Below are 57,671 nucleotides of genomic sequence, written 5' to 3'. Positions count from 1 at the left end.
CGAAAGCTTTCCGGGCGGCTGGATTGCCAACGCATTTCACGCCTCCGGGCTGGAGGTGCCACGTGCCAGCGTAACCGTGTATTCGGTCCTTATGCAGTCGGCGTTGCTTTCGTCGGAACGATTCCTGAGTTTCCTTCCGGCATCGATGTTGCACTTCAGCGCGAAGCGGCTGTCGATGAAGGTCTTACCCGTCGAAATGCCTATTCAGATGTGGCCGATCGGGATCATTGCGCTGAAGGGCAGAACGCCAAACCCTGCTCAGCGGCTGCTCGTCGAGTGCGCCCGAGAGGTCGCGAAGCCGCTCGCAGGTAAGCGAAACGCCTCGCCCAATCGGCGAAATTGAAACTGATCGTTCTTCTGCTTCTGCCACATCGCGTCGTTCCGCTCCTGCGCGGCCAACGTCGGCTACCGGGGTAAGGCGGTGGCCGTGCGAGCGCAGCGAGCATTCCAGAGAGCTGCCGCGGAACGATTTCTGGAATGCTTGTCTTCGCCGGAAGTGACGCCGAGGAGATAGCGCGGTCCAACCGGATCACCTCGGGAAACTTATCACCTCGGCCGCCGTTTAATTGCGGCTGAGGAGACGCCATGCCGATCAAGGACCAGATCAAAAATCTCGCCAAGAAGCTCGTCGAGGATCACCCCGACGCGGCAACGCTGCGGGCGCTCGTGCGGGCTCGGAAGCCGACAGCCATCCGCTTCCAGGACGATGGCATCGTGCCGAATAACCCGCATTTTCCAGTGTTGCTCTATCGCGGCGCGGTGAACCTGAAGACCCGGCGTTTTGCTCCAGAGGTCATCGTCGACACGCTGTTCGATAGTCATGGCTGGGGCCGCTCCTGGCGCGATACGGTGTATGACTTTGTCCACTACCATTCGCAGATCCACGAAGTGATGGGCGTGGCACGCGGCACGGCTAGGATCGAGTGCGGCGGGATCAAGGGGCGAATCCTGAGCGTGAAGGCCGGAGACGTTCTGGTTCTTCCCGCAGGGACCGGACACCGGCTGATCGAGTCCAGCCGGGACTTCCTGGTCGTCGGAGCGTATCCGCAGGAGGGGACGTATGACGAGTGCACCGACACGCGAGAGCGTCCTGACGCCAGCAAACGCATCGCCAAGGTCCGTAAGCCGAAGACCGATCCCGTGCTGGGTGCCGGCGGCCCGTTGCTCAAATCATGGCGGATAAAGCCATCGCGATCGTGACGCGGGGGATCGCTTTCGCTGTGCCGGTTCGAGGTGTCGTTCGTTGGAACGCCGGCCGTCTCGGTCAGGTCAGATAATCCGGCGTGAAATCCGCGAGCGCGCGGAGTTCGTCGGGTTGCAACAGCTCGATCTCGCTTCCCTCCCAGGCAATCAATCGGCGCCCTCTCAGCTCCTGGATGGTGCGATTGACGTGGACGATCGACAGTCCGCAGGCATCGGCGACATGCCGCTGCGTCATCGGCATTTGGAAGCGGCCGTTCTTGACGAGGCCCACGACCTCCAGCCTTGCGGCGAGTTCGCAGATCAGATGCGCCACCTTCGGCAACGCCGCCTGTGCGCCGAGGCGCGCGATCCATTGCCGCGAGATCGCCGCATCGATCAGCGTCTCGCGCCAGAACGCGCGGGTCAGGTGAATGGAGCTGTCGAGCAGCTGCTTGAGTTGGCTGTGTGCGACGTAGCCGACGATCGAGGGTCCAAGTCCGACGAGGTCCGCATCCATCGGCGACACCAGCAGCGTGTGCAGGCACGGCATGTCGCCGGGAACGTGGAAGGCGAGGATCTGGCTGCGATCGCCGACGATGCGAGCCTGGTAGAGGAAGCCGCTGACGATGAAAACGCAGCGGGAGGCATCTTCACCCTGGCGCAGCACGATCTCGCCGTCGGAGACCTGGCGCAGCGTGGACGGCAGACCCGCGATCTGGCGGCGTTCGTCTTCTGAGAGGCCTTCAATCGCCTGGAGATGCGCGATGAACTTCGGGTGCGGCATGGTGAGGAGGAGGGGTTTCAGTCGTCACGCGGCACGGCCGGTTCGAGCAGGCGTTGGGAGAGTTTTGCGATGGTCCAATCGGACACGGGAACCGCCTGGAACTCGCGGATGGCGTGCGCAAGCTCCTGATCCGACATCGGCCGCGCCGGCTGCTTCAACCTGCCTTGCAGGAAGGCAGCGCTGATACTGTCCAGGTGCTCGCCCGAATCCGTAGCGAACAGGTGGCGAATGCGTTTCAGGATCGTCGTAGGGCTCATGCGAAGGGCGGGGGCAGTCAGCGATCGAGGGATGGTGGGGCTGCGACCCTGTACCGTCGCAAACCGGTAGCAACCTGTGCTTCCGTCTCGCGTTCTAGTCCGCTGGATTCGGGCCAGATGTATCATTTGATCGAACCGGCAGGATTTTTGGCGGGACGCATGGAACGGGACACATGGAAAAAGCCCATGACGTGCTGATCCGGAACCTCGGCGAGCACACCGCGCTTGCACAGGAGGATGTCGCCGAAATTCGCGGGCTGACTTTTGTGCAGCGCGAGTTCGCGCCGAATGAGGATTTCATCCGTCAGGGCGACGAACCCGAGCATTCGGCGCTGGTCGTCTCCGGCATGATCGCCCGCTACCATCTGCTCGACAGCGGCAGGCGGCAATATCTCGCGTTCCATTTGTCTGGAGACCTGCCGGACTCCCAGGGACTGTTCATCGACCAGATGGACCATGGGCTGTGTGCGCTCGGGCCTGCCTCGGTGGCGTTCATCCCGCATCGCGAATTGTTCATTGCCTTTCGGCGACGACCGACCTTCGCACTGTCGGTCTGGCGCGAGACGCTGCTCGATGCCGCTATCTTTCGCGAGGCCATCACCAACAATAGCGCCCGGCCGATGCACGCGCGCATGGCGCACCTGTTCTGCGAGCTGTTCTACCGCGCCCGCGCCGCGCAGCTCGTCCGCGGCAATCGCTGCCGTCTGCCGATCAGCCTGGCGCAGCTCGGCGAGACGCTGGGCATGGCGATCGCGACGGTGAACCGGACGCTCGCCGAGCTCAGGCGGAGCGGGACCATGGACATGCGCGACGGCGAGCTGATCGTCCTGAAATGGCGCGAACTGCAGCGGCTCGGAGGCTTCAGTCCGACCTATCTGCACTTGAAGCGCCAATCGCCGCCGCATGCGTGAGACCTAAAGCGAACCGTCCGCGGCCGTGCGTCCCATCACCTCGTCAAAGTGCTTCTTCACCCAGTCGTTGCAGGAGCAGGCTCTGGCTTCGAGCGCCGGCGCATCCAGGATCAGGATGGCGCCACGGCGTGTCGCGAGGATCTGCCTCGCCTTGAACATCTGGATGACGCGGCTGGCATAGCTGCGGGAGACGCCGAGCATGCCGGCAAGCTGCTCATGGGTGAGGGGGATCTCGGGGCCGCCGACGTGCTCCTGCGCGGAGATGATCCACTTGGCGGCGCGCTGCTCGATCGAATGCGCGGCATTGCAGGCCGCGATCTGGAGCAGCTGTGCGAACTGGCAGTCGCCATAGCGCGAGAAGACCTGGTGGAGCGTGGCCGACCTCTGCTGGGCCTGCTCGAGCGCGCGGTGCGGCAACCGCATCAGGGTCCCGCCCAGCTTCACGACGATGCGCGAATAGGCCAGCGAGGCGCTGCGGCCGGCGGCAATGCCCACCGCGCCCTCGCGCCCGACCAGCAGGCTTTCAACCTCGCGATCGTCCTCGACTGGCACGGCGAACGACACGAGCGTGGAGCGGCAGGGAAAATGGACCGCCGCGACCTCGTCGCCGGCGTGATACAGGATGTGGTTCGCCTCGAGTTCGACCGGCTGGAGGTGCGGTGCGAACAGTTCGAAATCCGTGCGGCTGAGCCGCTGGAGAAGATCGTTCTGGGGCCGACCGGTCACATGTCTTGCTCTGGCCGGGAATCGGCGCCGGCCAGAACCCTACGTTTCCGTGACGGAGCCGACGGTTCCAAAGTGCACACAAGGCGTTTTTCAAGCGTTGAAAAGATGGCCTCCGGCTTACGGAATTCCGGAAAATTCTGGCGCGGCGCATGGCACGCGAGGCAAATGGCGCAGCCGAACCCAGCTGCCTTCAACTTTACGAGCTCTGTGCAGGAGTGCACACAGCAGGAGCGCGGATCAGCGTAGCGTGCTCGTCGCGGAGCGCCGCAGCCCGTGCGCTCTGCCCGACGGACCGCCGGCCTATATCTCAAACGCCGCCGGGCCGGCGGGCCCGAGGGCGGCCAGGATGTTCATCACCCGACGTTCGTCACCCGAAGCGTGCTTCGCAATCGTGCGCGGGCCGGCTTTTTTCCGCGTGGGCGCGATAGGCATCGATCGCCCTGTTGGCGAGCATCAGTTGCCGGCGTTCACCGGTCCTGAGCTGGGCCTCAATGGCGTCGAGCAGGACGTTCGCCGTCTCGTCCGGAGAGCCGAGCTGTCCGCTCTGCTCCAGGAAGCTCCAGGCGATGAAGAATGCGTTCTCGACGGTGCAGCGAATGGACATGGCTGCCAACGCGGCGCGGCCATTGCCGTTCCGCGGGACAGACGAATGCCGTGAATTAGCGCGCGTGCCCGCGTTACTTCAGTGAGCTGCTGATCGAGGTGAACTTCTGCGCCGAGATTGTTGACGACGGCGATGATCGCCAGTGCGATGCCTGCGGCGATCAGGCCGTAGTCGATCGCGGTGGCGCCGGACTCGTCGGCAAGGAAGCGGCGGATGGTCTGCATGGTCTTGCCAGAATTCCAAAAGAGAGCTGGCGAGGACCATAATCCGCAGAGATCAGGTTCCCCAATTTGGAACACCGGCTTGCGTCAATTTCGAGTGAATCGCGATGATTGAAGCCGGCGGCGAGATGACCCCGCCGCCTCGCGCTTCTCGCGCATGCTAATTCTTGAGCACGATGCGGCCGACGACCTTGCCGGCGCGAAGCTCGTCGATCCAGGTCTGCACGTCGCCCATCGGCTCCTCGCGCATCGGCGTCGGCTTGATCTTGCCGGCGCGGGCGAGCGCCATCAGCTCGTGAGCCTCGGTGAGCGTGCCGACCATGAAGCCCTCGATGGTCATGCGCTTGTAGACCCATTGCACCATCGGCAACGTGAACTGGCCGCCCATCAGGCCGGAGACCACGATCTTGCCGCCGCGCGCGGCGACGGCGACCGCGAAAGCCATGGACTTCTCGTTGCCCGCGAAATCGACGATCTCGTCGAAGCCGCCATCGGTTTCCTTGAGGATGCGCTTGATCACGTCGGGCTCGGCCGGATTGTAGGCCGCCGCCGCGCCGTTCTTCAGCGCGGTTTCCCGCGCGGCACCGCTGAGGTCGGCGACCGTGATCGGCTGCTTGAACATGGCCGCCGCGAAGGAAAGGCCCATCATGCCGACACCGCCGAGGCCGATCAGCAGGAGATTGCGCTGGCGCGGTCGGTCGACCAGGCGCTTGAGCGCGCCATAGGCGGTGACGCCGGAGCACATCAGCGTCGCGGCCTGGTTGACGGGCAGGGGATCGTAGTCGAGCAGATATTTCGCGTCAGGCACCAGCACGTGGGTGGCGAAGCCGCCGTCGATGGAGACGCCAAGAAAGCGCTGCCTGGCGCAGAGGTTCTCGTCGCCATTGGCGCAGTCGCGACACTGGCCGCAACCGATCCACGGAAACACCGCCTTCTTGCTACCGACGAGACCGGCGAACACTTCGGGGCCGACTTCGTCGACCACGCCTGCGATCTCGTGGCCGAGCGTGAAGGGCAGCGTCATGCCGCGCGTGGTGTCGAGCTTCTTGCCGCCGCCGAGATCGGCGTAGCCGTCCTGGATGTGCAGATCGGAGTGGCAGAGGCCGCAGCGCTCGATGCGCACCAGCACCTCGCGTCCTTGCGGCTTCGGCGTGTCGACGATGGTCTCGCAGAGCGGCGCATCGAACTTGACGAGGGACTGCCGACGCATCAACGCCATATTTCTTCCTCCGAAATTATCTCTCTGTTTCGCTGCGTATATTGGCCAATTCACGGGCCATGGCAACAAAGCCGGAAATCGGAACGGTCTCGGCGCGCCGCGTCGCATCGACGCCGGCAGCTGCGGCGAGCCGCGCGGGATCGGCGCCGAGCGACTTCAGACTTTGTCGCAGCATCTTGCGGCGCTGGCCGAACGCGGCGGCGGCGACCTGTTCGAGCAGCTTGCGATCGCAGGCGAGAGGGTTTTCGCGCGGGATCAGTCGCACGACGGAAGACGTGACCTTCGGCGGCGGCACGAAGGCGGACGGCGCGATGTCGAACAGGATCTTGGTCTCGCAGCGCCAGTTGGCGAGCACGCCGAGCCGGCCGAAGGCCTCCTCGTCCTCGCGCGCCACGATACGCTCGCCGACCTCGCGCTGGAACATCAGGACCATCATGTCGTACCAGGGCGGCCAGGGCTCGGTGGTGAGCCAGCCGACGAGGAGGTGGGTCGCGATGTTGTAGGGCAGGTTCGCGACGATTTTTGCTCTTTCGCCGGATAGCAGCGGGCGCGGGTCGAAGCTCATGGCGTCGCCATGCACGATATCGAGACGGCCGGGATAGCGCGCTGAAATTTCCTGCAAGGCAGGGATCGCCCGCTCGTCGTGCTCGATGGCGATGACGCGTCTGGCGCCGAGCGCGAGCAAGGCGCGCGTCAACCCGCCCGGGCCGGGGCCGATCTCGATGATGGTGGAATCCTCGAGCGGAGCCGCCGCACGCGCGATGCGCGCGGTGAGATTGAGGTCGAGGAGGAAGTTCTGGCCGAGCGATTTGCGCGCCGACAAGGCGTGCTGGCGAATGACCTCGCGAAGCGGCGGGAGGTCGTCGATCGCGCTCATCGGGTTTTCGCAGCCGCCATCCGGCTCGCGAGCCTCAACGCAGCGATCAGGCTTGCCGGATTGGCCTTGCCGGTGCCGGCGATGTCGAAGGCGGTGCCGTGATCGGGCGAGGTGCGGATGAAGGGCAGGCCGAGCGTGACGTTGACCGCGTCGTCGAAGGCCACCGTCTTGATCGGGATCAGCGCCTGGTCGTGGTACATGCAGACGGCGCAGTCATAGCTGTTTCGCGCGGCTTCGTGGAACATGGTGTCGGCGGGGAGCGGTCCCTTCGCCTCGATCCCGTCGCTGCGCAACGTCTTGATCGCCGGCGCGATCACGGTCTGCTCCTCGTGGCCGAGCGAGCCGTCCTCGCCCGCGTGCGGATTGAGGCCGGAAATCGCGATGCGCGGATTCGCGATGCCGAAGCGGGATTTGAGTTCGGTCGCGACGATGCGCACGGTCGAGACGATCAGCTCGCTGGTGAGCTGGGCCAGTGCATCGCGCAAGGAGACGTGGATGGTCACGGGCACCACGGCGAGCCGCGGCGACCACAGCATCATCACCGGCTGCGGCACGCGGCCGTCTTCCGCGGCGAGCTCGGCGAGGAATTCGGTATGGCCGGGATGGCGGAAGCCGGCGCGATAGAGCACGCTCTTGGCGATCGGATTGGTGACGACGGCACCGGCGCGGCCCTCGCGGACATCCGTGACCGCCTGGCGGATCGAGGCGAGGGCGGCGGGCGCGCTCGATGCGTCCGGCTTGCCGGGCTCGGCGCTCGCGGGCTCGCCGGTCGCAACCACGGGCAGCGCCTCGGGGAAGGCGGCCTTGGCCTCGCCCGCGCTTACCGAAGCAATCCTGATATTGGCGCCGAGCGCCTTGGCGCGGCGGGCGATCAGCGCCTCGTCGCCGAGCAGATAAAAGGCAGGCAGGTCCAGTTCGCTGCGCTTGAGCCAGGCTGCGATGGTGATGTCGGGGCCGATGCCGGCAGGCTCTCCCAGCGTCAGGGCGAGGGGCTTGGCGGGCTGCTGGGCCATCAGCGGTTGCGATACTCGATCATCGCCGCTTTGCGGAGCTCCTCGAGATAGGCCTTCTGGGTCTTCTCGTACTTCTCCTGATACATCTTCTCGCGGACCTCGCGCTTCTTCGGCGTGTCGATCATGGTCGGCTTGCGCGAGCACAGCACCACCATCTCGATGCCCGCCTTGGTCGTCTCGGGAGCGGTCAGGTGGCCGATCGGCGTGTCGTCGAGCACCTTGCGCAGCGCCTCGGGCAATTCCGCCGTGGTCTTGGTGACGGTGTCGCGGATCGTGGCGTTCGGCGTGGAGCGGAACAACGAATTGGCTTCTTCGCAGCTTCCGACGCGCGAGCGATATTGCTCGGCTTCCTTATGCCGCGTCTCCAGGAACGCCGGCGACGAGCCGCGCGGCACGAGCAGCACGATCGGCTGCATCTTGTATTCGGTCCCCTCGATCTGCAGCTTGTCGCCGGTCTGGGCCTGCACGGCCTGCGCGACGTCCTTCTCGCCGACCAACAACTTCTCCTTGAAGCGGCCGCGCACGAGGCTGGTCCAGACCATCTCGGCCTTCATGCGGTTCTTCAGGGTTTCGGGGCGGACGCCCTTGACCTCGAGCGACTTGGTGAGCTGGTCCGGCGAGATGCGCATGCGCTGCGCCATGCCCTCGTAGGACTGGTTGATGTCGGAGACACCGGGGTCGACCCCGTATTTCTTGCCTTCCTTCATCTTCACCCGGTCGTCGATCAGCTCGTTGATGACCTCCTGACGGGCCGGTGTCTTCTGCGTCGTCAGCTGGTCGAGCTTGGAGCGCTGCTCGACGTCGAAGTCGGTGATGGGATCGCCGTTGACCATCACGACGATGTTCTGCGCGCGCGACGGCGCGCCGGCCAGGAGCAGGGCGGCGAGGACGAGGAAGAGGCGGAAGACAGGCAATGAGATCGTCATATTTGTCGCTCGCATGTCAGCCGCGGTGAACCTGCGATCGGGAACACGCGGCCGGCACCTTCAAACCGTTCACTGGAGACCGCCGCCGGAACTGCTGGTCGTCGCTGTGTTCGCCAGCGTGCGCAGGCCGATCTGGAACATGATCGCGTGGTTCAGCACGGGCGGCGCCGCGCCTGCGGAATAGCTATACGCAGTTACATAGTTCAAGCCGAGCACAAAGCAATCGTCGACGTAGCCGGCGCCGAGCACATACTGATTGATCTTGTTGGCCTCCAGGTCCCAGCGCGCCGAGCCCGTGACCACCCAGTTGGCCGCGACCTTGATCGAGCCCGACGTCAGGATGCCCTCGCGGCGGGTCAGATAGCCGAGTTCCGGCTGGGCCGCGTAATTGCCGTACAGCATGCTGACGGACCAGCGGTTGAAGTTGGCGCGGCCTTCCGCCTCGAAGCGCTGGATGTTCCAGGTCTGCTCGTCCATGCGCGAGCGAACGCTGAACGTATAGGTGCTGTTGGGCGAATAGGCGGCGCTCGCCACATAGTCGGAGCGCGGCCTCTGCAGACCGGAATCCACGCCAGTATTGATGGAGTCCTGGACCGCAAAGGAGTTCATGCCGAACAGCTGGTAGGACTGGCCGAACAGCGTCTTGATGGCGCCGCCCCTGTCGAATTGCGTGGTGGACTGCACGCCGACATTGGCGCGGCCGCCGCCCTCGACACGGTCGTAACCGGAGAACTTGTCGACGCTGAACAGATTCGAGGCGTCGAACACCATGCTCTGCGCGTCCTCGTTGGGGAGCTTGCCGGCATAGGTCTCGTTCGGCCGGATGATGATCTGCGCGATCGGCTCGATGGTGGTCGAGCCCCAAGGCTGAACGTTGATGAAGGGGTAGCGGTATTCGAGGCCCACGGTCGGCATCAGGCGGAACGCCTGGGTGTCGCCGACAGGAAGATAGTTCGACACGCCCGGCTGGTTGGAGACCGAGGAGTTGATCGCGTCGGCGCGGAGAATGGCGAACGGGGTCCAGATTTCACCGAATGGATCGGTGAAGGACTTGCGCCACTGCGCTTCGGCCGTCAGGCGGGTGTAGGTGCCGGGGAAGCCGCGCAGCAGGCACTGCGACGGCGTGCGCGCGAGCGGATCGGCCGACACCGTCGTGCACAGGCCATTGGTGTTGGCGAGCGTCGTAATCGGATCGAACACCGCGGTGTCACGCGACAGGTTCACGAAATTGGTCTTGTAGCTGAACTCGCCGCCGAAGACCGGATAGTTCAGCACGTTCGAGTAGTCGATCACGGGGTAGACGACCGGCACCTGGCTCTGATTGCCCGAGTAACTCAGCCAGTACATCGTGCGCGCGTCGAAGAAGCTACGATTGCCGACACCGGTCAGGTAAAGCTGCGAGAGTGCATCCGTCGGCAGATACAGGAACGAGCCCAGCGGATCGCGATATTGCGACAACCGATAGTCCGAGAAGAAATAGTAGTCGGACATCAGGACACCGTCCCAACCCCAGACCCATTTGTCGTTCAGCGCGAACTGACCCTTGGTGTCGACGGCGCCGCGGAACTGCTTGTCGCCGGGCTGGCCGGCGAGCGCGCTGCGGTCGAGCTGGTCGATGCCGTAGACGCGGATCTGATAGGCGCCGTCCATCAGGCGCTGGCGGAATTCGGCCTGGAACAGCACGCCCTGCTTGGACGTGATGCGCGGGCTGAAGGTCGCGTCCATGTCGGGTGCGATCGCCCAGTAGAACGGAACCTCGACGCCGTAGCCGAACGGCGTATTCGACGTGAAGCCCGGCATCAGGAAGCCGGTCTTGCGCTTCACGGTCGGGTCGGGCGTCGAGAAATAGGGCATATAGGCGATCGGCACGCCGAAGAATTCGAGCTGCGCCGTCTCGAAATACAGCATCTTCTCCTGCTGGTCGTGGATGATGCGCGCACCCTTGACCTGCCATAGCGGCGGCTTCTTCGGGTCGTCCTTGCACGGCGCGCAGGCCGTGTAGACGCCGTTCTCGAACACCGTGTAGTTGCCGCTGGAGCGATCGGAGCGGCTCGCCGCCATGCGGGTCTGGTCGGCCGTGTCAACGCGCAGCGAATCGACGAAGCCGTCACGGTAGTCGTCGGAAAGGTCCAGGATCTCGGCATAGGTGATCTTGCCGTCGGCATCCGTCATCCGGATGTTGCCTTCGGCATGGAGCCGCTTGGTCTTCTGGTCGTAGATGACCTTGTCGGCCTCGACGCTGGTGCCGTTGTAGAACAGCTGGACGTTACCGACCGCGGAGACGCGCGAATTGTTGTAGTCGTAGTCGACCTCGGTCGCCTGAACCAGCATCTGGTTGTCGTTGACGGCCTTCGGCGGCTTCGCACGCGGCGGCAGCGGATTGTAGGTGAAGCTCTGGGCGGAGGCCGGCGCCACGGCGGCAACGTCCATCAGGCCACCGAGCGATGCCATGGCGGCGACAGCAAGCAGGAACCTGCGAATGGACAAGCCACACCCGTTCGCGCGCACCAATGTGCGCCGCGTCAAACGAGACACGGATCCTCGGTGGACGGCCGTCACTATCCGTCCTCCTGATACAGCAAGGCCAAAAAGCCGGTGAGGCCGCCCACCACCACGGGCAACCACGCCGCAGCGATCGGATGCATCAACTCAGCCTTGCTCAAATCTTCAGTCACTTTCGACAGAACGTAGAGCAGAAAGCCTGCGCCCACGCCACTCAAAACCATCTTCTGCACGCCGCCCATCCGGAAGAAGCGCAACGACACGGAAGCCGCGAGCATCACCATGGCCGCAAGCAAAAACGGCTGTGCCAGAAGCTTCTGATACTGGAGTCGGTATCCGGCTGTCGCGAAGCCCGAGCTTTCGGAAGAGCGGATGTAGCTCGGTAGTTGCCAAAAGGACACAGTCTCGGGTGTGGAAAAGCTGTTGCGGACCTGCGCCTCGGTCAGCGTCGTCGGAATCTCCAGGCTGGCCTGATCGACCGGCGGCGAATCCAGCGAGAAGCGGCGGACGCCCTTGAACAGCCAACGGCCGGCCTCGAGTGTCGCCTCTCGCGCCTCGATGCGCTCCTTGAAGTGCTGCTCTGTGTCAAACCGGAACAGCGTGAGTCCCGTGAGCCGGATACCCTGCTGCTCGCTGCGCGCCGCGTTGATGATGGTCTGGCCGTCATTGGTGACCTGATTGAGCCAGAAGCCGGAGGCGTCCTGAATACCGCCGCCGGGCGCCGAGCCGAACAGCTCGGCTTCCATGCGCTTGGAGAGCTCGCGCAGATTGGCCGACATCGGATTGTAGGCGACGGTGGCGATCACTCCGATCAGGAGCGCGCTGCCGAGCGCCGGCGAGATGAATTGCCATGCGGAGACGCCGGCAGCGCGCGCGACCACGAGCTCGAGCCGGCGGGAGAGGGCGAGATAGCAGGTCATGGCGCCGATCAGCATGCAGAACGGCGTCAGCTTCTCCAGCAGCTGCGGCACGCGGAACAGCGAGGTCTCGGCCACCATGACCGCGGAGGCGGATGCGAGGCCCGAAGTCTTGCGCACCATCTCGATGTAATCGACCAGCACCAGCAACAGAAAAATGCTGGCGAACACGCCGAGCGCCGCGACCACGAAACGGCCGGCGAAATAGCGCCCGAGTGTGTTGGTGAGCATGCTCATGCGACGGCCGGCCGTCGGAACAGCCGCGCGATGCGCGCGTTCGACCTGTTGATGGCCTCCATGAGGCGCGGCGGCGGTTCGACCACAAGGCCGCCGATGATGATCGCCATCCCGATGCCGATGGCACCAATGACCATCGCATATTGGACCAGCACCGCGCCGGGCGATTTCACCGCCATCACCGAGCAGGCAAAGCCGGCCATGCGCAGGCCGAACACGGCGAAGATCGATGAGCCCATCGAGAAATTGCGGCTCTGGCGGGTGGTGCGAGGCGCACCCAGAAACGCGAAGGTCAGCACGGCAAAGGCGAAGGGATAGATCGGCGCCAGCAGGCTGTCATGCAATGCCGAGCGGAACTGGCCGGGAATCTGCTTGTAGACGGGATCGTCCTCGGACGGCGAGAGCAGCTCCCAGAGATAACGCTCGCGGATGCCGAGGGTGACGTCGCGGCCCTGGCCCGAGAACTTGGACATGTCGAAGCCGTAGCGGCCGAACGCCACCAGCGCGGGATCGCGCTTGCCGGCCTCGAAGCGCTGGAGATTGCCGGTCTCCAGCACCAGGAACGATCCGTTCTCGTTCTTCATGACTTCGCCGTGCTCGGCGACGATCGAGACCCGCTCGTTCGGATCGCGGCGGTCGTCGATGAAGATGCCGGCGAGGATGCCGCCGGGCTGGCGTTCGCGAATCCTGATCGTCAGGTTCTTGTCGAGCTGGGCGAAGCGGCCGGGCTGCAGGATGTTGGTAAGCACGTCGGCGGTGATCTCGGCGTCCCACTGCTTGATCCGCCGCATGCCATCGGGAGCGAGATAGGCCGCGATGAAGGCGACCAGCAGCGCCACCACGCAGGTGGCGTAGAAGAACGGATAGAACAGCCGGAACGGCGAGAAGCCGGCGGCATTCATCACGATGATCTCGGAATCGGTCGCAAGCTTGTTCAGCGTATGCGAGATCGCGATCATCAGCGCGATCGGCGAAATGATCAGGACCAGCGCGGGCACGACGAGGCTGGTGATGCCGAGGAAGGTCAGGATGGTCTGACCCTGGCTCGTCATCAAGTCGATGCCGCGCAACGCTTGCGTAATCCAGATCACGCCCGTGAGGCTGACCAGGACCAGCGCAAACGACGCGAGCGTCGTGCGGAAGATATACCTATCGATTGACCCCATGCGCTACCGCACGAATCCCACCAAGTCCCCAATGCCGGCCGGAATTCCGGCTGTCCAACCAATCCCCGCAAGGGGATCCCCAAGGTCGGTCAACCATCTCATCCGCCGGCTTACTCTCTCAGTACCATCCCTTTGATCCGTCAACAAAATGGCTGCCCCGTGGCACCCTCAATATATGGTTAATATTTCCCTCGTTGTGGCCCCTCGGCCACGGGGGGTGCTTGGCATCGACCGGGCCAGTGGCCCATAGTGCGTTACGCCCAGTGAATCGCCGTTCAGCTCCGGCCCGTGGCCGGGACTGCCGATCGGTAAAAGCGCAACGTTTTTGAGGAGTTACTCATGTCCGATGCCATCAAGGTCGGCTTCGTTCCATTATCTGCCGCCGTCCGTGGCATCATGGTCGTGTTCTGCGACGACAGCTTGAAGCTCGGCCCGGCGACCGCCAAGGCCCTCGGCGGGGCCACCGAACTCGTGAAGCGGGCGGCCACCGCCGCCGCCTTCAAGGGCAAAAGCGGCGCTGCGCTCGACATCCTTGCGCCGGAGGGCGTGAAGGCCACCCGCCTGATCGTGATCGGCGCCGGCAAGGCGGCCGGCCTGAAGGCGAACGACTTTCTCAAATTCGGCGGCGTGGCGGCGAGCAAGCTTCCGGCCGGGGTGGCGGCCATGACCATCATGGCGGAACTGCCCAATGGCGCCATGACGAGCGAGCAGGCGGTCGCGATCGCCTCGGGCCTGCGGCTGCGCACCTACAAATTCGACCGCTACAAGACCAAGAAGAAGGACGGCGAGGAGGGCGGCACGCGCGCCGACGTCTCGTTTGCGGTCGGCGACGTGGTCGTCGCGAAGAAGGCGTTTGCATCGGCGGCTGCGATCGTGGACGGCGTGATCATTGCGCGCGACCTCGTCAACGAGCCGCCGAACGTGCTTTTTCCCGAGGAGTTCGCGCGCCGCGCAGGCCTGCTCCGCAAGCTCGGCGTCAAGATCGAGGTGCTCGACGTCAAGGCGATGGACAAGCTCGGCATGGGCGCGCTGCTCGGCGTCGGCCAGGGCTCGGCGCGGCCGAGCCGCACCGTGATCATGCGTTGGGACGGCGGCAAGAAAGGTGAGGCGCCGGTTGCCTTCGTCGGCAAGGGCGTCTGCTTCGACACCGGCGGCATCTCGATCAAGCCGGCCGGCAGCATGGAGGACATGAAGGGCGACATGGGAGGCGCTGCCTGCGTCGTCGGCCTGATGCATGCGCTCGCCGCACGCAAGGCCAAGGTCAACGTCGTCGGCGCCATCGGCCTCGTCGAGAACATGCCGGACGGCAACGCGCAGCGCCCGGGCGACATCGTCACCTCGATGTCGGGACAGACCATCGAGATCATCAACACCGACGCGGAAGGCCGCCTGGTGCTTGCCGATGTGCTCTGGTACGTCGCCAAGAAAACCAAGCCGAAATTCATGGTGGATCTGGCGACGTTGACCGGCGCCATCGTGGTCGCGCTCGGCACCGAGCATGCCGGCATGTTCTCCAACAATGACGAGCTTGCCGAGCGGCTGCTGGCGGCCGGCATCGAGAGCGGCGAGAAGGTCTGGCGCCTGCCGCTTGGCCCCGAATACGACAAGCTGATCGACTCCCAGTTCGCCGACATGAAGAACACCGGCGGACGCCATGGCGGCTCGATCACCGCGGCGCAGTTCCTCCAGCGCTTCGTGGACGGCACGCCTTGGGCGCATCTCGATATCGCCGGGACCGCCATGGGCGCGCCGAAGACCGACATCAACCACAGCTGGGGAAGTGGCTATGGCGTTCGCTTGCTCGACCGTCTGGTCGCCGACCATTACGAGCGCAAATGACCCGAGATGACTGAAGTCCTTTTCTACCATCTGCAAAACATGACGGTGGAGAACGTGTTGCCGCCCCTTCTCGAGAAATCGCTCGAGCGCGGCTGGCGCGTCGTGGTGCAGTCGACTTCGCCGGAGCGCGCCGATGCGCTCGACGCCCATTTGTGGACCTATCGCGACGATTCCTTCCTGCCGCACGCGACCTGGCGGGTGAGCGACGCCGCCGAACAGCCGATCGTGCTGGCGGTCGAGGATGACAATCCGAACGGTGCCAATGTCCGCTTCCTCGTCGACAACGCCGCGCTGCCGCAGGACGCGCAGGGCTATGAGCGCATGGTGCTGCTGTTCGACGGGGACGATCCGGACGCACTTGCGTTCGCCCGCAGCGCCTGGACGGATTGCAAGGCGCGGGGATTTGATGTCACCTATTGGCAGGCCGACGAGCGGGGCCGATGGCAGAAGCGGAATTAGCGGTCGCTCGCAATTAATGATAATTTGCACTTTTCGGGGGATGATGGCTTTTGTCACCTTCGTGCCGCAAAGTGGTGTTGGTACAATTGCTTAGGGCCGATCCTTCACTCGGGGAAATTAGTTTATCGTGCGACATCAAAAGCTTCCCAGCTCGCTCATAGTTGCGTTGGCGGCCATAGCCCCGCTGGTCGCGGGCTGTTCGGGCGGGACCGATCTGTTGTCCAGGGATGCCCAGTGGTTCAACACGCCCAGCCGCCTGTTCATCAAAAGCATCTCGATCGAGTCGCCGCCGCTAACCCCCGACAAGCCGGTTGGGGCCGAGGATCTGGTCAGCGCCGACGGGGCTTGTGCCGGCATGGCGCCGCCGCCCGGGCCGGCTGATGCGAATGCGTCGACGACCGCGCCGGCTCCCATGGGCGGCACCGTCGCGCTCGGCCACACCGAATGCGATGTGGTGCGCGGCATCGGCGCGCCCTCGAGCGTCAACCTCTCCGGTGATGCCGCCGGCAGGCGCGTTGCGGTCGTGACCTGGACGACCGGTCCGCGCGCCGGCATCTACACCTTCACGGCCGGCCGCCTGTCCTCGATCGAGGGCACGCCGGAGGCGCCGGTCATGCCGAAGGCGACCAAGCCGAAGCCGAAGAAGAAGTCGGCGGCGTAACGGGTTTGGCCTTTTGCCCTGATGCTGGTTGCAGCTGTCGCTGCGATCGGCCGCGCATGCTTGCCCCTATCGTCAAGCGATTTTGCATCCATTGATTGCGATGGGCGGGCGTGAATCGTGACCTCTCCGTTCTCGCTCGCCGGCGATCTTGTTCGCGAGTTTCGACATCGCGGATGCCGACCTTCGCCCAAAGCGTCTTCATTGCCTCGAGCCGCGTTTTTCCGCGCGCGTTGAAAGTCACGGGGGCGTTACGCGTGATCCGTGATCACGCGATTCGTGATGAGAGAGCCTTCGCATTCGCTTTCGAAAACTGCCCCGAAGCAAAACTGGAGGAAATCTCCAGAATAATCACGCGCGTCTCAAGCAACGGTTCAAGAATGTCATGTGCGCGGCTGCTACGCATCGAAGGGAGGGGCTAGGTCGGAAGGATCATTTGGATGTCCATTACCTCTGTGTTTTCCCCGGTTACGGGGCAGCTCACCATTTTCGGCGACAGCGCGAATAACGGCCTTGTGATAAGTCGCGACAAGTCCGGCCGCATCCTGGTCAATAACGGGCACGTGAAAACGGTTGGTGGCGAACCCACCGTCGACAACACCACTGCGATCGACATCTTCGGTCAAGGCGGTGACGACACGATCACCGTCGACGAATGCCACGGCCCGATGCCGGCGGTGCACATCTTCGGCGGCGACGGCAATGACAGGATCACGGGCGGCTCGGGAGCCGATCTCCTGTTTGGTCAGGCCGGCAACGATTTGATCAAGGGCGGCGGCAACGATCTGCTGTTCGGCGGAGCGGGTAACGACGTCCTGGACGGCGGCAGCGGCGACAATCAGCTGTTCGGCGAGGCCGGCGACGATGTCATGGTCTGGAATCCGGGCGGCGGCACCAACCTGTTCGAGGGTGGTGAGGGCAACGATACGGCTCAGGTCAACGGAAGCAACGCCGCCGAGACGTTCACGATCACGGCGAACGGCACCCGCGTGCGGCTCGACGGGACGGGCGCGGTGCCGTTCTCGCTCGACATCGGCACGACGGAAAATCTCGTCCTGCACGGTGGGGGCGGCGACGATGTCATCACCGCGGGCAACGGGCTCGGCAGCCTGATCTCGCTGACGCTCGATGGCGGCGCCGGCAACGACAGGATTACCGGCGGCGATGGCAACGACCTCATCATCGGCGGCAGCGGGGACGACATCGTCAATGGCGGACGCGGCAACGACGTCGCCCAGCTCGGGAGTGGCGACGACACTTTCATCTGGAATCCCGGTGACGGCAGCGACACGGTCGAAGGCGGATCGGGCAGCGACAAGCTGCTTTTCAATGGCGCCAACATCAACGAGACCATCGACATCTCGGCCAATGGCGGCCGGGTGCGCTTCACCCGCGATGTCGCCAACATCACGATGGATCTCAACAGCGTCGAGCAGATCGAATTCGATGCGCGGGGCGGGGCCGACAACATCACCGTCGGCGACCTCACCGGGACCGGCGTCAAGCAGGTGCTGGTTGATCTCGGAGCCGTTCCGGGAGGGACGCAAGGCGACGGCGCAGCTGACACGGTGACCGTCAACGGCAGCAACGGCAATCAGCACATCGAGGTCACAGCCACGGGCACAACGGTCACGGTCACGGGGCTGCCGGAGCTCGTGACGATCGCAAATGCAGAGGCCGGCAACGATCGGCTGGTCGTTCAGGCGCTCGGCGGCAACGACGTCATCGATGCATCCACGCTCGGCGCGGCGATCGGGCTGACCATCGACGGCGGCGCGGGCAACGACACCATCACCGGCAGCCAGGGCGCCGACACCCTGATCGGCGGCGACGGCAACGACAAGGTCATCGGCGGCCGCGGCAATGACGTCGCGCTTCTTGGCGCAGGCGACGACATCTTCACGTGGAATCCCGGTGACGGCAGCGACGTCGTCGAAGGCGGCGCGGGAACCGATACGCTGGTGTTTAACGGCGCCAACGTGGCCGAGAACATGTCGGTCTCGGCGAACGGAACCCGTGCGCTTCTCACCCGTGACGTCGGTGCTATCGTCATGGACCTCGCTGGCGTCGAGCACGTGCAGATCGCGGCAGCAGGCGGCGCCGACAACATCACGGTCAACGATCTGACCGGGACTGGAATCGCGCAGGTTGCCATCGACCTCAGCGCCGGCCCCGGCAGCCAGAGCGGCGACGGAGCGGCGGACCGCGTGACCGTGAACGGCACGAACGGTGACGACAACATATCGGTCGTGACCGCCGGCGGATCGATCGTGGTCAACGGCCTCGCTGCGCAGGTGACGATTGCACACGCGGACGCCGGTGATGTGCTCGGCATCAACGGCGGACAAGGCAATGACGTCATCGATGCGTCTTCCATCAAGGCGGGACAGTCGTTCAGCCTCAACATCAATGGCGGCGACGGCAACGACACCATCATCGGCAGTGCCGGCAATGACGTGGTGAACGGGGGACGCGGCAACGATTTCGCCAATCTGGGTGCGGGCGACGACACCTTCGTGTGGAATCCCGGCGACGGCAGCGACACCGTCGAAGGCGGGAAGGGCACCGACACGCTGGCATTCAACGGCGCCAATATCAGCGAGAACATCAATATCTCGGCCAATGGCGGTCGGGTGCTGTTCACGCGAGATGTCGCCGCCATTGCGATGGACCTGAACGGGGTCGAACATGTCGACTTCAATGCTCTCGGCGGTGCCGACAACATTACCGTCGGTGACCTCTCCGGCACCGGCGTCAGCCAGGTCGACCTCGATCTCGGCGCCAATGACGGCGCCGCGGATACCGTGACCATCAACGCAACCGGTGGCAACGACGTCATCACGGTGACCGAGCACGACGGCATCATCACGGTGTCGGGGCTTGGCCAGGACATCAACATCACCGATGCCGGCGCGGGCGACAGGATCGTTATCAACGGTCTCGATGGCGACGACGTCATCACGGCTTCCGGCTTGCACAGCGGCATCCAGCTCGTTGCCAATGGCGGCAACGGCGACGATGTGCTGATCGGCAGCCCGGGCAACGACTCGCTGGCGGGTGGTGCCGGTGATGACGTGCTGATCGGCGGCGGCGGCCTCGACATCCTGGACGGCGGCACCGGCAACAACGTCGTCATCCAGGGCGGAGCGTTTGCGGCCGCGATGCTGCTCAACCAGGCCATGGCGGCCAGCTTCGTCCCGGCAGGTGAGGGGAACGGCGAGATGCCGCTGCCCGATCCGCACGCGACGCAGAGCCAGGTGCTCGCACCGCCCCAGCACGCCTGAAGCCGGCCGCATCGGCCCGGAGAACGCTCATGATGACCAACGCGGTCTCCTCCGATACGGGGCTCGATGCGTTGCTGACGCTGCTGCATCTGCAAGGTGTTGCGGCCGATCGCGCGCAGCTCAGGCACCGGCTGGGCGCGGCAAGCTTCGGCGCAGCGGATATCGTCCGCTGCGCCAGGTCTCTCGGACTTAAAGCCAGAACCTATCGCACACAGTGGAGCCGTCTGTCGGACACTCCGCTGCCTGCGATCGCAATGCTGCGGGACGGCGGCTTCATGGTCATCGCAAAGGCCTCCGCCGACAAGGTGCTGGTGCAGTCTCCGGAGGCGCAGCGCCCGGTGCTGATGGATCGCGACGAGCTGTGCGCGATCTGGGACGGCGGCTTGATCCTGATGGTCCGGCGCGCCGGGCTGTCAGACCTCGGACGGCATTTCGATATCACCTGGTTCATCGGCGCGATCGGCAAATACCGGCGGCTGCTGGGCGAGGTGCTGGCGGCTTCGTTCTTCCTCCAGCTTTTTGCGCTGGTCTCGCCGCTGTTCTTCCAGGTCGTGATTGACAAGGTGCTGGTACACCGCTCGCTGTCTACGCTCGACGTTCTCGTCATCGGCCTCGTCGTCGTCTCCCTGTTCGACACCGTGCTCGGGATCCTGCGCAATTACCTGTTTGCGCACACGACCAACCGCATCGACGTGGAGCTCGGGGCACGTCTGTTTCACCATCTGCTGGCGCTGCCGATGGCCTGGTTTCAGGCCAGGCGCGTCGGCGATTCCGTGGCGCGGGTCCGTGAGCTCGAGAACATCCGCAATTTCATCACCAGCTCGTCGTTGACGCTTCTCATCGACATGGTCTTCACCTCGGTGTTCCTCGCGGTGATGTTCGCCTATTCGGCGCAGATGAGCTTCATCGTGCTGGCGTCGTTCCCGTTCTACATCGCGATCTCGGCCGTGGCGACGCCGCTGTTTCGCCGCAGGCTGGACGAGAAATTCCGCCGCGGCGCCGAGAACCAGGCCTTCCTGGTCGAGAGCGTTAGCGGCATCGAAACGCTGAAGGCGATGGCGGTCGAGCCGCAGATGCAGCGCCGCTGGGAAGAGCAGCTCGCCGGCTACGTCTCGGCGAGCTTCGGTGTCACCAGTCTCGGCAACACGGCAAGCCAGCTCGTGCAGCTCGTCAGCAAGGTCGTCACTGCCGGCATTCTCTATGTCGGCGCCAGGCTGGTGATCGGTGACGCACTGACCGTCGGCGAGCTCGTGGCCTTCAACATCTTCGCGGGGCGGGTGTCGGCCCCGGTGCTGCGGCTCGCGCAAGTCTGGCAGGATTTTCATCAGGCGCGGCTGTCGATCGCGCGGCTCGGCGACATCCTCAACAGCGCGGCGGAGCCGGCTTACTCCGCCGCCCGCGCGGGGCTGCCGCCGATCCGGGGCAACATCCGCTTCGAGCACGTCTCCTTCCGCTACCGCCTCGATGGGCCGGAGATCCTGCACGATGTCTCATTCGAGATTCCAGCCGGACAAACCGTCGGCATCGTCGGATCGTCCGGCTCGGGCAAAAGCACCTTCGCCAAGCTGGTGCAGCGGCTCTACGTTCCGCAAGGCGGCCGCGTGCTGGTCGACGGAATGGATCTGATGACGACCGACCCGGCCGGGCTCCGTCGGCAGATCGGAATCGTGCTCCAGGACAACATGCTGTTCAACCGGTCGGTGCGCGACAACATCGCGCTGGCCGATCCGAGCCTGCCGATGGACCGCATTATCGACGCGGCGAAGCTGGCGGGCGCGCATGATTTCATTCTGGAGCTCCCCGAGGGCTACGATACGGTGGTCGGCGAGCGCGGCTCAACGCTCTCGGGCGGGCAGCGCCAGCGCATCGCGATCGCCCGCGCGCTGGTGGGCAATCCCCGGATCCTGATCTTCGACGAAGCCACCAGCGCGCTCGACTATGAAAGCGAGCGGATCATCCATGACAACATGAAGGAGATCGCGAAAGGCCGCACGGTCCTGATCATCGCGCACCGTCTGTCCACCGTCCGCGGCGCCGATCGCATCTTCACCCTGGAACGCGGCCGTCTGGTCGAGGACGGCACGCATGATGCGCTGATCAAGACCGGCGGGCGCTATGCCGCCCTGCATCGTCTCCAGGGAGGCATTTATGAGGTCGGCTAGCGCTGTGCCGGCCGCTCGGCCGGAGCAGACCGTGATCCCGTTCCGGAATGGAAAGGGGCGGGGCGCCGAGGAAGTCGCCTTCCTGCCGGCGGCGCTGGAAATCACGGAAACACCGCCATCGCCGATCGGCCGCGCCATCGCCATGGTCCTGATGCTGCTTGTCTGCGCGGCGATGGCCTGGTCGGCCTGGGGCACGATCGACATCGTGGCCTCCGCAACCGGCAAGGTCGTGTCGAGCGGGCGAAGCAAGGTGGTCCAGCCGTTCGAGACCGGCGTGGTGCGCGCCATTCACGTGCAGGACGGCCAATCGGTCAAATCGGGCGACCTGCTGATCGAGCTCGATCCGACCGTGAACGCCGCGGAGCGCGATCGTCTGCACGACGATCTCATGGCCGAGCGGCTCAACGTCGCGCGCCTCCGCGCCGCATTGGCAGGCGGCGAAGAGGTGTCCGCCGATCTCGTCGTACCAGAGGACGCCGATCCCATGCTGGTCGCGACGCAGCGACAGCTCCTCGCCAATCAGGTCAGCGAGAACAGGGCCAAGCTCGCGGCGCTGGCGCGTCAGGAAGCGCAGAAGGAGGCCGAACATCAGACGATTGCGGCGACGATTCACAAGCTTGATGCGTTGCTGCCGGTCACCCAGCAGCGTGTCGAGATTCGCAAGACGCTGATGGAGAAGGAGATCGGCTCGAAGCTGACCTACTATGAGACCCTCCAGCTCCAGATCGAGCAGCAGGAGGAGCTTCGCGTCCAGAGCAGCCGCTTGAAGGAGGCCGAGGCGGCCGTCGCCGCGATCCGGGAGACTCGCATCCAGGCCTTGGCCGAGTACAGGAAAAGTCTCTCCGACGAGCTTGCCAAGAGCGAACAGAAGGCCAATGGCGTCGCACGCGATCTGATCAAGGCGCAGCAGAGGACGAGGCTTCAGCAACTGACGTCGCCAGTCGACGGCGTCGTGCAGCAGCTCGCGGTCCACACTGTGGGCGGCGTGGTCACGCCCGCGCAGTCGCTGCTGGTGATCGTGCCGACCGATACGCGGCTCGAGATCGAGGCGATGATCTCCAACCGCGATATCGGATTTGTCGAGGCCGGGCAGGGCGCCGCCATCAAGATCGACACTTTCAATTTCACCCGCTACGGGCTTCTCGCAGGCCGGGTCGTGAGCGTCTCGCAGGACGCCATCATCCGCGACCGGCCGCAGGAGCGCGGGAGCGACCGTGCGCTCGCGACGCAACGCGACAGCAGCGAGCCCAGCGGGCAGGAGTTGAGTTACAGCGCCCGTATCTCGCTCGATCGCACCCAGATGCAGGTGGACGACCGCCTCGTCAACCTGTCCCCGGGAATGGCGGTGACCGTCGAAATCAGGACCGGTTCGCGCACCATCCTGAGCTACCTGCTATCGCCGCTGCAGCGTTACCGGCACGAGATCATGCGGGAGCGCTAGTTCCCACATGATGCTGACGAAGCTTCGCGAGACGCGCCGGCTCAGTCGGTGCGGCAAAGAACAGGTTATTGAACGGCTAATCACCAGGTAGCAAAATACCGGTACTGTGCATGGGGTTGTTTTTGCGATTTTGATGTCGGCCCGGTCGCGGAGGCGTCAGCCCGCCGCCTCGTCGAACTGCGTGCTCGCCTCGAGCCACTGCTCCTCGGCACGTGCCAGCGCGTCGGCCGCATTGGCGCGTGCTTTCGACAGTTGGGCGGCCTGCTTGGGGTCGCGGCTGAAGATGTCGGGCAGGGCGAGCGCGGTGTCGATCTTGCTGATGATCTCGCTGACGCGGGCGATCTCGGTTTCGGCTTCCGCGATGCGTTTCTTCAGCGAGCCGCGATTGTCCGATCTCGGACGCTGCGGCTTCTCGCTCGCGGCGCTGCGTTCGCGCGGCGCGGGCTCGCCATTGCGCGCGGACAGCACCAGGCGGCGATATTCGTCGAGGTCGCCGTCGTAATTGGTCACGGTGCGGTCGGCGACGATCCAGAGTTGATCGGCGCAGGACTCGATCAGATAGCGGTCGTGCGAGACCATGATGACCGCGCCGGGGAATTCGTTGATCGCTTCCGCAAGCGCTGCGCGGCTGTCGATGTCGAGATGGTTGGTCGGCTCGTCCAGGATGATCATGTTGGGGCCGAAGAAGGTCGCAAGTCCCAGCAGGAGCCGCGCCTTCTCGCCGCCCGACAATTTTCCGACCTTGGTGTCGGCCGCCTTGCCGGAGAATCCGATGGCGCCGGCGCGGGCGCGTACTTTCGCTTCGGGCGCCTCGCCCATCAGCTTGCGGACGTGGTCGTAGGTCGAGGCATCCTCGTTCAATTCGTCGAGCTGGTGCTGGGCGAAATAGGCAATCGAGAGCTTGTCGGCGCGGGTCACCTTGCCCGAGAACGGCGCGAGGCGGCCCGCAAGCAGTTTGACCAACGTCGACTTGCCATTGCCATTGGAGCCGAGCAGCGCGATGCGGTCGTCATTGTCGACGCGCAAGGTGACGCGGTTCAGCACGGGCGTGTTCGGATCGTAGCCGACCACGACGTTGTCGGCGGCGATGATCGGCGGCGACAGGATCTTCTCGGGCGCGGGAAAGCTGATCTCGCGCACGTCCTGGGTGACCAGCGCCGTGATCGGCTTCAGCCGTTCCAGCATTTTCACACGGGACTGCGCCTGGCGGGCTTTCGAGGCTTTGGCCTTGAAGCGGTCGACAAAGGCTTGCAGGCGCGCGCGTTCGGCTTCCTGGCGCTTGACCGCTTTGGCATCGAGCATCTCGCGCATGGCGCGTTGCTCTTCGAACGAGGAGTAGGTGCCTTTGTAAAGCGTGAGCTTGCCGCGCTCCAGATGCAGGATCTGGTCGACCGAGCTTTCAAGGAGATCACGGTCGTGGCTGATCACGATCACCGTGCGCGGATAATGGGCGAGGTGATCCTCGAGCCACAGCGTCCCCTCGAGGTCGAGATAGTTGGTGGGCTCGTCGAGCAGCAACAGGTCGGGCGCCGCGAACAGCGTTGCGGCGAGCGCAACGCGCATGCGCCAGCCGCCGGAGAATTCGGCGCAGGGGCGGAGCTGGTCGTTGGCGGAGAAGCCGAGGCCGGACAGGATGGCGGCGGCACGGCTCGGTGCCGAATGCGCGTCGATGTCGACCAGCCGGGTCTGGATCTCGGCGATCCGGTGCGGATCGGCCGCGCTCTCGGCCTCGGTGAGCAGCGCGTCGCGTTCGAGGTCGGCCTTGAGCACGACTGAGATCAGGCTCTCGGGGCCGTTCGGCGCTTCCTGCGCGAGGCTGCCGACGCGCCAGCGAGGCGGCAGGGTCACCGTGCCGTGCTCGGCGGCGAGCTCGCCGCGGATCACCTTGAACAGGGTCGATTTGCCGGTGCCGTTGCGACCGACCATGCCGACGCGCGATCCGGGCGTGATCTGCACGGAACTCTGGTCAATCAGAAGGCGTCCGGCGAGGCGGATGGAGAGGTCGGTGATGGAGAGCATGCGGCCTTGTCACCGCACCCGCGATCAAACGCAACCCGTTTTTCCGTGTCTGCAAGCCGGTGCGTGTCAACTCAGTGCGAATCGCGCTCGCGCTGCTTCAGCTCATTGAGGAGTTGCTCGAGGTGCGTCGGAAGCCTGGCTTCGGGCCGCAGGCTCTGCTGGAGCCGTTCGGCCACGGCATCGGAGATCGAGCGGCTGGTGCGCCGGTCGATTTGCTCGCTGTCATTGGCAAAAGGGCCAGCCATCGCAGGGTTCCGTGTTCTCAAAGAAGCAACACGGTACCAAGTCCTTGGCCCCCAAATGGTTTCGCCACTCGCGGCGATTGCGCGGCATTCTAGCAAAAATTGTGTGAAGCCGCGCAATGTCCCCCTCCGAATACAAAGCCCCGGCGCTGGGGGACGCCGGGGCTTCGCTTGGAAGGTACCTTGGGGGGCTCAGGTACCTTTGGAAAGGTGCTGTCGGGCTCAGTAGCAGCGGTTGATCATCCGCCAGCGGGGTCCCCAGGGGGTCGGGACCAGCCGGCGCACATAGCAGCCGCCATAGCCGTAGGAGACGGGGGCATAGAAGCGCGGGCCACCCCAGCCGTAACCGTGATGCCAGCCGCCGCCGCCGCCGTGCCAGCCCCAGCCGCCACCATGCCAGTGCGCAGAGGCGGAGGTCGGTGCCAGCGCGGCACCAAGCGCAACCGCGGCAACAGCGGCGAGCGAAAGTTTCCTCAACATGGTGATCTCCTCAAAACTGCCGACGCGGGGCTATCGCGTCGATGGAAAGGCCGCCGAAACGGTCCGCCTCGGGAGGAGGCTTTGGTTTCGATGGACCTGAGGTTATCCGAGCGAGGCTGAACCAAACCCTGACGAGGCCTTCAGATTGGGTTCATTTAGGTGAAATCGTCGTAATCCATGTTGGCATTCTGACTCCTGGCCTGCGGCCAAGCGCCCGCGAGGCGGTTTTGGCGGTCGCTTGCCGTATGGCGAAGGCGCCGATATAAGCCCGGCAACTCCGAACCACCGTTTTCTCTTCAAGGACAAGATCATGGCCATCGAACGCACCTTCTCGATCATCAAGCCCGACGCCACAGCGCGTAACCTCACCGGTGCGGTTAACGCCGTGATCGAGAAGGCGGGCCTGCGCATCGTCGCGCAGAAGCGCATCCGCATGACCAAGGAACAGGCCGAGACCTTCTATGCGGTCCACAAGGCGCGCCCCTTCTTCGGTGAGCTCGTGGACTTCATGACGTCGGGCCCCGTGGTGGTCCAGGTGCTGGAAGGCGAGGGTGCCGTCTCCAAGTATCGCGACGTGATGGGGGCGACCGATCCGTCCAAGGCGGCTGACGGCACCATCCGCAAGCTCTACGCCAAGTCGATCGGTGAGAACTCCGCGCACGGTTCGGATGCGCCGGAGACCGCCGCGATCGAGATCGCGCAATTCTTCTCGGGCAACGAGATCGTCGGCTGATCCGTCAGCCGATCAGGTAACGAGACGCGGCGAAAGGACGTAGTGTGAACTGGCTCTGGCAGATCTTCGATCCCGCTACGATCGGGGCATTCTTCACCCAGTTCCGCGTTGAGATGGCCGAACCGACCTTCTGGGTCGCGGTCGGCAAGATCATCTGGATCAACATCCTCTTGTCCGGCGACAATGCGCTGGTGATCGCGCTCGCCTGCCGCGGCCTCAAGCCGCGGCATCGGCTGTGGGGCATGATCCTGGGTGCCGGCGCCGCGGTGGTGCTGCGGATCATCTTCACGGGCATCGTCGCGAGCCTGATGGAGCTGCCGTACCTCAAGCTGGTCGGCGGTCTTGCGCTGATCGTGATTGCGGCAAAGCTGCTGGTGCCGGAACAGGAGGACGAGGACGGCGTGGAGTCGGCTTCGCATCTGTGGCAGGCCGTGCAAATCGTCGTCGTCGCCGACATCGTCATGAGCCTGGACAACGTCATTGCGGTGGCCGCGGCCGCCAATGGCAGCGCGCCCTTGCTGGTGCTCGGTCTTGCTATCAGCGTGCCCTTGATCGTCGCCGGTGCGGCGCTGATCATGGCGCTGCTCGCAAAGCTGCCGGTTCTGGTGTGGGCCGGCGCGGCGCTGCTCGGCTGGATTGCGGGCGAGGTGATCGCTACCGATCCCGGCATCGCGCCGAGGCTGCACACGCTGTCCGACGGTCCGTTCGGCGCCTCGCTCGACAACGTGCTCAGCGCCTTGCGCATCCCGCCGCAATTCGCCCATGGCGGCGGAGGCGGCGAATATCTGTGCGCAGCTCTCGGCGTAGTCGTCGTGCTGGCCGTCGGCTCCATCTGGCGCCGGCGCAGCATGAGCGCGGCCGCGCTGGAATCCTCCGAGCGCCACGCCAAGGCCTCGGCGGAATAGGCTTATCTTTCGAGCATAATCTTTTCGGAAAAGCGCTTCAGGCTTTTCCGGATCATGCGCTAGCGCCGCACGATCGAGCCGGCGCGGTTGATCAGGCGGGCGAGCGCGCGGAAGCGGCTGCCGACGCGATCCGCGACGAGATCGCCGAGGCGGTGCTCGAACACCAGCAACAGCTTGCGGCCCACGCTGCGGAAATGCGTCGCGGGCAAGACGCCCGGACGCGCCGCCGAGATCAGATGCGCAACGCGGAAGGCCGCGCCGAGTAGGCGGGCGCGTTCGAGTTGCGCCGGCGTCAGCAGCTCCTGCATGGCGACCGGCGGCTGGTTCTCCTCGCTGAGCCCCGCATAGCGATAGAACACGGACAGGCCGACGAAGGCGCGCTCGGTGTGGGTGATCGCGCCGAAATTGCCGTTGACGACGAGGCTCAGCGTCTGCTCGCCGCGATGATCGGGATGCACCCGCCAGCCGATGTCGGACAACAGGCACGCGGCGTGGCGCAGACGGCGGTCCTCCTCGGTCTCGCGCAGCTTCACCACGCGCGCGAGGCGGTCGGTCCAGGCGATCAACTCGCGCGCGTGCTTTGCCGAACGAGACAGCAGCTGGTTCAGCTCCTCGGCCGCGCAGATCAGTCCGTCCTTGTTGCGTTCGGACTCCGGCAGCTTCTCGTGCAGCAGGCCCTCGCGCACGCCGAAGGTCGAGAACACGATGGTCTTCGGCTTCGCCACCCGGATGATGTGCTCGAGCACCAGTGCCGCATAGGTGAGGAGCGGGCGCCGGGCGTCGGCGACGATCTCGATGTCTGCAAGCATGCCGGCGGCCGCAAGCCGGCGGAGACGTCGGGAAAAATCGAGCGCCTCGGCAGCCGAAATCGAATAGCCGTGCATCACCTGGAGCGGGTAGCCGCTCTGGATGATGTGGATGCGCGCCAGCGCGCGCCAGGTACCGCCGACGGCGTAGAAGCTGCGGCCGCTCCCGGCCTTGAGCTGCGGCACCCCGTCGAGCGCTTCGCGCACGATGCGGTCGGCGCGTTTCAGGGATTTATGCGCGAGGTCCTGCAGCGCGAGGCCGCCGAGTGGCAGCGTCACGCCGCTGCGCACCGTGTTTTTGCGCACGTCGATCAGTTCGAGCGAGCCGCCGCCGAGGTCTCCGACGATGCCGTCGGGATGATGGATGCCGGAGATCACGCCAAGCGCCGACAGCCGCGCCTCGCGCGGGCCCGACAGGATCTCGATCTTCACCGCGCAGATGCGCTCGGCTTTCGCGATGAAGTCGGGGCCGTTGGAGGCGTCGCGGCAAGCGGCGGTCGCAATCGCAAACACCCGCCCGACCTGCATCACCCGGCACAGCGCACGGAAGCGCTTGAGCGAGGTCAGTGCCTTGTCGACGGCGTCGGGCGCTAGCAGGCCCGTGCTCTGCACCTCGCGCCCGAGCCCGCACAGCGTCTTCTCGTTGAAGATCGGAATCAGGCTCCGCGTCAGTCCCTCGTAGACGACGAGACGGACCGAGTTGGAGCCGATGTCGATGACCGCGACGCTCGAGCCGCGCTTGCGCGGCCGCTTCACGTCGACGATCCCGGATCAGGATTGATGACGTTCATTACGGCGCGTGAGGCGGCGCGGCGAGGATTCCTTGAGCGACTTACCACGGCCAGACAGACTCGGATTGGTCATGAAGTAGTTGTGGACGTTGAAAGGCTCCTCGCCCTTCGCGGTCTTCATACGCGTTGAGGACCCGTCCGGCAACAATTGCCAGCTCTGTTCATTGTCCTTGAGATTGGCGACCATGATCTGTTCGAGAACCTGCTGATGCACCGTGGGATTTTGCAGCGGACACAGCACCTCGACGCGGCGGTCGAGATTGCGCGGCATCATGTCGGCCGAGGAGATATACACAGCCGCTTTCGCGCTCGGCAGGCCCTGGCCCATGCCGAAGCAGTAAATTCGGCCGTGTTCGAGGAATCGTCCGATGATCGACTTGACGCGGATGTTCTCCGACAGGCCGGGAATGCCGGGCCGCAGGCAGCAGATACCGCGCACCACAAGCTCGACCTGCACGCCGGCCTGTGAGGCCTCGTAGAGCGCGTCGATAATGTCGGGGTCGACCAGCGCGTTCATCTTCATCCAGACCGCACCGGGCCGGCCGTGGCGCGCATGCGCGGTCTCGCCCTGGATGTGCTCGATGATGCGCTTGCGCAAGGTCAGCGGCGAGACCGCCATCTTTTCAAGATCGCTCGGCGCGGCATAGCCGGTGATGAAGTTGAACACGCGGGCGGCATCGCGGCCGATGGTCGGGTCCGAGGTGAAGTAGGAGAGGTCGGTGTAGATGCGCGCGGTCACCGGGTGGTAATTGCCGGTGCCGGTGTGGACGTAAGTCGTGAGGCTGCCGCCCTCGCGGCGCACCACCATCGACAATTTCGCGTGGGTCTTCAGTTCGAGGAAGCCATAGACGACCTGCACGCCGGCGCGCTCGAGGTCGCGTGCCCAGCGGATGTTGGCCTCCTCGTCGAAGCGGGCCTTCAGCTCGATCAGCGCGGTGACGGATTTGCCGGCTTCTGCAGCTTCCACGAGCGCGCGCACGATCGGCGAGTTGCTCGAGGTGCGGTAGAGCGTCTGCTTGATGGCGACGACGTCGGGGTCGCGCGTCGCCTGCTGGAGAAACTGCACCACGACGTCGAAGGATTCATAGGGGTGATGAACGACGAGATCCTTCTGCCGGATCGCAGCGAAGATGTCGCCGCCTTGCTCGCGCACGCGCTCGGGATGGCGGGGCACGTAAGGGGTGAATTCCAGATCGGGCCGGTCGAGGCGGGTGAGCTGCGAGAGCTCGTTCATGGCGAGCACGCCATCGACCAGGAACACCTCGTCGTCGGCGGTCGACAGCGCGTGCTGTACGAAGCTGCGCAGCTGCTCCGGCATCTTGGCATCGATCTCGAGCCGGATCACCGAGCCGCGGCGGCGGCGCTTCAGCGCGGTCTCGAACAAGCGGACGAGATCCTCGGCCTCTTCCTCGATTTCGAGTTCGGAGTCGCGGATGACACGGAAGGCGCCCTGGCCGTGAAGATTGTAGCCGGGGAACAGGCGGTTGATGAATAGCGCGGTGGCCTGCTCCAGCGAGATCAGCCGGACTATCTTGCCCTCGGCCGGCAGGCGGATGAAGCGGTCGATCTTGCCGGGCATGCGGATCAGCGCGTTCATCTGCTTGCCGTCGGCGGCGCGCGTGAGCTGGAGCGCGATGGTGAAGCCGAGGCTCGGAATGAACGGGAAGGGGTGGGCCGGGTCGATCGCGAGCGGTGTCAGCAGCGGGAACACGTTACTGAGGAAGTAGTCCTCGACCCAGGTTCGTTCCGCTTTGGTGACTTCCTTGCCCTCGACCAGCACGATGCCCTCGTCGGCGAGCGTGCCGCGCAGGTCGCGCCAGATTGCCTGCTGGTCGGAGGCAAGCTGCGAAACGGTCCGGTTGATGAGCGCGAGCTGCTCGGACGGCGTCAGACCGTCGGGGCTGCGCTCGGCAATGCCCTCGCGCACCTGGGCCTTGATGCCGGCGACGCGGACCATGAAGAACTCGTCGAGGTTATTCGCTGAAATCGACAGGAATCGCACCCGCTCCAGCATGGGGTGGCTGGGATTGACCGATTCCTCCAGGACGCGGCGGTTGAAGTGCAGCCAGGAGAGCTCGCGATTGATGAACCGCTCGGGGCTCGATGCGATCGCCGGCGGGCCTTCGGCTTCCGGGGCTTTTTCTTTAACTTCAACAGCTTGCGCAGAGTCCATCAGAAGTCGATCCATCCAGTTCGCCCCAATTTGCGACTTACGCGCAAAACCCGCGGGAGCATGTGTTAGAGCGATGACGTTTCGATGACATTGATGTTCCGCGGCCCGGCCGCGTCAAGCCGCCTTGGTCAGACATCCCGGAGCAGCTCGGCCGCCAGGGCCCGGGTGACGGGGCGGCCGAGGCGCAGGGCCTCGCTGTCCAGCAGGTCCACAGCCCGTCGGGCGGCGGCCGAGGACCGCTCCAGGCGAGTGGCGAGGTAGCTGACCACGCTCTCGTCCATGGCGAGCTGGCGGTCGGCGCAGAATTTGACGATCAGGCCGCGGAAGAGCTGGTCGTCAGGCGGCAGCAGCGAGATAACGGGGACAGCGCGGAGCCGCGAGCGCAGGTCGGCGAGCTCGATCTCGAGAGAGGCGGGCGCCTCGCGTCCGGTGAAGAGGACGTAGGCGCCGTCCTCGCGGGCCAGATTCATCAGATGGAACAGGGCGCGCTCATCGAATCCCCTCGCCTTGGGATCCTCGACCACCAGCGCGCCGGTGGCGAGCGCAGCCGGGACGGCTTCGGCGGTCAGCCCATTGGCCGTGGTCGAGCGGGCGCCTGAGGCCTCGGCCCAGATCGCGGCGAGATGGCTCTTGCCGCTTCCTTCCGGGCCGGCCAGCCACATGATCCGGTTCGGCCATTCCGGCCAGGCGTCGATGAGGGCAAGTCCGGCGGCGTTGACGGGGCCTTCGAGGAAATTGTCCCGGCTCAGGCTCTCCGCATGCGGTAGCGAAAACGCCAATTGTCGGGGATGAACGCGGCCTGGCACGCTTGCTTTGCTCCGTGCCGGCATATGCCGGCTTGGTTTGAAGAGATGCGACTTAATCGAACGGGAGTTGGCCTTTGCGGGGCCGCTTCCCAACTCATTTGGCCTCGATCGTGCTGCTACTTGGCCTCGATCGTGCTCATGTGCCGCAACCACTCGACGAGATAGAGCGACACGGAGGAGAGCGTGAAGATCGTGACGAGGCCCATCAGGATTATATCATAAGGACCGGCTTTGAAGCCGAAGGCGAGGGCGGCCAGTACCAGCGCTGCGAACGCCACCTGGGCCACAGTGTTGAGCTTGGATACCTTCGAGGGCTTCATCTCCACAGGGCGGTCGAACAGCCACGATATGATCACGGCGGCGACGATCATGATGTCGCGCGAGACCACCAGGATGACGATCCAGCGCGGAATCGCGCCCCAGATGCCCAAGGCCATGTAGATCGAGACCAGCAGCGCCTTGTCGGCGAGCGGGTCGAGCAAGGCGCCGAGCTCGCTCGTCATGTTGAAGCGCTTGGCAAGGAAGCCGTCGACCGCGTCGCTGATACCGGCGATCAGGAAGACGGCGAACGCCACCTCCATTTGGCTCGACACGATGGCCCAGACGATGATCGGGACCAGCATGATGCGGCCCAAAGTAATGATGTTCGGTATACTCACACGGCGCTTCCCGGCACCCGGCCTGACCTCGAATTCGGCCCTTTGCAGGCTGAACCGGTTGATATCTCTACATAGTATACGGCGGCGCGCCATGCGAGCCATTGCGCGTCCCCGGAATTCGACGTAACCAGCCGCAAACCCACTGGAAATCGGGCATGACCGACCGCAAAAACGGCCTCACTTACGCCGATTCAGGCGTCGATATCGATGCGGGCAACCGCTTGGTCGACCTGATCAAGCCGATGGTGCGCGCCACCGCACGGCCCGGCGCCGACGCCGAAATCGGGGGATTCGGCGGCCTATTCGATCTCAAGGCCGCCGGTTTCAAGGATCCCATCCTGGTGGCCGCGACCGATGGCGTCGGCACCAAGCTCAAGATCGCGATCGAGACCGGCCTGCATGGCGGGATCGGCATCGACCTCGTCGCCATGAGCGTCAACGACCTCGTGGTGCAGGGCGCCGAGCCGCTGTTCTTCCTGGACTATTTTGCCTGCGGCAAGCTCGATCCGGAGGCGACCGCGTCGATTGTCGCCGGCGTCGCCGAAGGCTGCCGCGAATCCGGCTGCGCCCTGATCGGCGGCGAGACGGCCGAGATGCCCGGCCTCTACAAGGACGGCGACTACGACCTCGGCGGCTTTGCCGTCGGCGCCGCCGAGCGGGGCACGCTCCTGCCGCGCAAGGACATCGCCGCCGGCGATGCCGTGATCGGGCTCGCTTCGTCGGGCGTGCACTCCAACGGTTTCTCGCTGGTGCGCAAGATCGTGGAACAATCCGGCCTCGGCTTCGGGGCGCAGGCGCCGTTTGCGCCCGTCATGACGCTCGGCGGCGCGTTGCTGACGCCGACGCGTCTCTACGTCAAATCCTGCCTGCGCGCGATCCGCGAGACCGGCGCGGTGAAGGGGCTTGCCCACATCACCGGAGGCGGCTTCACCGACAACATTCCGCGCGTACTGCCGAAGCATCTCGGCGTCGGTATCGATCTGGCGCGCCTGCCAGTGCTGCCGGTGTTCAAATGGCTGGCCGCGCAGGCCGGCATCGCCGAGCTCGAAATGTTGCGGACCTTCAATTGCGGGATCGGCATGATCGCAATCGTCGAGCCGGACAAGGTCGAAGAGGTCGTCGAGGTCTTCGCCGATGCCGGTGAGACCGTGGCACAGCTCGGCACTGTGATCCCGGCTGAGGGCGAGCACCGCGTCGTCTATAACGGCCATCTCGATCTGGCGCTGTGATGAAACGCCGCGTCGCCATCCTGATTTCCGGCCGTGGCTCCAACATGGCTGCGCTGATCAAGGGCGCGGCCGCGCCGGATTTTCCGGCGGAGATTTCGCTCGTCATCTCGAACAAGGCCGATGCGCAGGGGTTGGAAAGGGCCAAAGCGAGCGGCGTGAAGACGCTGGTGATCGAAAGCAAGCCGTTCGGCAAGGACCGCGCCGGCTTCGAGAAGGTGCTGCAAGCAGCGCTCGATCAGCACGGCATCGAGCTGATTTGCCTCGGCGGCTTCATGCGCCTGTTCACGGCCGAATTCACCGAGGCCTGGTACGGGCGGATGCTCAACATCCATCCCTCGCTGCTGCCATCGTTCCCCGGTCTCGACCCGCACGGCCAGGCGTTGCGCGCCGGCGTCAAGCTGTCCGGAGCGACAGTGCACTTCGTGATCCCCGAGACCGACGCCGGTCCAATCGTGATGCAGGGCGCCGTTCCCGTCAGCGACCACGACACGGCGGACACGCTGTCGGAGCGTATCCTCGAAGTCGAGCACCGCATCTATCCCGCAGCACTGAGCCTGCTCGCGACGGGCAAGGTCCGGATCGAGGGCGATGTGTGCAAGACCGCGGGCAGCGGGCCGTCGGAGAACTTTCTGGTTGCGCCGTTGGTGCGGTGAAGCGCCGTCGCACTCGGAATACTTTCATCCCAAACAAAAACCCCCGGCAGAGCCGGGGGCAACGTCATGATCTCTTGCGCAGACCGCGAGAGCAATCAGGAAACCTTGAGGTTCTCCGCGGATGCCTTGCCGCGGTTCTCCACGAGGTCGTATTCAACCACCTGATTTTCATTGAGGGTCGAGAGTCCGGCGCGCTCGACGGCGGAGATGTGGACGAAGACGTCCTTGTCACTGCCGTTCGGCTTGATGAACCCATAGCCCTTGGTCGGGTTGAACCATTTGACGGTGCCCTTTTGCGGCATCCTCAGTCTCCTCCGCTAGATACAAAAACGACGCGGCCGCTTTTCGCGTGCCACGCCACAAACGGGCCTCCGGTAGTCTGTTCGAGTCTTGAGTTTCAATGTCGCGAAACGCACAGTCGAGCGGCCAATTCCGATTGTGTCCGATATTGCAACATGAAAATCGCCCGTTAGCAAGCCGCGCGCGAATTTCAAGAGCCCGACCGGAGTGCCCGTCCGCAATTTGCGACCTGTGGCCGCGGAACCACAATCGGAAGCAATGCCTTTGCCCGGACGCGCCAGCCGGTTGACCCTCAGTAACAGTTCGGCACAAATCGCGGCACGCGTGCGCCGCTCCTGTTGCATTTTTGCGCGCCGCCCTTTGCTTCGGGATTTGTCGCCATGTGCTGCACGTCGCAGCCCTCAGAGACACGGCAGGCGATCAGGCTGAACCGCGTCCGTTGGATCGCGGCTGCCGTGGCGTTTGCGCTCATCATGCTACTGTCGACGACATCAGGCTTTGCGCAAAGTCCGACGCCTACGCCTACGCCTACGCCGACCCCGACGCCCACGCCGTCACCGACGCCGATTCCGATTCCGATTCCGATTCCGATTCCGACGGTGACCAATTACGACCAGTCGGCCGGCAACAGCGCGCTCAATCTCGGCTCGAATTTCCTGGAGCGGCTCGGCAGCCAGGCTTCTGGCGGCGTCAACCGGGCGTTCCGGACCAATCCCGGCGGCGGCGGCGCATCGGCGGGCGCGGAAGATCCGCGCTACCGCACCTGGTTCGAGGGTTACGGCATCTCGGTCCGGACGGATGCACAAGGAGACTTTGTCGGCGACAAGCGGAAGACGTTTGGCGGTGTCGCAGGCCTTGGCGCGCGGCTCGCGCCGGGTGTCAATCTCGGCTTCTCCGTCGACCAGAGCCACACCGACATCGATGTGCCGCTCGCACTTCAGTCCGCCACGCTGGACCTGACGCAACTCGGCTTCAGCGGCTCCGTCGACAAGGGCCCCTGGACCTGGGCGTTCGCGGTGGTGCACGGCTTCGGCAAGGTCCGCTCCAGCCGGGACACCGGCCTGGGACTTGCGACCGCGGGTTATCGCGCCGCAGTCGACGGCGCGCTGACCGAGATCAGCTATTACTGGACCAAGGATCAGATGCGGATCGTGCCCAAGGGTGCACTGGAATATGTCCGCGCCACCAGCGTCGCGTTCCAGGAGGTTGGCGGCCTCGATCCACTCAATGTCGGCTCGACGGCGCTCTCGCGCGCGCGCGTCATGATCGGAGCCGAGATCGGGCGCTACTTCATCTTCGACCAGAAGATCCTGGACCTGTCCGCCTACGGCAAGTTCGTCGACAATTTCCATCAGAACCTGGGATCGGTGCAAGTCAGCCTCGGGAGTCAGAGCATCGTCGTGCCCGGCATCGGCGAGAGCCGTTACGGCACGGATGCCGGCGCCTCGGCCTCGCTCAGCCTGACCAACACGGCGCGGCTCTACGTCAATTACGACGGCAAGTTCCGCAAGGAGCTGACGTCGCACCAGGGCGCGGTCGGCTTCGAACATCGGTGGTGAGGCGAAGCCTGCCCGCGTCGGCCCAGAGGAGGATCCGGAAAACTGCGAAGCGGTTTCCCGAAAAGATCATGCTCAAGCTTTAAGTCGGCATTGCCGCGACATAGCCCGTCAATCCAAAACCCTCGCGCGCGACCGTCATCATCGGCGCCAGCGCGTTCGGGTGGATGAACTCGTCGCGGAAACAGGGGTGGGCCTTGGGATCGAAGATTTTCTTTAGCCAATCGACCACGATCTTGTGGCGCTCGGAGGCGCGGAACTCCTTGTGATAGGTAAGCCAGAGATCGGCGTGGTGGCTGACGCCGAGATCGACGGCGACGAGCGGGGCGCCGAGCGCGATCGAGACCGTCGGCAGGAATCCGATGCCGGCGCCGCGCTCCACCGCGTAGAGCACGCCGACCGAGGAATTGGTCTTGATCCCGACGATGCCCTCGAGCGACTTAAGTCCGAGCACGCGGGCATAAGCGCCGTCGTCGACCTGCGGAGCGCTCTGCTTGATGATGCGGTGGTTCTTCAGCTCGGCCAGGCTCGCCGGCACGCCGTAGAGGTTTTCGTACTCTTTGGACACGAAGGGATAGATGTGCAGCCGGCCGAGCTTGGCGACGATCAGATCGGGATTGGTCGGCGGCTCGAGCTGGATCGCAATATCGGATTCGAGCCGCGCGACGTCGGCCTGTTCCATCGCGCAGCGCAGGTCGACGGTGATCTTGCGATAGGTCTTCTGGAAGTCGATCAGTCGCGGCAGGATCCAGAAATTGCCGGGACCTTCGGTCACCGCGACCCGCACGGTGCCTGACATGTCGTTCGACGATCGCGAGGCTCGCCGGAACACGTTGAAGGCATGACGCTCCATATGCGCCACGTCGGCGATCATCGCGCTGCCTTCGTCGCTGAGCGTGAGCCCGCTCTGGTCGCGCAGGAACAGCTTGCAGTCGATGCTCTCTTCGAGCCGGTCGATCCTGCGCATCAAGGTGGTGGAGGTGAGCCCGAGCTCCTCGGCGGCGTTGCGGAAACTTTTATATTTTGCGCAAGCTAAAAACAGTTTCAAATCGTCCCAGGACATGTCCAGGGCTTCTTCACGGTGCTGCATTATCGCAGCACCCCGGTGCAATAACTGCTGCATACGCCTGATCCCCAGCCGCTAAGCTCTTGGTCATAGCGGGGCACGAAGGCCGCGAACGATAGAGGGGTGACATGGGTATGGAAAGGGGCTCGTTTGCCGCAAGGCATGATTTCGACGCGCTGCCGCTCAGTCCGGATGTCGACGTCCGTCGTGCCCAATTTTCCGAAATCGCCGCGCTTTCGCAGCTGGCGCACCGGCTGGTGCCGGGCGTTCGGATCGGGGCGACTGAGCTTGCAAAATATTTCGCCTTCGATCCCGAGAGCATCCTGACTTTCAGCCGGAAGGGCAAGCTCGTCGGCGGCATGGCCTTCCTGTTTCTCAACGATCGCGGGCATGATGCGCTGCTGCTCGACGAGATCTGCCTCACCGCGCCCGAGACGTGCCATCTCGCGTCCGCGAAGGAAGACGTTTCCGCCATCTACATCTGGGCGATCGCGGCGACGGGGCGTGGCGTCGCCGGTCTCGGCAAGGCCGCGGCTCATCTTAGACAGCTAAGGTTTCGCAACGCGGATTGCTATGCGCAGCCGTCAACCGTGGCCGGACGCGATATCATGAAGGCGACAGGCTTCGAGCCTGTTCCAAGCTTCCAACCCGACCTCTGGTGCTACGAGCGGCCCTGGCATCGGCAGCCGATGCGCATGCCGGGCGCGATCATCCAAGCAAGGAGTTTTGCAGATGCACGGTACTAGGATTCCTCTCGCGAAGCCCGATTCCCGCGCCATCACCATTCGCCTCGCACGCGATCTCAGCGATCTCATGCTGGTCACCTCGATCCGCTCAGCCGTCTATCTCGCCGAGCAGGATTGCCCGTTCGACGAGGAGTTCGACGGGAACGACATGGTCGCCGCGCATTTCATCGGCTATGTCGGCAACGAGCCTGCGGGCTGTCTACGGGTGCGGTTCTTCGGCGATTTCGCCAAGGTGGAACGGCTTGCGGTGCGGCACCAATATCGGCGCTCGCGGGTCTCATTCAAGCTGGTACAGGCGAGCGTCGACTATGTGAAGCGCAAGGGCTTTCGCAAGATCTACGGCCAGGCGCAGGACCGGCTGGTCGATTTCTGGGCTCATTTCGGGGCCAAGCCGCTCGGTCACAATCGCAAGATCACCTTTTCCGACTTCTCCTACACGGAAATGCTGCTGGAGATCGAACCGGGCCCGGATGCCATTACGCTGGACAGCGATCCGTACGTGATCATCCGCCCCGAGGGCGATTGGGACCGGCCGGGCGTGCTCGACGCCTCGGCAGGACGGGCCGTGACGTCGCCGCTGCGGGACGTCGCGCTCGCTGGCCGTTGAAACTGCTGCAGCTGCGCGCAAACCCATGCTGGTTTCCGTCACAGACGATCCGCCGATCCTGGTCTGCGCGGATCTCCAGGTCGAATATCTGACCCCCGGACGTCGCCACGTCATCCTCGACGGCGATGCCGCCACGGCGCGCTGCGTGGAACTGCTGACGCTGTGGCGCGACAATCTCTGGCCGGTGATGCATCTGAAGCGCATCGCGCAGGCGGCCTGGTTCAATCCGGCATCCAGGCTGACCGATTGGATCGCGGAGGCGAAGCCGCGGCCGGGAGAAATGACGTTCGAGCACCCGCTGCCGTCAGCCTACAGTTCGTCGCGGCTTGTGGACTACATGTCCAATATCCGCAATGTCCGTTGCGTGCTCGCTGGCTTTTCCCTCGACGAAACTGTCTTGGCCACCGCTATCGACGGGTTTCACCGCAGCCATCGCTTCCAGGTGGTGGCCGACGCGGTGGCCTGCCGGCAGCCGGGGACAGGCGATGCTGCCGCCTATAAGCATGCAGTAGTGAATGTGATCGGGAATTTTGCTACAATCCAGTCCAGCGCCGAGCTGATCAGAACCAGCGGCGCCGTTGCGGTGTAGGCGGCCGCGATCGACGGATGGAGTGGGACATTGTCACGGGGAGATCAGCTCGAGGAGCTGGCAAGCGACCTGTCGCGTGCCGCCGAGGCGGCGCGCCGTCTTGGTCTGCCCACGACGGTGTATCTGCTCTCGATGGCGCTGGTGGAGGTGCGGGAGGCCGCTGCGGCCGATGGCGATGGGAATGACGACGGCGCGGCGTGACAGCTGCCCGATGTGCGGCTTTGTGCAACGCTGGTGAGCGCTTGCTGCCGACGAATTGACGTTGCAAGTTTTGCGCGGTGGCAATAGCCAAGGAGCTGGATCATCGAGTGATGACGCTGGCCGCGCCGGCGACGTGACGCTTTCAAGGATGCCCGCAAATGTCCATGTTGCCCAATTCGCAAGAGGCCCGGGATGTGGCCTATCAGCTCCATCCCTACACCAACGCGCGCGCCCATCAGCAGGCCGGTCCCCTGGTGATCGAGCGCGGCGAGGGCCCCTACGTGTTCGATGCGTCGGGCAAGCGCTATTTCGAGGCGATGGCAGGCCTGTGGAGCGTCGGGCTCGGCTTCAACGAGAAGCGGCTGGTCGACGCCGCGCACAAGCAGATGCTGGCGCTGCCATTCTATCATACCTTCTCCGCCAAATCGCACGGGCCCTCGATCGATCTCGCCGAGAAGCTGGTCGCACTTGCGCCTGTGCCGATGAGCAAGGTGTTCTTCACCAACTCCGGCTCGGAGGCCAACGACACCGTTCTGAAGTTGATTGCCTATCGCTCCAATGCGCTCGGCCAGCCACAGCGCAAGAAGGTGATCAGCCGGATGCGCGCCTATCACGGCGTCACCATTGCGTCCGCCAGCCTCACCGGCCTGCCGAACAACCACCGCTCTTTCGACTTGCCGCTCCCGAACATCCTGCACACGGGCTCGCCGCATTTCTACAAGGACGGCGCGCCCGGGGAGAGCGAGGAAGCCTTCGCGACGCGGCGAGCCGAGGAGCTCGATGCGTTGATTCAGAAGGAAGGCCCGGACACGATCGCGGCGTTCTTCGGCGAGCCGGTGATGGGCGCGGGCGGCGTCATCGTGCCGCCGGCGACCTATTGGGACAAGATCCAGAAGGTGCTGAACAAATACGACATCCTGTTGGTTGCCGACGAGGTCATCTGCGGCTTCGGCCGCACCGGCAAGATGTTCGGCTGCGAAACCTACGGCATCAAGCCCGACGCGATCGTGGTCTCCAAACAGATCACCTCGAGCTATTTCCCGCTGTCGGCCATCATGATGAACGATCGCATGTTCGAGCCGATCGCCGATGAGAGCAACAAGATCGGCGTGCTCGGCCACGGCTTCACCGCGGGCGGCCATCCGGTCGGCTCGGCGATTGCGCTGGAGAATTTGAAGATCATCGAGGAGCGGGGACTGGTTGCGCACGCCGCCGAGCTCGGTGGCTACATGCAAGGCAAGCTGCGTGAACTCACCAGTCATCCGCTGGTCGGCGAGGTCCGCGGTGTCGGCATGATCGCAGCGATCGAACTGGTGCTGGATAAGGCGCGCAAGACCGCGGCGGCAACGCCGGGCGCCGTCGGCGGCATGGCCAGCCGCATGCTGCAGGAGCGCGGCGTGATCTCGCGCAACATGCTCGACGCCATCGCTATCTGCCCGCCGCTGATCGTCACCAAAGCTCAGATCGACGAGCTGGTCGCGGCGATTTCAGGTGTGCTTGATGACATGAAGCCGGAAGTGGCGAAGCTGACGCCGGCGTAAGGGAAGCGTCAATGCAGGCGGAGCGTTCCGCCGCACCCACCCTGTTGTCCCGGCGAAGGCCGGGACCCATACCGCGAGGTCTCTCGATGGGGATGGTAGGAGCCCGAACGACGAGTCTTCGCCAAACTCTTCCCTGGGGTGATGGGTCCTGGCTTTCGCCAGGACGACGCTGGGGAGAGATGGCGGCCTATTCCGCCCGCTGAACCCCGATCACGCGGCCTTTCTCGACCGCCAGCGCCAGCTCGCCGCGCTTCAGTTTCAGTGCGGCCTCGCCGAACAGCTCGCGGCGCCAGCCGCGTAATGCCGGCACGTCGGCCTCGTCGTCGGCCGCGATCTCCTCGAGATCGTCGACGGTCGCAATCACCTTGCTGGCGACCGCATGGCGCTCCGCGGTCATGCGCAACAGCACCTTCAACAGCTCGACGATCGCGGCGCCATTGTTATTGTTGCGCGGCTTTTCCAGCTTCGGCAGCGTGGCGTGATCGCGCGCCAGGCCGCGCTCGACGGCGGCGACGATGTCGGCGCCCCATTTGGATTTCTCAAAACCCTTCGGCACCGAGCGCAGGTTCGCGAGCTTCTCGATCGTGTTTGGCGCGTGGGTCGCGATGTCGCTGACGGCCTCATCGCGCAGCACGCGGCCTCGCGGCACGTCGCGGCTTTGCGCCTCCTGCTCGCGCCAGGCGGCGACCTCCATCAGGACCGCGAGGTCCTTGGGCTTGCGCACCCGCGTCTTGAGCCGTTCCCAGGCGCGCTCGGGGTGGAAGTCGTAGGTCTTGGGCGAGGTCAGGACCTCCATCTCGATCGAGACCCATTCGCTGCGGCGGCGCTTCTTGAGGTCGGCATCGAGGGCTGCGAACACGTCGCGCAGATGCGTGACGTCGGACACGGCGTAGTGCATCTGCTCCTTGGTCAGCGGCCGGCGCGACCAGTCGGTGAAGCGGTGAGTCTTGTCCGGGCGGTGTCCGGTGACCTTCTCGACCAGCGCGTCGTAGGCGATGCTGTCGCCGTAGCCGAGCACCATGGCCGCGACCTGGGTGTCGAACACCGGATGCGGGATGATGCCCGCCTGATGCCAGATGATCTCGATGTCCTGCCGGGCGGCGTGGAACACCTTCAGCACGGCCTCATTGGCCATCAGCTCGAAGAACGGCTTGAGGTCGATGCCCGCCGCCAGGGTGTCGATGACGATCGCTTCCTCGGCGCTGGCCATCTGCACCACGCACAGCAGCGGGTAATAGGTGGTCTCGCGCAGGAACTCGGTATCGACGGTAATGACGGGGTGCTTGGCCAACCGGCTGCAGGCAGCCGCAAGGTCAGCGGTGGTGGTAATCAGATCCATGAACGGCCCATGACAAGTCCATCAGCCGTTCTGCCGAAAGCGCTGTGATGTCAAGGGGCTCGAAGCGAATTCGAGCCTTGCATTTGGGCCGGAATCGCATTTACCGACGAAAATCCTATTCGTAGCGGACCCGCCGGGAGGGTTTGCGCGTACAAGGCAGGGCCACCACGACCACGCACATGGCGACCAAGGCCAGTCCCAGGAACTCGAAAACCAACAGATCCACAGCAAAACCCCTCAGAAACATTGCTAAACTTGTCTGGGGCGAATTGAGGGTCTGTTAATTCTCGTGGTTACCGGCGGAAGGCCGGGCCGGATGGTGGACGCGGGGTTAACGGGCGCGCCTTGCCGTGCAGCGTCGTGGCATCCGGCGTCAGGTCATGAGCTTCGGCAGGGCGGCCGCCAAGGCGTCCACGGCGGCGCGAACTTTCGGCGGCATCCGGGGCGAGCGGGGCCAGAGCGCATGGCAGTCGTAGAGGAATCCCGGCTGACCGCTCAACAGATTGATGAGTGTACCGGCGCGTAGGCGTTCGCGGACCAGCCAGTATGGCAGCCAGGCCAGTCCCATCCCCTGTGTCGCGGCATCCGCAATCGCATCGAGATCGTCGAACCTGAGCCTTCCCGCCGGCATGATTTCGCTCGGAGGCTGGCCCTTGCGGGGAAACAGCCACGGCCGGACGCGTCCGGAGCGGCGATAGATGATCGCCTGATGCTGGGCAAGATCGTCGAGCGATTTCGGCTTGCCGTTGGCGCGCAAATACGAGCGCGCGCCGCACACCACCATGCGCTGGCTTGCGATGCGCCGCGTCTTCAGGCCGGATTGATCGTGCAGATCGCCGGTCCGGATCGCAAGATCATAGCGGCCCTCGATGATGTCAGCGATCGGGTCGCCGAACGAGAGATCGAGCTCCAGATCGGGATATCGTCGCGCAAGCTTCATCAGCAAGGGGGCGATGCAGTGCCGGCCGAGCAGGGCGGGCATGGTCACGCGGAGCCGGCCACGCGGCTCGGACAATTCGTCGGAAGCGACGGCGTCGGCGGCCTCGGCTTCAGCGAGCACAGTGCGGCAGCGCTCGTAATAGGCTTGGCCCGTCTCGGTCAAGCTCTGGCGCCGTGTGGTGCGGTTGAGGAGGCGGACGCCCAGGCGCTCCTCGAGGAAACGAACGTGCTTGCCGACCATTGGCCCCGACATTTCGAGCGCATCGGCGGCGGCGGCGAACGAACCCACATCGACCGCCTTGACGAAGACGGCCATGCTGGTCAGGCGGTCCATGATTGCAAACTCCTGGTTTCGACTGTTCACCCCTCTGAACCCTTTATCCAGTGCCGCCCGGTTGCCATAGCTCCATTCAATTCAATTGTTTTGGAGTGTGTTCATGGCGCGCGTCGTTCGCTTCCACAGACATGGTGGCCCCGAGGTGCTGCGCATCGAGACCGTCGACGTCGCGCCGCCAGGGAGGCGCGAGGTGCAGATCAGGGTCAAGGCCCTTGGGCTCAATCGTGCGGAAGCGCTCTTGCGGAAGGGGACCTATATCGAGACCGCGACGTTTCCGTCCGGCCTTGGTCTCGAGGCCGCGGGCATCGTCGAGGCGATCGGCGAAGCCGTGAGCGGCTTTTTGCCGGGCGAGGCCGTCAGCATCGTGCCGCCCGTGTCGATGGTGCGATGGCCCGCTTATGGCGAGCTCATCACGTTTCCGGCGGAGTTCGTCGTGAAGCACCCGCCCGAGCTCGGCTTCGACGCGGCGGCCGCGGTATGGATGCAATATCTAACGGCGTTCGGCGCTCTGGTCGATATTGCTGGGCTAAAGCGAGGGGAGGCGGTGGTTATTACGGCGGCGTCGAGCAGTGTCGGGCTTGCAGCAATTCAGATCGCGAACCGGATCGGTGCGATCCCGATTGCAGTGACGCGAACCTCGATCAAGCGGCAGGCCTTGCGCGATGCTGGCGCCGCCGACGTCATCGCCTCGGTGGAAGAGGACATCCGGTCGCGCCTGGAGGACATCGTCGGCTCAAACGGCGTTCGCGTGGTGTTCGATGCGGTCGGCGGCCCCATATTTGAGCCGCTCACCGCCGCGATGTCGCCGGGTGGCGTTCTCATCGAATATGGCGGCCTGAGCCCCGAGCCGACGCCATTTCCGCTTTTCAGCGTCCTGACCAAAAGCCTGACGCTACGCGGCTATCTCGTGCACGAGATCATCCGCGATCCCCCGCGGCTTGCTAAGGCGAAGACCTTCATCCTCGACGGGCTGCGGGACGGTGCATTGCAGCCGATCATCGCCAAAACGTTTCAGTTTGAGGAGATCGTCGAAGCGCATCGCTATCTGGAGTCAAACGAGCAGTTCGGCAAGATCGTGGTAACGATTGGAGGACCGTAGGGTGGGTTAGCCGAAGGCGTAACCCACCACTTTTCTCACACGCGGAACTGCCTTGGTGGATTACGCCTTCGGCTAATCCACCCTACGAAGCTTCGAGGCCCTTACGGCAGCTTCAGCGACGTCTCCGCATTGTACGGCTTCAGCGTCTCGTCGGCGGCCTTCTGGGCGGCGACGAGCGCCTCCTTCGGCTGCTTCTTGCCGTTGAGGACGAGCATGACCTCGTCCTCCAGCGTCTTGCGCACGGGTACGGTCTTGTAGGTCGCAAACCACGGTTTTGCGACCTCGAGCTGCTCGACGGCGGTCTTGGCGTCCGGGTTCTTGTTCAGGAATTCGACCATGTCGGGCGTCTTGTAGGCGGCCATGTTGGGGGCGAAATATCCGGTGGCGCGGCTCCACCAGCCGCTCTTCTCGGGCGAGGTCATCCACTTGATCAGCGTCCATGCGGCCTTCTGCTTGTCGGCTTCCTGGCCCGCCGGAACGATCAGCGAGGCGCCGCCGATCGGCACGGCGTTGCGGACGTTGCGCGGGATGAAGGCGACTTTGTAGGCGAACTTGGCGTTGTCACGCACATAGGTCAGCGAGCCCGTCGAGAGCATCATCATCGCGGCATTGCCGGAAATGAAGGAGGTGCTGACGGCCGGGCCAGGCGTCGCGCCGGGCGGGTGAACCTTGTGCTTGGTGACGAGGTCGTTCCACCAGGTCAGCGCGCCCAGCATCGAGGGCGTGTCGTAGTAGACCTCGCCGCCGAACTCCTCGTTGTAGTAGCGCCCGCCATTGGTCATGGTGAGCGTTTCCATCATCCAGCCGCAATAATCGTAGGCGCAGGGGATCGCGATGCCCCATTGGGTCACCTTGTCACCCTCGCGCTTGGTGAGCTTCTTGGCCCAGTCGGTCAATTCAGCCCAGGTCTGCGGCGGCTTGCTCGGATCGAGGCCCGCTTCCTTGGCCTTGTCGGCGTTGATGTAGAGCAGCGGCGTCGAGTTATGGAATGGCACGCCGTAGACTGAGCGGTTGATCACCGCGTTGCCCTGCAGCGCCGGAAAGAACTGGCCCAGAAACTGCTCCTTGGTGGTGCCGTCGGCGGCGATCAAGGGATCGAGGTTGGTGAGCTCGTTCTCGATCTGCATATCGAGCAGGAAGTTCGCCGACATGATCACGGCAGCCGGCGGCTTGCCGGCCTTGATCGAGGCGCGCGTCTTGATCAGCGTGTCGTCATAAGAGCCGGTGTAGACGGCTGTCGCCTTGATCGCGGGATGGGTCTCGTTGAACTCCTTGATCAAGGTGCCCATGTCGCGGGCGAGCTTGCCGTCGACGGGGACGGGGAAGAACAGGTCGATCTCGGTCGGGCCTTCGGCCAGCGCCGGGAAGGTGAGGGCGCTTGCCAAAGTGCCTGCAATGGCAAGGCCAAGCATGATCCTGCGGGAAAACAGCATCGAGAAATCTCCTATTTGATGCCTGAGGTGACGAAAGAGCTGATGAAGCGTTTCTGGAAGATCAGGAAGGTGATGAGCAGCGGTGCGATCACCATCAGCGTGCCGGCGGCGATGGTGCCCCAGGCCTGCGTGCCTTCCGCGGTCGCGGTGAACACCGAGAGTCCCACCGTGAGCGGCCGCTTGTCCGGCGAGTTGATCACCATCAGAGGCCACAGGAAGTCGTTCCAGTGGCTGGTCACGGAGATGATGGCGAAGGCCGAGAAGCTCGGCATCGACAGTGGCACGTAGATGTGGCGGATGCGCTGGAGCAGGCTGGCGCCGTCGATCAGGGCAGCGTCTTCCAGCTCGGTCGGGATAGCCTCAAACGCTTGCCGCATCAGGAAGGTGCCGAAGGCGGAAGCGAAGAACGGCATCATCACGCCGGTGAGCGTGTCGTAGAGGCCGAGCTGCGCCACCAGGCTCAAATTGGGCACGATCAGCAGCACCGGCACCAGCATCAGCTGCATCAGGAACAGATAGAAGATCAGCGATTTTCCGGCGAAGTCGAGCCGGGCAAAGGCAAAGCCCGCCAGCGTGATCGTGACGACCTGCACCAACAGGATGCCGGTGCAGATCATGATAGTGTTGAGGGTGTAGCGCGGGAAATCGCCGATCTCCCAGGCGTCCCTGATATTGTCGAGCGTCGGCTTCAGGCTCGGCATCAACTCGGCCATCAGATTGATGCCGTCGGATGCCGGGCGCAGCGTCGCCACGCCCATCCACAGGAACGGGATCAGCCAGACGACCGCGAGCAGCACGGTCAGCGCAAAGCCGAGCTTTGGCGTGATCTCGCGGCGGGTGGCGAGCGGGGCGTCCTTGAAGAGCTTACCGATCAGCTTCATGCCCCGCCCTCGCGGTTCGCCATGGTCCGGAAGGAGAGCGCGGTGAGGCCCATCAGCGCCGCAAGCGTCAGCAGTGTCGCTGCCGAGGCCTTGCCGATGTCGTAGTGCTCGACCGCTGGTAGATGTAGAACAGCACGAGATTGGTCGCGTTGGACGGCCCGCCTTTGGTCATGACGAAGACGTGGTCGACCTGCGTGACCGCGTTGAGTGTGGCGATGACCGTGACGAACAGGAAGGTGGGCTTGAGCTCGGGCAGGATGATGTGGCGCAGCCGCTGGTACGGCCCTGCGCCGTCCAGATGGGCGGCTTCCATGACATCTTCCGGCACCGCCTGGAGGCCGGCCAGGAAGAACAGCATGTAATAGCCGGCGTTCTTCCAGATCGTGATGACCATGATGGCATAGAGCGCGATGTCGGAATCGCCGAGCCAATTCGGCAGCACCGGCAGGAAACGGCCGATGTAATAGTCGAGCAGTCCGACATTGGGCAGAAAGATGAACAGGAACAGCGCGGAGGCCGCGACCATCGGGATCAGCACCGGCAGGAACAGCGCGGCGCGCAGTGCACTGGTCAACGCGTTGGTGCGCGACAGCGCCAGCGCGAACAGCAGCGCGAGGCCAATGCTCGGGATCGCCGTGCCGACGGCATAAACGAGATTGTTGACGACCGCGCCGGTGAAGGCGGGGTCAGCAAGCACCGCTGCGATGTTGTCGAGACCGACGAAACGAACCGGCGCCCTGGGCGTGGCGCGCTGATAGAGCGCGTCGACGAGGACGCGGCCCATCGCACCGTAGGTGAACAGCGCGAGGAAGACGAGCGAGGGCAGCAGCAGCAGATAGGCGGGCAGGGAGGTTTTGAAGCGGTGAGAAAACCGATTCAGGATATGCAGGCGCGGCGGCGCCGAGGCCGCGACCGGGAGAGCCGCGGGTTCTGCGAAGCTCATCTCATCGCGCCGGGAAATTGAGCGCATAGTCGCGGCCGTCCACTCCCGCCGGTGGCTCGAAGGGAAAGCGCAGACTGGTGTCGAGGAAGTCGTGGCTGTGCACGACCAGGTTCTCGCCGTCGATCAGCACCACGCCGTAGGCCGGCGGCTCGTGGCTGGCGAGATGCTCGGCCGCGGCAGCGTCGAGCTCGAACCAGACCTGGTGGTTTGTGCCGCGAAGCGTCGAGAACGGGATCTTGCCGTAGCTGCCGAAGATCGGCCGGTGCACGTGGCCGAAGAAGAGGTGGCGGATGCGCGAGCGATAGGGTGCGATCACCTCGGCGAATTCGGCGCTCTGTGCCAGCGAGATTTCGTCCATCGCATGGACGCCGACCGTGAACGGCGGATGGTGCATGAACACGACGAACGGCATGTCGGCCGGCGCGGCCGCGAGCGTGCTCGCGAGCCAGCCGAGGCGCTTGGCGCACATCTCGCCGGCATGGCTGGTCTCGTCCAGCGTGTCGAGGAAGACGAACAGCCCGTGCTCAGTGGTGCGGGTGCCCTGCACGAAGCCGTTGGGATCGCGCGGCGCCGCCTTCAGGCTATCGAGGCAGGTGACGCGGCGATCGTGGTTGCCGACCATGGCGATGTAGGGGATTTTCAGCGCCGCCATTGCGTCGGTGAAATTGGCGTAGGATTCGGCCTCGCCCCAATGGGTGAGGTCGCCGGTCACGACCGCGAAGGCCGCGTCGGCGTGATGCTTGTTGATGTCGGCAATCGCAGCATCCAGTCGGGCGCGCGGGTCGAGGCCATAGAGCTTCAGCCCGGGATTCGCGAGATGCGTGTCAGTGATGTGGATGAACTTGAAAGGCATGGCACTTGTCAGGATCGTTGGAGGGTGGGCGCCTCCGGCAAGACGACCCTGACAGGCCGTTAGAGTGCGAGTGTTTCAGTTTGATGACAGCGGTTCCGGTGGCGCGAGGCGTCCACAAGCTCGGCTTAGTACGCCTTCGGCTAATCCACCCTACGCACCGAGTTCGTCGCTACGTCCCGCAAAACGTCTGCAGCACCCGTTGGTCCGGCAGCGGGGGATCGGCGTAGGCGGCGTAGTCCGGCTGGTCCTCGAACGGCTTCGCCAGCACCTTCACCAACTCCTCGAACGGCGCGTAATTGTCATCATTTACCGCCGCCTGAATTACGGCCTCGACGCGGTGATTGCGCGGGATGAACATGGGATTGACGGCATGCATGGCGGCCTGCCGTTCGGCTCCGGTTTGCGGCTCCAGCACCGTGCGTTCGCGCCAACGTCCCGCCCAGTCGTCGAACGCGTCGGGGTCCATGAACTGCGCGCGGACGTCGGCGATGCCGGTCTCGTCAGCCGCAGCATCACCAAGCTTGCGGAAGGTGAGGGTGAAGTCGGCCTGGTTCTTGGCCATGGCATCCAGCAGGTCCTGGATCAGCACGTCGTCGCCGTCGCGGTCCGTGAACAGGCCGATTTTCTTGCGCAGGCCCGCCTGATAGGTGTCGCTGAACGTCTCGGAGAAGGCGCCGAGAATGTCCTGGGCCTCGGCAACCGCCTTTTCCTGATCGTCGGAGAACAGCGGCAGCAGGCATTCGGCAAGCCGCGTCAGATTCCACAGCGCGATGCGCGGCTGGTTGGCGTAGGCATAGCGGCCCATCTCGTCGATCGAGGAAAACACCTGCGACGGATTGTAGGAATCCATGAAGGCGCACGGACCGTAATCGATCGTCTCGCCGGAGATGGAAGAGTTGTCGGTGTTCATCACGCCATGGATGAAGCCGACAAGCAGCCAGCGTGCGACCAGTTCGGCCTGGCGCGCGACGACGCCGGACAGCAGCGCGTGATAGGGCCGCTCGGCGCCAAGCAGCTCCGGATAATGGCGGGTGATGACGTGGTCGGCGAGCCGGCGGACCGCCTCGGTGTCGCGGCGGGCAGCGAAGAATTGGAAGGTGCCGACGCGGATATGGCTCGAGGCGACGCGCGTCAGCACCGCGCCCGGCAGCGCCGTCTCGCGCAGCACATGTTCGCCCGTGACGACGGCCGCGAGCGAGCGCGTGGTCGGAATGCCCAGTGCGAACATCGCCTCGCTGACGATGTATTCGCGCAGCACCGGCCCGAGCGCGGCACGGCCGTCGCCGCGGCGGGAGAACGGGGTGGGGCCCGAGCCCTTGAGCTGGATGTCGCGGCGGATGCCGTCCTTGTCGACGACTTCGCCGAGCAGCACCGCCCGTCCGTCGCCGAGCTGGGGCACGAACTGTCCGAACTGGTGGCCGGCATAGGCCATGGCGATGGGATCGGCGCCGGCGGGAACCGTCTTGCCCGCCAGGATTTCGGCGCCTTCAGGGGTCTCCAGCACATCTGGATCGAGCCCGAGCTGGACCGCCAGCGGCCGGTTCAGCTTGATCAGCCGGGGCGCCGCCACCGGCGTCGGTGCGACCCGGGCGAAAAAGCTGTCCGGCAGTGCCGAATAGGAGTTCTGGAACGGGAAATGGACTGTCATGACCTCAAGATAGGGGTGGAACGCCTGATGGCAAAGGCTTGAGCCCAGATTGGGCAAAAATGGGCACTTCCAGCCGAAAACGGGCCGTTCCCTTGGTTGCCGCCCCCGTCCTCCCGAGGTAAACCCTGCCGCAACGTTGGACCGGCCGTTTCGGCGGTTCGATTCGATCCTCCGACATTGAATTTGGGACGACCATGCATCGCTACCGGTCACATACATGCGGCGCGCTCCGCGAGAGCAACATCGGCGAGACGGTCCGCCTTTCGGGCTGGGTGCATCGCGTTCGCGACCATGGCGGCGTGCTGTTCATCGACCTGCGCGACCACTACGGCCTGACCCAGTGCGTGGTCGATCCGGATTCGCCAGCGTTTTCGCAGGCCGAGAAGCTGCGTTCGGAATTCGTGGTCAAGATGGATGGCAAAGTCCGCCGCCGCCCCGAAGGCACCGACAATGACGATCTGCCGACCGGCAAGATCGAGATCTATGTCAGCGAGATCGAGGTGCTGGGCCCGGCCGGCGACCTGCCGCTGCCGGTGTTCGGCGACCAGGAATACCCTGAAGACATCCGCCTGAAGTACCGCTTCCTCGACCTCCGTCGCGAGAAGCTGCACCAGAACATCATGACGCGCGTCGAAATCATCAAGTCGATGCGAAGGCGGATGGAGGGGCAGGGCTTCTTCGAGTTCAACACGCCGATCCTGACCGCGTCCTCGCCGGAGGGCGCGCGCGACTTCCTGGTGCCGTCGCGCATCCATCCCGGCAAGTTCTACGCGCTGCCGCAGGCGCCGCAGCAGTACAAGCAGCTCCTGATGATGTCGGGCTTCGATCGCTACTTTCAGATCGCGCCCTGTTTCCGCGACGAGGACCCGCGCGCCGACCGCCTGCCGGGCGAGTTTTATCAGCTCGACGTCGAGATGAGCTTTGTCACGCAGGAAGATGTCTTCGCCGCGATGGAGCCTGTCATCACGGGCGTGTTCGAGGAATTTGCCAAGGGCAAGCCGGTGACCAAGGGCTGGCGCCGGATTCCTTTCGCCGAGGCGCTGCGCAAATACGGCAGCGACAAGCCGGACCTGCGCAACCCGATTGAGATGCAGGACGTCTCCGAACACTTCCGCGGCTCCGGCTTCAAGGTGTTCGCGCGGATGTTGGAGGACCCCAAGAACCAGGTGTGGGCGATCCCGGCGCCGGGTGGCGGCTCGCGCGCCTTCTGCGACCGCATGAATTCATGGGCGCAGGGCGAGGGACAGCCGGGCCTTGGCTACATCATGTGGCGCGAGGGCGGCGAGGGTGCCGGTCCGCTCGCCAACAACATCGGTGCTGAGCGCACCGCCGCGATCCGCGCGCAGATCGGCGTGAAGGAAGGCGATGCCGCCTTCTTTGTCGCCGGCGATCCCGACAAGTTCTGGAAGTTTTCAGGGTTGGCCCGCAACAAGGTCGGCGAGGAGTTGAACCTCACCGACAAGGAGCGGTTCGAGCTGGCCTGGATCGTCGACTTCCCGATGTACGAGTACAACGAGGAGGACAAGAAGGTCGACTTCTCGCACAACCCGTTCTCGATGCCGCAGGGCGGTCTCGATGCCTTGAAGGGCCAGGATCCGCTGACCATCAAGGCGTTCCAGTACGACATCACCTGCAACGGCTACGAGATCGCCTCGGGCGGAATCCGCAACCACGTGCCGGAAGCGATGGTGAAGGCGTTCGAGATCGCAGGGTACGGCGAGCAGGAAGTCGTCGATCGCTTCGGCGGCATGTACCGCGCCTTCCAGTACGGCGCCCCGCCGCATGGCGGCATGGCGGCCGGCGTCGACCGCATCGTCATGCTCTTGTGCGGCACCAACAATCTGCGCGAGATCTCGCTGTTCCCGATGAACCAGCAGGCCATGGACCTCCTGATGGGCGCGCCGTCGGAGCCCAGCCCCAAGCAGCTCCGCGAGCTGCACGTGAAGGTGAGCCTGCCGCAGAAGTGAAGCTTGCGCGGGAAGATGTCCGTGCCCCGGACGCAGCGCAGCACGCAGTGGTGCGCAGCTGAGCCGGGGCCCATGTCTGAGCGAGCAGCAGGCTTCTGGATCCCGGCTCTGCGCAGCAGCGTTACACGTTGCAGCGCGTCCGGGACACGAAATCCAACTACAGCCCCGTCGACGCCTCGATCCTGAACTGCGCAAGCGCGCTCTGTGGGTCGGTTTGCAAGAGCTGCATCAATTGCATCAGCGGTGCCTTCGCGCGCGGGGACAGCTTAATGGAAAGCGTCTGGCCCGGCGTCTCGACGAAACGTGCGATCGCGTCCACGGCCGCGTTCGCATCCGGATTGGCGGAAGCAACTTGCTCGCGTTTAGCCTTGATGCTCTCGACGAGCGCCTGGCGTGCGGTATCGCGGCTGACCTTCTGCATGCGCGCGAACTGTGCCGCGACGAGATCGACGACGCCGCTGTCGCGCAATGAGAATTCGAGCGTGCCCGCCTCGATCCGGGCCGCCTGGCCCATGAGCTGGGCGGGATCGGCCGAAAACACCTCGCGTGGTACGTTGCCGAGCGCGATACGCAATTGCGCTCTTGCGATGCCTCCGATGTCGAGCGTCGCGGGCGTCAGAACGAAGCTGTTGGACTGTTCGGTCCAGGCAGCGCCGAGATCGAGGTCGACCGCGAGCTTGTCGATCCCGCTGGCAATCAATGGAAGCTGTTTTGGATCGGATGGATCGGCCGGCGTGACAAATTTGGCAACCACATGCGCCTTGCTCGGGATCGAGCCGACCAGCTGCCCCCAGTCCAGACTCAGTGTGTCGATCGTGACCAGCTTCTTGGTATTCTTGTACGGCGCGGACACGCCCTTGATCTCCGCGCCTGCGAGCACGCTAAACAGGCCCAGCATCTGAGCCGGCGAGGGCGGCTGTCCGGGATGGGTGAGGCTCGCTGCCCACCGCATCAGGTTCGTGATGCTGAGCGATTTGAGTGCGAAGCGCTCCACCTTGATTTGCCCTTGCGGCGTCGGCGCATCCAGGCCTTCGAGCGCGAACCCGCCTTCTTGGTATCTGATGGCCCTGAGCCGGGGCGTCCCTTGCGGGGTCGTCATCGACATGGTGCCGATCTCGAGCTTGCCGACGCGAAGGCCTTCATAGAAACCGGCGAGCTTTTCCATCAGATTGCGCGATTGCGCCGGCGTCGGCGGGACCGTGCTGTCCGCCGGAAGCAGCGCCAGGATCTCGGCCGGCCGGAATTTCGATGGCTGCACCGCGATGTCGGTGATGGCGATCCCGTCGACCTGCATCCGGATGCCGAGCGTCGACGTCACGACATAAGTGCCGGTGGACATCTGCCCGTAGACACGATGATAGCTGTCGTCGTTCGCCTTCTGGGGATCGAGCGCGGCGGCGATCGCGGTCGAATCGAAATCATTGATGATGATGTCGGACACCTCGCCAGTCAGCTTGTCCGCCTTGCCTGGCTGCGGCACGTTGATCGTGAAGCTGGCGCGCTCCGCCTTGATCGCGGCGATCTTGCCTTGGGCGAGCTTCTGGATCGCGAGACCCGAATAGGCGACCTCGCCACTACCTCCGGCGCTTCTGCCCGCATCGAAGGCGAATGCGAGGGTCGGCGCTATGACGGAGGAAGCCGTCACATTTGCGTACTGATCGAGCGCGAAGCGGTACATGTCGATCAGGGAGCCTGACGTCGGCGCGTTCTGAGCATGAATGGGACCGACGTAGTCCCGCATGGTCAACTGCGGGACCTTGTAGGAGACTTTCAGCTTGCCGGGGCCGACCTCGTCCAGCGCGACCTCGAAGCCGGAGATATCGATGCTGTCGGCCGCGAAGCGTGTCTCCTCGACCTGGCGAATGCCGACGCCCTTGATAGCGGCGATCTTGACATGAGCCTGCGGCTGGTTGGCAGGCTCAACCGCGATATCCTCGATCGTCAGCGTCCGGGTCACGAGATCGAACGCCACCTTGCCGTGGCTCGCCTTGCCGCCACTGGCGCGGATCTGCTCGAAGGCCGCCTCGATCTCGGCGGCGACGCGATGCTGAACGTAGAAGCTGAAGCCGAACCATCCGCCCGCGGCCATCACGGCCACGACGATCAGGCCGATCAGGATTCGCTTCATTCCCAGCTCCAGTTGCTCGCGTTGCAGGACGCAACCTGCCATATTCGCAAAGCAACGCGCGGTCCAGAGAAAGTGAGCGCTATCAGATATTTGACTGCGCGCCCTGTTGATGGGGCCGCAATCGGATGTTGCCACCGGGGCGCCCGGCGTGCTTCATCCCGTTTCCATGACCCGGAAATACCAACCCAAGGCAAGCCGGTCAGGACAACGTAGTTTGAGGCCGGTAACGCGAGGCAAGACACCGCATGTCGTCCTATTCTGATGATCTCCACCAGGCGGCGCTGGCCTATCATCGGCTGCCGCGCCCCGGAAAGCTCGAGATCCAGGCGAGCAAGCCGCTCGCCAACCAGCGCGATCTCGCGCTGGCCTATTCGCCCGGCGTCGCCGCCGCCTGCATGGAGATCGCCAAGAACCCGGCGGAAGCGGCGACGCTGACGATCCGCTCCAATCTGGTCGCCGTGGTTTCGAACGGCACCGCCGTGCTCGGCCTCGGCAATATCGGCCCGCTGGCCTCGAAGCCGGTGATGGAGGGCAAGGCGGTCCTGTTCAAGAAATTCGCCGGCATCGACGTGTTCGACATCGAGATCGCGGCCGACACCATCGAACGCGTGGTTGAGACCGTGGCCGCGCTCGAGCCGACCTTTGGTGGCATCAATCTCGAGGACATCCGCGGACCGGAATGCTTCGAGATCGAGGCGCAGCTCAAGGAGCGCATGAAGATCCCGGTCTTCCATGACGACCAGCATGGCACCGCGATCATCGTCGCCGCCGCGATCACCAACGGCCTGCGCCTGAACGGCAAGAACCTGTCGGACGTCAAGATCGTGGCATCGGGGGCAGGGGCCGCCGCGCTCGCGACACTGAACCTGCTGGTGTCGATGGGCGCTCAGCGCAAGAATATCTGGGTCTGCGACATCGACGGCCTTGTTCACGAAGGCCGCAACACCACGATGGACCGTTGGAAGGCGGTCTATGCGCAGAAGACCGACAAGCGCACGCTGGCCGACGTGATCGGCGGCGCCGACATCTTCATCGGCCTCTCCGCACCGGGCGTGCTCAAGCCCGAGATGGCCAAGGCGATGGGCGACAAGCCGCTCATCATGGCGCTCGCGAATCCGACGCCGGAGATCATGCCGGAGGAGGCGCGCAAGGTGCGTCCCGACGCCATGATCTGCACCGGCCGCTCCGATTATCCGAACCAGGTCAACAACGTCCTGTGCTTTCCCTTCATCTTCCGCGGCGCGCTCGATGTCGGCGCCAGCGCCATCAACGAGGAGATGAAGCACGCCGCCGTGGAGGCCATCGCGCAGCTCGCGCGCGAGGCGCCGTCCGATGCGGTCGCGCAAGGCTTCGATACCGGGGAGACGCAAGGGTTTGGCCCGGGCTCACTGATTCCGAGTCCCTTTGATCCGAGGTTGATCCTGCGCATCGCGCCGGCGGTGGCGAAGGCCGCGATGGAATCGGGCGTCGCGACCCGGCCCATCACCAATTTCGACGAGTACACTGCGCTGCTCGAGCGCTTCGCGTTCCGCTCCGGCCTCGTCATGAAGCCGATGTTCGCGAAGGCCAAGACCCAGCCGGTGCGCGTGATCTACGCCGAAGGCGAGGATGAGCGCGTGCTGCGCGCGACCCAGGTGGTGCTGGAAGAAAAGCTGGCGACGCCGATCCTGGTCGGACGCCCGTCGGTGGTCGAGGCGCGCATCAAGCGCTTCGGCCTGTCGATCAAGGCCGGCAAGGACTTCGACCTCGTCAATCCCGAGGACGATCCGCGCTACCGCTCCTACGTGCAGTCTTATGTCGAGGTCGCCGGCCGCCGCGGCGTGACGCCGGATGCGGCGCGCACGGTGGTGCGCACCAACAACACCGTCATCGCGGCGCTCGCGGTGGTGCGCGGAGAGGCGGACGCCATGCTCTGCGGCGTCGAGGGCCGCTACATGAGCCATCTGCGCCATGTCCGCGAGATCGTCGGGTTTACGCCGGGGATCAGCGACTATGCGGCGCTGGCGCTGCTGATCACGAGCAAGGGCGCCTTCTTCATCGCCGACACCCAGGTGCGGCCCAATCCGAGCGCCGAAGAGCTCGCCGAGATCGCCTCGCTCGCGGCGGTCCACGTCCAACGCTTCAACATCAAGCCGAAGATCGCCTTCGTCTCGCATTCGGATTTCGGCAGCTACGACACGGAATCCTCGCGCAAGATGCGCCGGGCGACCCAACTCCTGAAAGAGAAGCATCCGGAACTCGAGGCCGACGGCGAGATGCAGGGCGACACCGCGCTCTCGGCCGCCGCGCGCAAAATGGTGCTGCCGCACTCGAACCTCGAGGGCGAAGCCAACATCATGATCATGCCAAGCCTCGACACCGCCAACGTCGCCTACCAGATGATCAAGTCGCTGGCGGACGCGCTTCCTGTCGGCCCGATCCTGATCGGCCCGGCGCGCCCGGCCCACATCCTCACCCCGTCGGTGACGGCGCGAGGCATCCTCAACATGACCGCGGTGGCTGTGGTGGAAGCGCAGGAGCGCGCGTCGCGGCAGCAGCCAACGTTGTTTACCTAAGGCGGGGGCTCTAGCCGCGCGGTAGGTGCCATGACTTCTCCCCTGCGGGAGAAGGTGGCGCG

At 64.5% G+C, this 57,671-nt stretch carries 49 protein-coding genes and 2 pseudogenes (1 of these 51 running past the window's edge); 22 read left to right on the top strand and 29 right to left on the bottom strand.

Annotated features, from left to right (window positions below; translation table 11 throughout):
* Positions 1–343: the end of a LysR family transcriptional regulator gene (locus tag FXB41_RS22040; RefSeq protein ID WP_219683187.1), read on the top strand. Its footprint begins 626 nt before the window's first position; the window shows 343 of its 969 coding nt (coding positions 627–969); the start codon falls outside the window, past its left edge; the stop codon is at positions 341–343.
* Between the two features lie 242 nt (positions 344–585).
* Positions 586–1,200: a cupin gene (locus tag FXB41_RS22035; protein WP_219683186.1), complete on the top strand. Its 615-nt coding sequence runs from the start codon at positions 586–588 to the stop codon at positions 1,198–1,200.
* A gap of 64 nt (positions 1,201–1,264) precedes the next feature.
* Here FXB41_RS22035 and FXB41_RS22030 read toward each other — a convergent pair whose 3' ends face one another.
* Together FXB41_RS22030 and FXB41_RS22025 are read right to left on the bottom strand one after the other, a co-directional pair.
* Positions 1,265–1,966 (bottom strand): Crp/Fnr family transcriptional regulator, encoded by a 702-nt coding sequence (locus tag FXB41_RS22030; RefSeq protein ID WP_007591990.1) that lies wholly within the window; start codon positions 1,964–1,966, stop codon positions 1,265–1,267.
* A 17-nt stretch (positions 1,967–1,983) separates the two neighbouring features.
* The gene (locus FXB41_RS22025) at positions 1,984–2,223 is read right to left on the bottom strand and encodes a hypothetical protein (protein ID WP_007591988.1); all 240 of its coding nucleotides are present in this window, start codon (positions 2,221–2,223) and stop codon (positions 1,984–1,986) included.
* A 173-nt stretch (positions 2,224–2,396) separates the two neighbouring features.
* Here FXB41_RS22025 and FXB41_RS22020 point away from each other — a divergent pair, with 173 nt between their 5' ends.
* The gene (locus tag FXB41_RS22020; RefSeq protein ID WP_007591982.1) at positions 2,397–3,134 is read left to right on the top strand and encodes a Crp/Fnr family transcriptional regulator; all 738 of its coding nucleotides are present in this window, start codon (positions 2,397–2,399) and stop codon (positions 3,132–3,134) included.
* A gap of 3 nt (positions 3,135–3,137) precedes the next feature.
* Here FXB41_RS22020 and FXB41_RS22015 read toward each other — a convergent pair whose 3' ends face one another.
* From FXB41_RS22015 to lptF, 10 genes and pseudogenes are all read right to left on the bottom strand, one after another.
* Positions 3,138–3,860, bottom strand: coding sequence for a Crp/Fnr family transcriptional regulator (locus FXB41_RS22015; protein WP_007591979.1), 723 nt, complete (start codon positions 3,858–3,860; stop codon positions 3,138–3,140).
* Positions 3,861–4,227: 367 nt separating this feature from the next.
* Entirely contained in the window at positions 4,228–4,464 is a 237-nt protein-coding gene (locus tag FXB41_RS22010; RefSeq protein ID WP_007591977.1) for a hypothetical protein, read from the bottom strand.
* 73 nt (positions 4,465–4,537) lie between these two features.
* Positions 4,538–4,688 (bottom strand): annotated as a pseudogene (locus FXB41_RS22005) (Flp family type IVb pilin).
* Positions 4,689–4,845: 157 nt separating this feature from the next.
* Positions 4,846–5,904: an alcohol dehydrogenase gene (locus tag FXB41_RS22000; protein WP_007591976.1), complete on the bottom strand. Its 1,059-nt coding sequence runs from the start codon at positions 5,902–5,904 to the stop codon at positions 4,846–4,848.
* Positions 5,905–5,920: 16 nt separating this feature from the next.
* Entirely contained in the window at positions 5,921–6,781 is an 861-nt protein-coding gene (rsmA, locus tag FXB41_RS21995; RefSeq protein WP_219683185.1) for a 16S rRNA (adenine(1518)-N(6)/adenine(1519)-N(6))-dimethyltransferase RsmA, read from the bottom strand.
* Positions 6,778–7,794, bottom strand: a complete 1,017-nt coding sequence (pdxA, locus tag FXB41_RS21990) for a 4-hydroxythreonine-4-phosphate dehydrogenase PdxA (RefSeq protein ID WP_219683184.1) — start codon at positions 7,792–7,794, stop codon at positions 6,778–6,780. The genes rsmA and pdxA overlap by 4 nt, the downstream gene beginning before the upstream one ends.
* On the bottom strand, positions 7,794–8,720 hold the full coding sequence (locus FXB41_RS21985) for a peptidylprolyl isomerase family protein (RefSeq protein WP_007591973.1): 927 nt from the start codon (positions 8,718–8,720) through the stop codon (positions 7,794–7,796). The genes pdxA and FXB41_RS21985 overlap by 1 nt, the downstream gene beginning before the upstream one ends.
* A 69-nt stretch (positions 8,721–8,789) precedes the next feature.
* Positions 8,790–11,279: an LPS-assembly protein LptD gene (locus tag FXB41_RS21980; protein ID WP_219683183.1), complete on the bottom strand. Its 2,490-nt coding sequence runs from the start codon at positions 11,277–11,279 to the stop codon at positions 8,790–8,792.
* On the bottom strand, positions 11,279–12,376 hold the full coding sequence (gene lptG / locus FXB41_RS21975) for an LPS export ABC transporter permease LptG (RefSeq protein WP_007591971.1): 1,098 nt from the start codon (positions 12,374–12,376) through the stop codon (positions 11,279–11,281). The genes FXB41_RS21980 and lptG overlap by 1 nt, the downstream gene beginning before the upstream one ends.
* Positions 12,373–13,542, bottom strand: a complete 1,170-nt coding sequence (lptF, locus tag FXB41_RS21970; protein ID WP_219683182.1) for an LPS export ABC transporter permease LptF — start codon at positions 13,540–13,542, stop codon at positions 12,373–12,375. The genes lptG and lptF overlap by 4 nt, the downstream gene beginning before the upstream one ends.
* Before the next feature lie 339 nt (positions 13,543–13,881).
* Here lptF and FXB41_RS21965 point away from each other — a divergent pair, with 339 nt between their 5' ends.
* The 6 genes from FXB41_RS21965 to FXB41_RS21940 all read left to right on the top strand — a co-directional run bounded on the left by FXB41_RS21965 (position 13,882) and on the right by FXB41_RS21940 (position 23,385).
* A complete protein-coding gene (locus FXB41_RS21965; protein WP_007591964.1) occupies positions 13,882–15,381 on the top strand; it encodes a leucyl aminopeptidase in 1,500 nt (499 codons plus the stop codon).
* A gap of 6 nt (positions 15,382–15,387) precedes the next feature.
* Positions 15,388–15,840 (top strand): DNA polymerase III subunit chi, encoded by a 453-nt coding sequence (locus FXB41_RS21960; RefSeq protein WP_007591963.1) that lies wholly within the window; start codon positions 15,388–15,390, stop codon positions 15,838–15,840.
* Between the two features lie 166 nt (positions 15,841–16,006).
* Positions 16,007–16,501: a hypothetical protein gene (locus FXB41_RS21955; protein WP_198288228.1), complete on the top strand. Its 495-nt coding sequence runs from the start codon at positions 16,007–16,009 to the stop codon at positions 16,499–16,501.
* Positions 16,502–16,938: 437 nt separating this feature from the next.
* On the top strand, positions 16,939–19,782 hold the full coding sequence (locus FXB41_RS21950) for a beta strand repeat-containing protein (protein ID WP_219683181.1): 2,844 nt from the start codon (positions 16,939–16,941) through the stop codon (positions 19,780–19,782).
* A gap of 29 nt (positions 19,783–19,811) precedes the next feature.
* Complete coding sequence (locus tag FXB41_RS21945; RefSeq protein WP_283843457.1) at positions 19,812–21,944, top strand: type I secretion system permease/ATPase; 2,133 nt, start codon at positions 19,812–19,814, stop codon at positions 21,942–21,944.
* Positions 21,931–23,385: an HlyD family type I secretion periplasmic adaptor subunit gene (locus FXB41_RS21940; protein WP_219683180.1), complete on the top strand. Its 1,455-nt coding sequence runs from the start codon at positions 21,931–21,933 to the stop codon at positions 23,383–23,385. The genes FXB41_RS21945 and FXB41_RS21940 overlap by 14 nt, the downstream gene beginning before the upstream one ends.
* A gap of 156 nt (positions 23,386–23,541) precedes the next feature.
* Here the strand turns inward: FXB41_RS21940 and FXB41_RS21935 are convergent, their stop codons facing one another.
* The 3 genes from FXB41_RS21935 to FXB41_RS21925 all read right to left on the bottom strand — a co-directional run bounded on the left by FXB41_RS21935 (position 23,542) and on the right by FXB41_RS21925 (position 26,126).
* Positions 23,542–25,404, bottom strand: coding sequence for an ABC-F family ATP-binding cassette domain-containing protein (locus FXB41_RS21935; protein WP_219683179.1), 1,863 nt, complete (start codon positions 25,402–25,404; stop codon positions 23,542–23,544).
* A 71-nt stretch (positions 25,405–25,475) separates the two neighbouring features.
* Positions 25,476–25,649, bottom strand: a complete 174-nt coding sequence (locus tag FXB41_RS21930) for a hypothetical protein (RefSeq protein ID WP_007591955.1) — start codon at positions 25,647–25,649, stop codon at positions 25,476–25,478.
* A gap of 219 nt (positions 25,650–25,868) precedes the next feature.
* Positions 25,869–26,126, bottom strand: a complete 258-nt coding sequence (locus tag FXB41_RS21925) for a sulfur globule protein precursor (RefSeq protein WP_219683178.1) — start codon at positions 26,124–26,126, stop codon at positions 25,869–25,871.
* Between the two features lie 310 nt (positions 26,127–26,436).
* Here FXB41_RS21925 and ndk point away from each other — a divergent pair, with 310 nt between their 5' ends.
* A complete protein-coding gene (gene ndk / locus FXB41_RS21920) occupies positions 26,437–26,859 on the top strand; it encodes a nucleoside-diphosphate kinase (protein ID WP_007591953.1) in 423 nt (140 codons plus the stop codon).
* Between the two features lie 44 nt (positions 26,860–26,903).
* Positions 26,904–27,764, top strand: a complete 861-nt coding sequence (locus FXB41_RS21915; RefSeq protein ID WP_219683177.1) for a TerC family protein — start codon at positions 26,904–26,906, stop codon at positions 27,762–27,764.
* Positions 27,765–27,823: 59 nt separating this feature from the next.
* Here FXB41_RS21915 and ppx read toward each other — a convergent pair whose 3' ends face one another.
* The 4 genes from ppx to FXB41_RS21895 all read right to left on the bottom strand — a co-directional run bounded on the left by ppx (position 27,824) and on the right by FXB41_RS21895 (position 32,999).
* Positions 27,824–29,326, bottom strand: coding sequence for an exopolyphosphatase (ppx, locus tag FXB41_RS21910; protein ID WP_007591950.1), 1,503 nt, complete (start codon positions 29,324–29,326; stop codon positions 27,824–27,826).
* 15 nt (positions 29,327–29,341) lie between these two features.
* Positions 29,342–31,534 (bottom strand): RNA degradosome polyphosphate kinase, encoded by a 2,193-nt coding sequence (locus FXB41_RS21905; RefSeq protein ID WP_007591948.1) that lies wholly within the window; start codon positions 31,532–31,534, stop codon positions 29,342–29,344.
* A 128-nt stretch (positions 31,535–31,662) separates the two neighbouring features.
* Positions 31,663–32,340, bottom strand: coding sequence for a P-loop NTPase family protein (locus FXB41_RS21900; RefSeq protein ID WP_219683176.1), 678 nt, complete (start codon positions 32,338–32,340; stop codon positions 31,663–31,665).
* Positions 32,341–32,456: 116 nt separating this feature from the next.
* Positions 32,457–32,999, bottom strand: a complete 543-nt coding sequence (locus FXB41_RS21895) for a CDP-alcohol phosphatidyltransferase family protein (RefSeq protein WP_027517558.1) — start codon at positions 32,997–32,999, stop codon at positions 32,457–32,459.
* A gap of 155 nt (positions 33,000–33,154) precedes the next feature.
* Here FXB41_RS21895 and purM point away from each other — a divergent pair, with 155 nt between their 5' ends.
* Together purM and purN are read left to right on the top strand one after the other, a co-directional pair.
* Positions 33,155–34,228, top strand: coding sequence for a phosphoribosylformylglycinamidine cyclo-ligase (gene purM / locus FXB41_RS21890; protein WP_007591942.1), 1,074 nt, complete (start codon positions 33,155–33,157; stop codon positions 34,226–34,228).
* On the top strand, positions 34,228–34,881 hold the full coding sequence (gene purN, locus FXB41_RS21885) for a phosphoribosylglycinamide formyltransferase (protein ID WP_219683175.1): 654 nt from the start codon (positions 34,228–34,230) through the stop codon (positions 34,879–34,881). Before purM ends, purN begins: the two co-directional genes overlap by 1 nt.
* A 95-nt stretch (positions 34,882–34,976) precedes the next feature.
* Here the strand turns inward: purN and FXB41_RS21880 are convergent, their stop codons facing one another.
* On the bottom strand, positions 34,977–35,183 hold the full coding sequence (locus FXB41_RS21880; protein ID WP_007591938.1) for a cold-shock protein: 207 nt from the start codon (positions 35,181–35,183) through the stop codon (positions 34,977–34,979).
* 378 nt (positions 35,184–35,561) lie between these two features.
* Between FXB41_RS21880 and FXB41_RS21875 the strand changes: the two genes are divergently transcribed.
* Positions 35,562–36,740 (top strand): autotransporter outer membrane beta-barrel domain-containing protein, encoded by a 1,179-nt coding sequence (locus FXB41_RS21875; RefSeq protein ID WP_219683174.1) that lies wholly within the window; start codon positions 35,562–35,564, stop codon positions 36,738–36,740.
* A 79-nt stretch (positions 36,741–36,819) separates the two neighbouring features.
* Here FXB41_RS21875 and FXB41_RS21870 read toward each other — a convergent pair whose 3' ends face one another.
* Positions 36,820–37,860, bottom strand: a complete 1,041-nt coding sequence (locus FXB41_RS21870) for a LysR family transcriptional regulator (protein ID WP_219683173.1) — start codon at positions 37,858–37,860, stop codon at positions 36,820–36,822.
* 71 nt (positions 37,861–37,931) lie between these two features.
* On the opposite strand from FXB41_RS21870, the gene FXB41_RS21865 reads away from it, so the two are divergent.
* The 5 genes from FXB41_RS21865 (at position 37,932) to FXB41_RS21845 (ending at position 41,487) form a co-directional block, all read left to right on the top strand.
* Positions 37,932–38,549: a hypothetical protein gene (locus FXB41_RS21865; protein ID WP_219683172.1), complete on the top strand. Its 618-nt coding sequence runs from the start codon at positions 37,932–37,934 to the stop codon at positions 38,547–38,549.
* A complete protein-coding gene (locus FXB41_RS21860; RefSeq protein ID WP_007591919.1) occupies positions 38,536–39,156 on the top strand; it encodes a GNAT family N-acetyltransferase in 621 nt (206 codons plus the stop codon). Before FXB41_RS21865 ends, FXB41_RS21860 begins: the two co-directional genes overlap by 14 nt.
* 25 nt (positions 39,157–39,181) lie before the next feature.
* Complete coding sequence (locus FXB41_RS21855; RefSeq protein WP_219683171.1) at positions 39,182–39,745, top strand: isochorismatase family protein; 564 nt, start codon at positions 39,182–39,184, stop codon at positions 39,743–39,745.
* Positions 39,746–39,775: 30 nt separating this feature from the next.
* A complete protein-coding gene (locus tag FXB41_RS21850; RefSeq protein ID WP_007591915.1) occupies positions 39,776–39,946 on the top strand; it encodes a hypothetical protein in 171 nt (56 codons plus the stop codon).
* A gap of 158 nt (positions 39,947–40,104) precedes the next feature.
* Positions 40,105–41,487, top strand: a complete 1,383-nt coding sequence (locus FXB41_RS21845; protein ID WP_007591914.1) for an aspartate aminotransferase family protein — start codon at positions 40,105–40,107, stop codon at positions 41,485–41,487.
* A 187-nt stretch (positions 41,488–41,674) separates the two neighbouring features.
* Here the strand turns inward: FXB41_RS21845 and rnd are convergent, their stop codons facing one another.
* Together rnd and FXB41_RS21835 are read right to left on the bottom strand one after the other, a co-directional pair.
* Positions 41,675–42,826: a ribonuclease D gene (gene rnd, locus FXB41_RS21840; RefSeq protein WP_007591909.1), complete on the bottom strand. Its 1,152-nt coding sequence runs from the start codon at positions 42,824–42,826 to the stop codon at positions 41,675–41,677.
* A 373-nt stretch (positions 42,827–43,199) separates the two neighbouring features.
* A complete protein-coding gene (locus FXB41_RS21835; protein WP_219683170.1) occupies positions 43,200–44,099 on the bottom strand; it encodes a LysR family transcriptional regulator in 900 nt (299 codons plus the stop codon).
* Between the two features lie 103 nt (positions 44,100–44,202).
* On the opposite strand from FXB41_RS21835, the gene FXB41_RS21830 reads away from it, so the two are divergent.
* On the top strand, positions 44,203–45,201 hold the full coding sequence (locus FXB41_RS21830; RefSeq protein WP_219683169.1) for a zinc-dependent alcohol dehydrogenase family protein: 999 nt from the start codon (positions 44,203–44,205) through the stop codon (positions 45,199–45,201).
* Between the two features lie 101 nt (positions 45,202–45,302).
* Here the strand turns inward: FXB41_RS21830 and FXB41_RS21825 are convergent, their stop codons facing one another.
* The 5 genes and pseudogenes from FXB41_RS21825 to FXB41_RS21805 form a co-directional block, all read right to left on the bottom strand.
* Positions 45,303–46,634: an ABC transporter substrate-binding protein gene (locus FXB41_RS21825; RefSeq protein WP_007591904.1), complete on the bottom strand. Its 1,332-nt coding sequence runs from the start codon at positions 46,632–46,634 to the stop codon at positions 45,303–45,305.
* Positions 46,635–46,645: 11 nt separating this feature from the next.
* Entirely contained in the window at positions 46,646–47,515 is an 870-nt protein-coding gene (locus FXB41_RS21820) for a carbohydrate ABC transporter permease (RefSeq protein WP_007591903.1), read from the bottom strand.
* A pseudogene (locus FXB41_RS21815) lies at positions 47,512–48,458 on the bottom strand (carbohydrate ABC transporter permease). The gene FXB41_RS21820 and the pseudogene FXB41_RS21815 overlap by 4 nt, the downstream one beginning before the upstream one ends.
* A gap of 1 nt (position 48,459) precedes the next feature.
* A complete protein-coding gene (locus tag FXB41_RS21810; protein WP_007591896.1) occupies positions 48,460–49,311 on the bottom strand; it encodes a phosphodiesterase in 852 nt (283 codons plus the stop codon).
* 169 nt (positions 49,312–49,480) lie between these two features.
* The gene (locus FXB41_RS21805; RefSeq protein WP_219683168.1) at positions 49,481–50,959 is read right to left on the bottom strand and encodes a protein adenylyltransferase SelO; all 1,479 of its coding nucleotides are present in this window, start codon (positions 50,957–50,959) and stop codon (positions 49,481–49,483) included.
* A 194-nt stretch (positions 50,960–51,153) separates the two neighbouring features.
* Between FXB41_RS21805 and aspS the strand changes: the two genes are divergently transcribed.
* Positions 51,154–52,926, top strand: a complete 1,773-nt coding sequence (gene aspS / locus FXB41_RS21800) for an aspartate--tRNA ligase (protein WP_007591888.1) — start codon at positions 51,154–51,156, stop codon at positions 52,924–52,926.
* A gap of 157 nt (positions 52,927–53,083) precedes the next feature.
* Here the strand turns inward: aspS and FXB41_RS21795 are convergent, their stop codons facing one another.
* Positions 53,084–55,054: an aq_1923 C-terminal domain gene (locus FXB41_RS21795; protein WP_219683167.1), complete on the bottom strand. Its 1,971-nt coding sequence runs from the start codon at positions 55,052–55,054 to the stop codon at positions 53,084–53,086.
* 245 nt (positions 55,055–55,299) lie between these two features.
* Between FXB41_RS21795 and FXB41_RS21790 the strand changes: the two genes are divergently transcribed.
* Positions 55,300–57,609, top strand: a complete 2,310-nt coding sequence (locus FXB41_RS21790; protein WP_007591886.1) for an NADP-dependent malic enzyme — start codon at positions 55,300–55,302, stop codon at positions 57,607–57,609.
* The last annotated feature ends 62 nt before the right edge of the window (positions 57,610–57,671 follow it).

The sequence above is a fragment of the Bradyrhizobium canariense genome (genome assembly GCF_019402665.1).
Lineage (GTDB): Bacteria > Pseudomonadota > Alphaproteobacteria > Rhizobiales > Xanthobacteraceae > Bradyrhizobium > Bradyrhizobium canariense.
Note: the sequence above shows the minus strand (reverse complement) of the source record. Positions and strands in the feature narration are given on the sequence as shown.

Coding starts and splice junctions, on each gene's coding strand:
- FXB41_RS22035 (WP_219683186.1), top strand. CDS start 586: ATGCCGATCAAGGACCAGATCAAAAATCTCGCCAAGAAGCTCGTCGAG.
- FXB41_RS22030 (WP_007591990.1), bottom strand. CDS start 1,966: ATGCCGCACCCGAAGTTCATCGCGCATCTCCAGGCGATTGAAGGCCTC.
- FXB41_RS22025 (WP_007591988.1), bottom strand. CDS start 2,223: ATGAGCCCTACGACGATCCTGAAACGCATTCGCCACCTGTTCGCTACG.
- FXB41_RS22020 (WP_007591982.1), top strand. CDS start 2,397: ATGGAAAAAGCCCATGACGTGCTGATCCGGAACCTCGGCGAGCACACC.
- FXB41_RS22010 (WP_007591977.1), bottom strand. CDS start 4,464: ATGTCCATTCGCTGCACCGTCGAGAACGCATTCTTCATCGCCTGGAGC.
- FXB41_RS22000 (WP_007591976.1), bottom strand. CDS start 5,904: ATGGCGTTGATGCGTCGGCAGTCCCTCGTCAAGTTCGATGCGCCGCTC.
- rsmA (WP_219683185.1), bottom strand. CDS start 6,781: ATGAGCGCGATCGACGACCTCCCGCCGCTTCGCGAGGTCATTCGCCAG.
- pdxA (WP_219683184.1), bottom strand. CDS start 7,794: ATGGCCCAGCAGCCCGCCAAGCCCCTCGCCCTGACGCTGGGAGAGCCT.
- FXB41_RS21985 (WP_007591973.1), bottom strand. CDS start 8,720: ATGACGATCTCATTGCCTGTCTTCCGCCTCTTCCTCGTCCTCGCCGCC.
- lptG (WP_007591971.1), bottom strand. CDS start 12,376: ATGAGCATGCTCACCAACACACTCGGGCGCTATTTCGCCGGCCGTTTC.
- lptF (WP_219683182.1), bottom strand. CDS start 13,542: ATGGGGTCAATCGATAGGTATATCTTCCGCACGACGCTCGCGTCGTTT.
- FXB41_RS21965 (WP_007591964.1), top strand. CDS start 13,882: ATGTCCGATGCCATCAAGGTCGGCTTCGTTCCATTATCTGCCGCCGTC.
- FXB41_RS21960 (WP_007591963.1), top strand. CDS start 15,388: ATGACTGAAGTCCTTTTCTACCATCTGCAAAACATGACGGTGGAGAAC.
- FXB41_RS21950 (WP_219683181.1), top strand. CDS start 16,939: ATGTCCATTACCTCTGTGTTTTCCCCGGTTACGGGGCAGCTCACCATT.
- FXB41_RS21945 (WP_283843457.1), top strand. CDS start 19,812: ATGATGACCAACGCGGTCTCCTCCGATACGGGGCTCGATGCGTTGCTG.
- FXB41_RS21940 (WP_219683180.1), top strand. CDS start 21,931: ATGAGGTCGGCTAGCGCTGTGCCGGCCGCTCGGCCGGAGCAGACCGTG.
- FXB41_RS21935 (WP_219683179.1), bottom strand. CDS start 25,404: ATGCTCTCCATCACCGACCTCTCCATCCGCCTCGCCGGACGCCTTCTG.
- FXB41_RS21930 (WP_007591955.1), bottom strand. CDS start 25,649: ATGGCTGGCCCTTTTGCCAATGACAGCGAGCAAATCGACCGGCGCACC.
- FXB41_RS21925 (WP_219683178.1), bottom strand. CDS start 26,126: ATGTTGAGGAAACTTTCGCTCGCCGCTGTTGCCGCGGTTGCGCTTGGT.
- ndk (WP_007591953.1), top strand. CDS start 26,437: ATGGCCATCGAACGCACCTTCTCGATCATCAAGCCCGACGCCACAGCG.
- FXB41_RS21905 (WP_007591948.1), bottom strand. CDS start 31,534: ATGGACTCTGCGCAAGCTGTTGAAGTTAAAGAAAAAGCCCCGGAAGCC.
- purM (WP_007591942.1), top strand. CDS start 33,155: ATGACCGACCGCAAAAACGGCCTCACTTACGCCGATTCAGGCGTCGAT.
- purN (WP_219683175.1), top strand. CDS start 34,228: ATGAAACGCCGCGTCGCCATCCTGATTTCCGGCCGTGGCTCCAACATG.
- FXB41_RS21880 (WP_007591938.1), bottom strand. CDS start 35,183: ATGCCGCAAAAGGGCACCGTCAAATGGTTCAACCCGACCAAGGGCTAT.
- FXB41_RS21875 (WP_219683174.1), top strand. CDS start 35,562: ATGTGCTGCACGTCGCAGCCCTCAGAGACACGGCAGGCGATCAGGCTG.
- FXB41_RS21870 (WP_219683173.1), bottom strand. CDS start 37,860: ATGCAGCAGTTATTGCACCGGGGTGCTGCGATAATGCAGCACCGTGAA.
- FXB41_RS21865 (WP_219683172.1), top strand. CDS start 37,932: ATGGGTATGGAAAGGGGCTCGTTTGCCGCAAGGCATGATTTCGACGCG.
- FXB41_RS21860 (WP_007591919.1), top strand. CDS start 38,536: ATGCACGGTACTAGGATTCCTCTCGCGAAGCCCGATTCCCGCGCCATC.
- FXB41_RS21855 (WP_219683171.1), top strand. CDS start 39,182: ATGCTGGTTTCCGTCACAGACGATCCGCCGATCCTGGTCTGCGCGGAT.
- FXB41_RS21845 (WP_007591914.1), top strand. CDS start 40,105: ATGTCCATGTTGCCCAATTCGCAAGAGGCCCGGGATGTGGCCTATCAG.
- rnd (WP_007591909.1), bottom strand. CDS start 42,826: ATGGATCTGATTACCACCACCGCTGACCTTGCGGCTGCCTGCAGCCGG.
- FXB41_RS21835 (WP_219683170.1), bottom strand. CDS start 44,099: ATGGACCGCCTGACCAGCATGGCCGTCTTCGTCAAGGCGGTCGATGTG.
- FXB41_RS21830 (WP_219683169.1), top strand. CDS start 44,203: ATGGCGCGCGTCGTTCGCTTCCACAGACATGGTGGCCCCGAGGTGCTG.
- FXB41_RS21825 (WP_007591904.1), bottom strand. CDS start 46,634: ATGCTGTTTTCCCGCAGGATCATGCTTGGCCTTGCCATTGCAGGCACT.
- FXB41_RS21820 (WP_007591903.1), bottom strand. CDS start 47,515: ATGAAGCTGATCGGTAAGCTCTTCAAGGACGCCCCGCTCGCCACCCGC.
- FXB41_RS21810 (WP_007591896.1), bottom strand. CDS start 49,311: ATGCCTTTCAAGTTCATCCACATCACTGACACGCATCTCGCGAATCCC.
- FXB41_RS21805 (WP_219683168.1), bottom strand. CDS start 50,959: ATGACAGTCCATTTCCCGTTCCAGAACTCCTATTCGGCACTGCCGGAC.
- aspS (WP_007591888.1), top strand. CDS start 51,154: ATGCATCGCTACCGGTCACATACATGCGGCGCGCTCCGCGAGAGCAAC.
- FXB41_RS21795 (WP_219683167.1), bottom strand. CDS start 55,054: ATGAAGCGAATCCTGATCGGCCTGATCGTCGTGGCCGTGATGGCCGCG.
- FXB41_RS21790 (WP_007591886.1), top strand. CDS start 55,300: ATGTCGTCCTATTCTGATGATCTCCACCAGGCGGCGCTGGCCTATCAT.